The organism is Candidatus Formimonas warabiya (assembly GCF_002777255.1).
GTDB classification, from domain to species: Bacteria; Bacillota; Dehalobacteriia; order Dehalobacteriales; family Dehalobacteriaceae; genus Formimonas; species Formimonas warabiya.
Window position 1 is genome coordinate 1,903,016 of sequence record NZ_CP017634.1, and the last position, 57,671, is coordinate 1,960,686.

Consider the following 57,671-nt stretch of genomic DNA (forward strand, 5'->3'; position numbering starts at 1 on the left):
TAAATATCCAATAAGGCCTGGGTGGGATGCTGGCCGGCGCCGTCTCCGGCATTAATGATGGGATGTTTGGCAGCTTGGGCTGCGATATCCGCCGCTCCCGTCTGAGGGCTGCGGATTACAATCACATCGGCATAGCCGTCAATAACGGTTATGCCGTCATGAAGGGTTTCTCCCTTTGCGGTAGAAGAAATCTGATTGGTGGCCGACTCGGCAACAGTAATCACGGAACCGCCCAAACGCAGCATGGCCGTTTCAAAAGATAATCTGGTCCGGGTGCTGGGTTCATAGAATAAGGAAGCCATCACTTTGCCTTCCATATCTTTAATGATTCTTTTTTCTGCCAGAGCCTGCTCATAGTGAGCAGCTGTGCCCATAATGGCATTTAATTCCTCTAAACTGAACTGGCGGGCGGTAAGGACATCTTTCCCTTCAAAAGCCTTAATTTGTTCCGGACTTGGTTTTTTCACAGAGTTTTCCTCCTTGTATTTGAATTCTTATCAGGATATGTAACATAAATGGTCCAACCATTTTTTCTCATTGTCTGATCATCAGACGATAACTTTGGTTTGGGGAGGAAGTGCCGTCCATTCCCTGCACTTCCTCCTCTATAGGGGGTTAAGATTTATTTTTATTTTTCAGGGCAAAAAGTAATTTCTCCGGAGTAATGGGCATATTCTTCATTCTTACGCCGACGGCATCATAAATGGCATTGATGATGGCCGGTGCAATAGAGTTATCCGCAGGCTCTCCCACCCCTTTGGCACCGTAGGGTCCCAATCCGCCGCCGGATTCCACCATCATGGTCTCTATTTCAGGCGCATCCGCCGCCGTAGGAATGAGATAGGTGGAAAAGGTGTTGCCTTTGGTATATCCCTTCTCCCAGCCCATGTTTTCCGTGACATATCCCATATTGTAAATGGCGCCGCCCTCTAATTGCCCCTCACAGCTATTTCTGTTCAATGCTTTTCCCACATCATAACAAAGCACAATTTTCCGCACCTGGAACTGGCCCGTTTCTTCATCCACCGCAACCTCCACGGCATGGGCACTGCAGGTATAGTCAGGGAAGATGCGGCCCTTAATATCATGAAGATTGGGTACATCGGTAAAGGGCGCATTAAACTGGCCTTCATGGAATAGGGGAACACCGTCGTTGGAGAGGGCCCCCACCACGCTCACAAAAGGAACGCTTACTAAAGGATTGTTAATTAAGCAAGCTTTTTCATGGATTAACTGGACATATTCAGGCGTCGTATTTAACATCTGGGCCGCTTTGGTGAGAATTCTCTGTTTCAGGTCCCGAACCGTCACCAGGGTGGCGTTCCCGGACATATAAAGCTGTCTGGTAGCCGTGGTGGTACCGCAAAGAGGGGTTAAATGGGTGTCCATAATAAAGTTATGCACTTTCTCTATAGGTAATCCCAATTCTTCCGCGACAATCTGACATAAAATAGAAGACTGTCCGCCGCCCAAATCAGGAACCCCGGCCCGCACCGTAACACTTCCATCCAGCTCAATACGGATGCCGATCCGGGAAGAGTCATGCATGAAAGTGAGCCGTCCATAGCTCATCATACCGATGGCCAGGCCCCGGCCGATTTTTTTGCCGTCCACATAGTCCGGTTTCGGTCCGGTGGCTTCCAATCCCTCCCAGGCTTTCTTGGCAATCTCTTCCAGGGCAATATGACCCTGGGGAATAAAACCGGTGGGAATTTCATCCCCATTTCTCAGGCAATTCTTCAGCCGAATTTCCAGGGGGGACATGCCCAGCCTGGCCGCAAGCTCATCCATTTGCAGTTCGGAAGCCAGGTTCACCTGGCAGCACCCGAAACCTCTGTTGGCGCTGCTGGGCGTATTATTGGTAAAAACAGAAACACTGTCCACCTTCACATTGGGCACGTTATAGCAGCCCGGCGCATTCACCGTAGAATAGATTTGTACCCACCCGGTAATCAGCTTATAGCCGCCGCCGTCCATAATGATATCGACCTGCTGAGCGGTAATTTTTCCCTCTTTCGTGGCAGCGGTTTTATAGCGCATGATCTCCGGGTGTCTCTTGCTGTGCACTTCCAGGGATTCTTCCCGGCTCCAGATCATCTTCACCGGCCGTTTCGTTTTATAGGCCAATAAGGCAAGGTAGGTTTCTACCGTAATATCCTCTTTACCCCCAAAGCCGCCGCCCATGATCACACTCATATTCCGTACTTTCGTATGAGGCAGTCCCAAGACCTTGGCCACGGTCCGGTAGTGTTCCAGAACCTGGGTGCCCACCCGCAGCGTCACCACACCGTTATCATCAACCCAGGCCATGCCGCCCTCGGTTTCCAGATAAGCATGGTCCACGGCAGATACCCGGTATTCATTCTCAATAATGATATCCGCTTCGGCAAATGCTTTTTCCACATCCCCTTTATTCACATGGGATTCCATAATCACATTGTTTTGGGTTTCCCCTTGGTCACTGCTCACAATATAGGCGCCCGGCTTTAAAGCCTCCTCCGGGTCAAATACGCCCGGCTGCACCTCATATTCCACCTCAATTAAACGGCAGGCCTCTTCCGCCAGTTCCTCCGTTTCTGCGGCAATCAGGGCAATGGCCTCACCCTTGCAGCGGATTTTTCCCTCGGCCAAAACCTTATATAAACCTTCAAAGCCGCCGCCTACATCCTTCATCTGGCCGAATTTAGAAATATCAATATTGTTCGGCACATCTTTTGCGGTGAGCACGGCATGCACACCCGGCAAGGCTTCTGCTTTGCTGGTATCAATAGACTTCAGAATGGCCGCAGGATACTTGCTCCTGAGGGCTTTACCGTATAGCATTCCCGGCATGGCAGAATCTTCCGAATACAGCTGTTCGCCTTTGGCTTTCGACCAAGCATCATGTCTAGGAGCCGGTGTCCCAATAACTTTTAAAGAGCCGTTCATCTTCACACCTCCTGCGTCCTATTTAGACCCGTTTATTTTTTCGGACACATCGTATATTGCGTCGACAATCTTCTTGTACCCGGTACAGCGGCATAAGTTTCCGGAAATCGCTTTCTTGATTTCTTCCCGGTCCGCTTTTCCCCCCTGGTCAATATAGTGCTTTCCTGCCATGATCATCCCGGGGGTACAAAAACCGCATTGAATCGCACCACGTTCCACAAAAGCTTTTTGCAGCTCACCCGTTAATTCATCCACCACGCCCAATCCCTTATTGGTCCATACGGTACCCCCATCTGCCTGGGCGGCTAAAACAAGACAGGACTTTACGGATTGGCCATTGAAAATTACCGTACAGGTACCGCAGTCGCCTTCTTCGCAGCCGCATTTCACATCCCAAAACAGCTGAGCGCGCAAAAACCTTAACAAGCTCATTTCAGGCTTTACAGCAGCGTTTATTTTTGTGCCGTTAACAGTTACTGTAATATTTATTTCACTCATCGCACGACCCTCCCCATCCCATGTTCAAACATCCCGGTCCAGGTTAAAGCTGGGCGGATTTTGCCAGCGCCCTGCGCACAATCACCGGCGCTACCATTTTCCGGTATTCCCCGGAGGCCCGGACATCTCCTATGGGCGAAATATCTTCATTTACTTTTTCCGCAGCTTCTTCCAACAGCTTCAGGGAAATCTCTTTTCCCGCCAAGAAGGCCTCTACCTGCTCTGCCCGCACCGGGGTGGGGGCAACAGAGCCCAAAGCAATATTCACTTCCTTTATTCTACCGGCTTCTATTTCCACTCCGGCAGCCACACTGACCACAGAGATGGCCATGGCATTGCGCAGCCCTAGTTTGATGAAAGTGCTGGCACTGTTGGCCGCTTTTTTGGGCACTTCAATCCCGGTAATTAATTCATCACAGGCCAAAGCAGTTTTATTAACCCCTTTAAAAAATGTACCGATGGGAATCTTTCTTTCTCCCCGGGTCTTACTCTCCGCTACCACCGTAGCATTCAAGGCCAGTAAAGGGGTTGCCGTATCCGCTGCCGGAGACGCATTGGCAATGTTTCCCGCGATGGTGGCGCTGTTCCGGGTGGTGGGATCGGCAAAATTTCGGGCTGCTTCCCGCAGGACGGGAGCATATTTTTCAATGATTTCCGCATGCTCCAAATCATGAATGGTGGTCAAGGGTCCGATAAGGATTTTGTCCTCCATCTCAGTAATAAAACGCAGCTCATGAAGGTGTCTGATATTGATCAGCGTTTTGTTATTCAGCTTTTCCGCCCGGATAAAAGGCATCACGTTCGTTGCTCCGGCCACCAGGCAGGATTTCTCTCCTTCCCGGTCTAAAACGTCCAATGCTTCCGCCTTGCTGCTTATATGGACGTAATCGAAGTTTTTCACAGTTATCACTCTCCCGTTTTAAACTTACCACAATCCGCTCAGCTACACTAACGGCAAACAACAAGTCAGAGACTTCGGGTTGTTCCCTTTCCTTTAGTTCCCCTTTTCCATAGTTGGGGACATTCCAGTCCCAGGAAAGAAGCTCCAGCTTCAGCTGGTGTGTCCCCTTTCCTTTACCGACTGTACAGCCTTGACGATGGCCGTGTATCCGGTGCACCGGCAGTGGTTCCCTCTTAAATAATCTCTGATCTCATCCTCTGTAGGAGAGGGATTTTCATTCAGTAAGGCCTGGGAGGTCAGAACCATGCCCGGGGTACAAAAACCGCACTGAATCGCCCCTTCGTCGATAAATGCCTGTTGGATGGGGGCCAACTCAGTCCCTTTGGCCAGTCCTTCAATGGTGGTAATGTTTTTCCCATGGGCGGCCACGGCCAGAATCAGGCAAGCCAGCACCGCTTTTCCGTCCAGCAATACGGTACATGCGGCACACTCGCCAATCCCGCAGCCGTATTTCGTTCCCGTAAGGGCCATGTCATTCCGAATCACATTCAGCAGCAACTCATTGGGATAAACGCTCACTCTGCGTTTTCTTCCGTTTACCGTAATTTCTATTTCATGTCTAGTCATTGCTTATCACACCTCCGGAGCGCTGCCAGGCCGTCTTGATGGTATCTTCCACAATCACCCGGGAAATATCTTTCCTGTATTCCGCCGTGGACCGGTTGTCGTCAATAGGTTTAATTTCTTCCGAGACCACCCGGGCTGCTTCCTGAATCACACCCAGGGTGATTTTTTTCCCCTTCAGGAGGGCTTCCGCCTTGGGGATCCGGACCACGGTGGGAGCTACCGAGCCCAGGGCAATTCTACAGTCTTTTACCTCATCTCCCCCCCGATCAAGAAACACCGCGGTATTAATCTTGGAAATATCCGCTTTCACCCGGGTTTTCTTGATAAAGGCTGCCCCCGTTTCTCCTCCCGGTACCGGTATGATAATTTCTACCAGCATCTCGTCCGGGGCCAAAATGTTTTTCCCCGGGCTAAGGATGAATTCGTGCACCGGTACCTCCCGGGTGGTATCCCGGCTGGCCAGAACTAATCTGGCCCCATAAACAGTGAGGGGAGGAATAGTATCACCTGCCGGGGAAGAGTTGCCCAGATTTCCCCCAATCGTGCCCATATTGCGGATGGCAATCGCGGCCATCCCTTTAATCGCTTCCGCTAAAGCGGGCAGTTTGTCTTTCACCTGCCCGTCGTTTTCAATCACGGACAGGGGGGTGCACGCCCCGATCAGGATCAAATCTTTGTCGCCACGGACATAATTCAACTCGGCAACTTCTTTGATGTTCATGATGTGGTCGACCTTGATGTCCGCCCCGGTCTTTAACTTTACAATTAAGTCGGTCCCACCGGCCAGGATTTTGACATGGTCATACCGTTTGAGAAAATCCAAGGCCTCTGTTTTGGTCTTGGGCTCCAAATAATCAAATTCTCTCGGCATGATCCTGGTGTTTTCGCCCATTTATTTCAACTCCTTCTTAAAAATATGTCCGGCGACATATTTTACTGGGATTCCAGTTGTTTTGATGTTTCTTTTGCCTCTTTAAGCGCTTTTAAAACTTTTTCCGGCGTCACCGGCAATTCACAAAACCGGATGCCGACGGCATTATAGATGGCATTGGAAATGGCTGCAGCCACCGAGCTAAAGGCCGCTTCGCCGATCCCTTTCGCGCCGAAAGGTCCGCTGGGTTCATAGGTATCCGCCAGCTTGACGGTGATGCCTTCCACTTTGGGCATTTCTACAGAAGTAGGAGTTTTATAATCAACCAGGTAGCCATGGGATTTTAAATGCCCCCGGTCAGTATCATAAAGGGTATTTTCGTAGACGGTCATGCCCATGCCCCGGTTAAAGGCGCCGATTAATTGACCTTCCACCAAATCAGGATTAACCGGTGTGCCGCAATCCCCATAAATCAGGACCCGGGGAAATTTGATTTCTCCCGTCCGGGTATTGACCTCTACCTCCACAAAGTGGGTCACAAAACAGGGGGGACAGTTCTTTTGCCGGTAACTGTCCGCGTAGGCCATGGTTCCCCAGCTATTGATCTGGGCTGTTTTTGCCACCTCGCCAATGGTAATCCTTTTGGAGGGAAAGCTCTTTACGCACACCACGCCCTGGCCCAAATCATCATCCCTGATCAGATCCAGGTCTTGAGGATTCTCCTGCAGGATTCTCCCCGCCACCTCAAATAATTTTTCTTTCACCTTGCCGGCTACATGATACGTAGCCCCTCCTCCGCAATAAACACCCCGGGTGGCGTGGGTGGCCACATCGTACCCCGTACTCCTGGTGTCTGCGGGAGACAGTTCCACCATTTCCAGAGGAACCTTTAAGACGTCTGCGGCAATTTTGGCAATAGCATCCCAGGTCCCTCCCCCATGATCGCACACGGGAGAAACCACATCCACGGAACCGTCTTCATTAATTTTGATCATACAGCTGGAGTAATCAATGACTTCCCCTTCTTTCGGGCCCCCGGTACCGGAGGTGTGGAAGCCCCGGGCAACGCCGATGCCCCTTCGGATATCCCCTGATTTTTCCCCAAAGGAGGTCCGTTGATCCCAGTGAAAGATCACTCTTCCCTTGACCAAGGATTCTTCTACGCCGCAGCTTTTAATAATCGAGCGGATCGTCGGTCCCTGACCCCAGAATTCATCACCGATACCCCGGTAATTTTTCAGTCTGAATTCAATGGGGTCCATGCCCAATTTTTCCGCAATAATATCCACCGTACTCTCCACGGCAAAATTTATGTCCGGATTGCCGTAGCCTTGGAGGGCACAGGCGGGGACCTTATTGGTATATACTGCCGTACCTTCAAATTTTAAATTTTGATACTTATAAAGGGAGGCAAACCACCCGGAGACACAACCCAAATAAGCCAAAGCCTGAATATGATGGGCGCCGATTTCCACCAGCCCCTTCACGTGGGCGGCCGTAAACTTGCCCTCTTTGGTCACACCCATTTTGACCTGAAAGATATTGGGGTATTTGCAGTGGCTGTAAAAATCCCCTTCCCGGGTGGAAATCAGTTTCACCGGACGCTTGGCTTTCAAGGCTAATCCGGCACAAATCGGCGTCACGGTATTCACCTGAATGCTGGCGCCGAATCCCCCGCCCAGGGCCATTTTTTTCACATTCACTTTACTTAAAGGAATATTGTAAATTTTGCCCAGCAATTGACGGTTGGCATGGATCGATTGTGCTGTCGCCCAGACGGTAATGCCGCCGTCCGGCTCCGGCCTGCACACGGCCCCTTTGGTTTCCAACTGATCATGATAGGTTCTTTGGGTCCGGTAGGTCCTTTCCACAATCAAATCTGCCTCGGCAAAGCCTTTTTCCACATTGCCTTCTTCAATGTTACGAATTACCGCGATATTATTGCGGATCTCTACTTCCTCGTCTCCTTTATAAACCCGCTCGTATATCTGGGGCGCTCCAGGCGCCATCGCTTCCTCCGCTTCGAACACAGCCGGCAGCACCTTATATTCCACCTTGATCTTTTCCATGGCTAGGAATGCTTCTTCTTCCGTTTCCGCGGCAACAGCAGCAATCGGTTCCCCTACATGGCGGGCCTTTTTCGGCAAAACCGTCCGATCCCGGAAAGTAGCATTCGGTACGCTTACACTGCGCTCATTATAAATGACCGGGTTGATATCCTCATAAGTGAGGCAGACAGCGCCCATTGCTTCCGCTTCCCGCGTATCGATGCTGAGAATCTCCGCATGGGGATAGGGGCTGCGCAGAACAACCCCGTACATCATCCCAGGCAAGCTGATATCAGAAGGATACTGTTGGGCCCCTGTTACTTTGCTCACGCCATCTTTTCTTGGTGTCACCCGACCTACGATCTGACTCTCTCCCATTACTTTTTAACCCCCTTTTGCAAACAGGCCTTCAGTCTAATTATTCTACATGTTAGCGAATTATCCTGGTACCGTTTTTACCTTCCAACGCTTCTTCAATTTTTCCCGGGCAGGTAATTAAGGCTTCTTTTCCACCTGCTTCCAAATATCTGATCACCGCATTTATCTTCGGCCCCATACTTCCCGCGGCAAAATGACCCTCAGCGGCATACTGTTTAGCCTGGGCCAAAGTCATCACATCCAGATCGATCTGATTTTCTTTGCCGTAATTGAGGGATACTTTTTCCACCGCCGTGGAAATCATAAACAAATCTGCTCCAATACTGTTTGCCAGAAGGGAAGAAGCATAATCCTTGTCGATTACCGCGGCAACGCCTTTGAGATCTTCCCCCTCCTGCACCACGGGAATGCCGCCGCCCCCCACGGCCACTACAATAAATCCATGGTCAATCAGGGTTTTAATGGCGTCTTTTTCCACAATCTCCTGAGGCAAGGGCGAAGCTACCACTCGGCGCCAGCCCCGTCCCGCATCTTCTACCACATTCCAGCCATTTTCCTTTTGATTGCGCAAAGCCTCTTCCTGGGTCATAAAGCTGCCGATGGGTTTTGAAGGCTTCTGAAAAGCGGCATCCTGGGCATCAACCCGGACCTGGGAAACCACCGTGGCGACCTGACGGTCGATATTTCTTTTCTGAAATTCATTTCTTAAGCTTTGCTGAATCATATAGCCAATGGCGCCCTGGGTGTCGGCACCAATAATATCCAGGGGAATAATCGGCAAATCCTTAGCGGCAATTTCCGCCCGGCGGAGCAGGAATCCCACCTGGGGGCCATTCCCGTGGGTCATCACCACGTTCCAGCCTTTTTCCACCATTTTCGCCACATAAAAACAGGTTTCTTTTACCGCCTCCAACTGATCTGCCATAGAAATCCTTTTGTTGTCCTTGATCAGTGAATTACCCCCCACAGCAATAACAGCAGTTTTACTCATTTTAGCTCCTCCCTATGTTCATTGGTTATTTTTTATTCCGTCCATCGGAAAACATTTCCGTTAATACTGCACTATACTAATGTATCGCATTCCTATGTAGTAACCTGTAAAAAAATGCACCATTCGACATATTTTTCCGCGCATCGGAAATCTGTTTCAATAATGAGAATTTAAAAAACGTTATCTCTGACAAATAACCTCTTGAAAGACACAATGGTGCTTACCCTTAATAGTATATTCGACACGAACCCATTTTTTCCTCCCGTTCAGAAAATTAAAAATTGTCCTGCTTGCGGGAAAGGATCGGTCCGGCGGCCACAATATGGGACGGCATATTTTTGAACTTGGTAAAGTTTTGTCCAAACCTTTGGGCTAGTTTTTGTGCAGTCCGGTGATATTGTTCCTTGTCTGCCCAGGTATTTTGGGGATTTAAGATCTCCTCCGGTACCCCAGGGCATGTTTGGGGAACATCAAAGCCGAAAACAGCATCCGCCTCATAGGCTACCTTTTCTAATTCTCCCTTGAGGGCAGCCCGGACCATGGCTCTGGTGTAAGGTAGGCTCATCCGTTTGCCAATTCCATAGGGGCCTCCGGTCCAACCCGTATTAACCAAATAAACATTTACCCCATGTTTGATAATTCTTTCTTGCAAGAGCTCTGCATAAACCATGGGAAACCTGGGTAAAAAGGGCTCTCCGAAGCCGGTGGAAAAGGTAGCCTGCGGTTCCGTGACGCCTCTTTCTGTTCCGGCCAGTTTACTGGTATAGCCGGAAAGGAAATGATAAACGGCTTGGTCCGGACTAAGCCTGGCGATGGGCGGCATCACCCCGAAGGCATCCGCCGTTAATAGGATCACCGTTTTCGGGTGTTCGCCCAGGCCGGGAATCACGGAATGAGGGATATATTCTACCGGATAGGCCGCCCGGGTATTTTCCGTCAAGGCATCGGAGTCATAATCCGTACACCGCTCCTCTTCATCTACCACCACATTTTCCAAAACACTGCCGAAACGGATGGCGCCCCAAATCTGAGGTTCGTGGGCCTGGGAAAGTTTAATACACTTGGCATAACATCCGCCCTCAAAATTGAAAATTCCCTGATCGGACCAGCCGTGTTCATCATCCCCAATCAAGCGGCGTTCCGGGTCTGCGGAAAGAGTGGTTTTCCCGGTACCGGAAAGGCCGAAAAACAAAGCCGTATCTCCTTGGGGACCCACATTGGCGGAACAGTGCATGGGACAAACCCCTTTCGGAGGTAGCAGGTAATTCATCGCCGTAAAGACGGCTTTTTTCATCTCTCCGGCATAACAGGTGCCGCCGATAATAATGATCTTTTGCTCAAAGTTAAGCAGTACAAAGGCTTCGGAATGGGTACCGTCAACTTCCTGTACGGCGTTAAAGCCGGGCGCACAGATCAGGGTAAATTCCGGCTCGTGGTTGTCTAATTCTTCTGAAGAAGGGCGAATAAAAAGCTGATGCACAAAAAGATTTTGCCAGGCATACTGGTTGATCACGGTAAGGGGCATGCGGTAGGCCGGATCCGCTCCGCAAAAACCGTCAAAAATGAAAAGGTCCTTTTCTTCCAAGTAAGCCATTAAACGGTAGTAGATGCGCCAGAAAGTTTCTTCATCCATGAGCTGGTTGGTTTTGCCCCAGTCAATGGCTTCATGAACAGAGGGCGTATCCACGATAAAACGATCCAGGGGAGAGCGTCCCGTATACTTTCCGGTCTTGACGCATAAGGCTCCCGTCTCGGACAAGGTGCCTTCCCCCCGCGCCAAAGCCATTTCCACCAGTCGGGCCGGGGAAAGGTTACGGTACACATTGTTGATATGAATGATGTTCAGTTGCTGGAACAAGGTTCCGTTACTCATTGCTTTTCTCCTCTTTTCCAAAAATCCTACTCCAGGGGTTTGATAAATTTTCCTACCGGCCCGCTTACAATCTCACCGTCTTTCATGATCGTCTTTCCCCGGACAATGGTTTGCACGGGAGCGCCGGTCAATTGAAACCCGTCAAAGGGAGTAACCTTGCTTTTACTGTGCAGGTTTTCTTTTTTCACCGTGTGTTTCACCTGTAAATCGACGATGGTAATGTCGGCATCGGTACCTACTTTTAAAGAACCCTTTTCCGGATAAATGCCGAATAATTTCGCCGGTTTTTCCGATAGAACGGCGGCCAATTCATGGATGGTAATTCTTCCCTGGCTCACCGCATCGATCATTAAAGGAGCAAGGGTCTCGATGCTGGCCATACCAGCGGGAATGGACCATAAATCCCCTGCTTTCTCTTCTTCCGTGTGGGGAGCGTGGTCTGAACTGACTAAGGATAGAACGCCCTCTTTCAGCCCTGACCAAAGCATTTCCTGGTCCTCCCGACGTCTTACCGGCGGGTATACTTTCATTACAGGACCCACCCGGTCAAAGTCTTCATCACACAGGGCGAGATAATGGGAACAGGTTTCCGCGCTAACGGGGTACCCTTCTTCCTGGGCTCTTTTAATTATATCGATCCCTTCTTTGGCCGCTAAATGCAGAATATGGAGCCGCGCCCCGGTTTGCTTGGCAAAGGAAATCGCCGTCTGGATAATGGTTTCTTCCGCCACATTGGGCCTTCCTTTTAAGAAAGCGGCATAGCTTTTATCTCCGCTCTTTTCCACCTCCCGGGTCAGAGTCTGAATCAGATCAAAGTTTTCCGCATGAATCCCCACCAGCTTTCCGGTCTTGGCAATCTCGGCAAACATCTGATAAATCTCCCCGTCTCCCAGGGGAGGAATGGCGTTTTCCATACCCGGGCTATAATTATAGATTAGCTGGTATGTTTTGCTGTCAATGGCATAACCCCAGAAAAATTTAAATGCGATCACGCCGGCCTCGCTTAAAGCCTGCAGCTCATGCATGTTTAATTTCCCCAGGCACAGCCCCCAAATGGCAAAGTCCACATGGGCCTTGGGCGTTAAGTGTTTAATCTGTTTTTCTAACATTTCCGCATTATAAATCGCCGGATTGGAGTTGGGCATCTCAAATACCGTTGTCAAGCCCCCGGCTGCCGCAGACATGGTGGAATGATAGAAATCTTCCTTGTAAGTGGCCCCGTTTTCGCCGTCCCGGGAATGGACATGAACATCAATCAAGCCGGGCAGAACATATTTCCCTGCCGCATCCGTCACTTCCCCCGCTTCTCCCTCCAGTTCATCCCGGGAGATGGCAGATATCTTTTCATTTTTAATATAAATATTTGCCTGATAAGACTCTTTTCCATCTACAATGATCCCATTTTTGATTACATGATCCCAGTGCATTTTTCCCTCATCACCTTTCTTTAGCTTCCATATTTAATTTTAGTACCATTTCCCATAAGAATCAAAAAGTTTTTTTAACTAATCTTTTCTTTTAAAAGTTCTTTGCCCGCAATACCGGGCTCCGTCATTTCCTTTGGTTTCAGGATCACATCCAGTTCTTTTGCCGATAACAGGCCCCGGTTCAGGATCACCTCCCGGACGGATTTCCCCGTTTGATAGGCTTCTTCGGCGATGGAGCAAGAATTTTCATAGCCAATGTGGGGATTGAGGGCAGTGACAATGCCGATGCTGTGCTCCACCATTTTGCGGCAGATTTCCTTATTGGCGGTGATCCCCCGCATGCATCTCTGGGTAAATACTTGAATCACATTGGTCATCAAATCATAAGACTGGAAAAGATTGAAAGCTATAATGGGCTCCATAGCGTTCAGTTCCAGCTGGCCTGCTTCCACGGCCATACTAATGGTGACATTGTTTCCCACCACCTGAAATACCACCTGGTTTACCACCTCAGGAATCACGGGATTGACTTTATACGGCATGATCGAGGACCCGGGCTGAACCTCCGGCAGATTGATTTCCTTAAAGCCGCACTTGGGGCCGGAGCTTAACAGGCGCAAATCATTGGCGATCTTCCCTAAAACCAGGGCAAAGGCCTTCAAGGCGTCTGCTGCTTCCGCAAAAACATCCGCATGCTGGGTGGCATCAATGAGATTCTCTGCTTTCCTCAAATTAAACCCGGACACCCGGGCCAGATTTTTCACCGCCTGTTCAATGTAGCCCGGGTCCGCATTCAGAGCGGTGCCGATGGCGGTGCCTCCTAAATTGATTTCCTGTAGATTCTGCTCCGCAATAGCCAAGCGGTGCGAAGAACGCTGCACCGCCTGGGCCCAAGCGCCAAATTCCTGGCCCAGGCGCACGGGCACTGCATCCTGCAGCTGTGTCCGGCCCATTTTTAAAATGCCGTCAAATTCTTTTTCCTTTTGCCGCAATGCCTTCATTAATTCCTGCGTCGCCTCCGTCAAACGACTGGATTTGATCAGGCAGGCAATCCGGATCGCCGTAGGAAAAACATCATTGGTAGACTGTGACATATTGACATGGGTATTGGGAGAAACAAAATGGTAGTCCCCCTTCTTTCCGCCCAGAATTTCAATGGCTTTATTGGCAATCACTTCATTCGCATTCATGTTCGCGGAAGTACCGGCGCCCCCTTGAATGGGATCTAACGGGAACTCATCCGGCAATTCACCGTTTATCACCGCCTCCGCAGCTTCCATGATGGCTTCCCCCACCGGCTCGGCCAAAAGCCCCATGCTGAAATTCCCCCAGGCGGCCGCATACTTAATCATTCCTAGTGCTTTGACCAGATCCGGATCCAATTTCAGCCCGGAAATAGGGAAATTATGTAAAGCACGCACGGTCTGGCCGCCAAAATAGTGTTCCTGGGGAACCCTCACCTCACCTAAAAAATCCTTTTCTACCCGCATTTCTCATGTCCTCCTTCCTTTTCCGTTCATCGGAATTTGTTTCCGTTGAGCGGAGAAAATAAAGTTGATTCCGTTCACCGGAATCGCATTCCATTATTAATATTTATAATAATTAATTCCATGCTTCTTCTAAAATTCCTCTTTCTTTCCCTCCCATTTGAGAATTTTTCTCGTAATCAAAGGGACGGCTCTTCTGCTTCCATAATGAGAAGTCTATACCTCCTTATCTTTCGAACATATCTGGGCACTTTCACACCTCAATGTTGTTATAAAAAAACAAAAGGACAAAGAACCTGTCCTTTGTCCCTTCTTATATCGTTGAATTGGCACCGAATCAAAAGAACCCTCCCTTTGATTCTTCCGGGACCCAGCCTAACTCCCGGGAAATCTTGTCCGCGGTGGCTGTGATCTTTTGGATCACTGTCTGGCGCATTTCTCCCTGCAGCCGGACAGAAGGCCCGATTACCGCCACACTGGCCACCACCTGGCAACCCCAATTCCAAACGGGCGCAGCAATGGCCGTGACACCTTCTTCCATTTCTTCTTCACAGGCGCCGTAACCCTGCTCTTTAATCTCTCTCAAATGTTGACACAAAAAGTCGGGATCCACAATACTTTTTTCCGTTAGCGGCGCCAAATTCTTGGAATAGACAATTTTCCGGATTAATTCTTCCGGCTGGTACGCGAGAATTACCTTGGCGGCCGCAGTGGTATTGAAAGGCATATCCCTGCCGATATGCACAAAATAATTCAGATTTCTGGACGCCCCAAAAGTATCGACGCAAATCGCTTTTTCATCTTGGAGAATGGTTAAGAAAACCGTTTCATTCAATTCGGCGCCCAGCTTCTCCAAATAGGCCCGCGCATAGTTTCTCAGGTCATTCTGGGCCAAAAAGCTTGCCCCAAGGCGTAAAACGGCCGGACCCAGCCGGTATCTTTTCGTCTGCACATCCTGGAGGACAAACCCGTATTCCATGAGGCTGTTTAAGGCCCGGTGCAGGGTGCTTTTGGGCAGGTCACAGGAATCGTATAATTCCGTAATGCCCAGCCCCTTTCCTGCTCCAGACAAAAATGTAAGGATCGTGACGATTCTATCTACGCTTTGCACAATACCCCTCCCCTTGTTTTTGAGGATCTGATTCGGGTCCGGTAACAAAGTGCCGGTTATTTCTCAGCGGCAAAAATAGCACTGGGGATAAGAACATTCCGGACAGGTTGAGCAGAACCCGCCCTCGCCCATTTTAATAAAGTCTTCCTTCTCCAATATTTCCCCGGCAAAAAACCTGGGCAAAACCACATCCAGCACGGTGGTGCGGTGAAACATGGCGCAGCCGGGCACGCCCATTAAAGCGGTGGAGCCCAAATAGGCCAGGAGAAACATGTTCCCCGGCTGGACCGGAACGCCGTAAGTGACAACGCGCGCCCCTGTTTTCCGCACCGCCCCCGGCGTCAGGTCATCCGGGTCTACCGACATGCCGCCGGTTAGAATAATCAGGTCGGCTCCCTCACGGGTAAAGCTCCGGATCGCCTCTCCAATCAGTTCCATATCATCGGGACAGAATTTTTGTCCCAGGTACTCCGCCTCGAAATAGTCCAGTTTTTTCTTCATCACAGGCCCGAACTTGTCCTGGATGCGTCCTTTAAATACTTCGTTCCCCGTGGTCACAATCCCTGCTTTCAGTTTTTGGTATGGTTTCACTTCAAACACAGGCCCTTCTTTTTCGCATAGAGCCTCTGCTTCTTCAATCTTATTTCCTTCTACCACCAGGGGAATCACCCGCGTCCCTGCCAGTTTCTGGTCTTTCTCCACGGTAAAATTATTGGGCAGGCTGGCCACGGAAACGGATTCAATAGAGTTGATCCGGTATAAAAGGGTGCCTTTTACCTTGTAGAGCCCTTTTACCAGGGATTTTAGGGTACACTTCCCTTCTTTGGGCGGCTCATAGACAATATGGGCGCCGCTCGTCGCTTTCGCCAGCCGGATGGCCGCCTCGTCCTCATGAACATCTCCCGGTTCCGGCTCCCATACATAAATATGTTCTTTTCCTATTTTCAACAGTTCTTCGATATCCTCTTCCCGGATCACGTGCCCTTTCTTAAAAGCTGTTCCCTTAAATTCCCCCGGCACAATTTTGGTCATATCCTGGCACAGAACCATGCCTACAGCCTTCTCCACCGGTACTGTTTTCATCAGATCTCCCCTCCAAAACATTCAATATAAACGGTGCCCCGTCCGCCGCAAACCATGCCCAAATCATCCAGATTGCATGTACAGTAAACCGCCTGTCCCGTGTCCAGCACAGTCAGGGCTTTTTGGATCGCCTGGTATTCCAGGGAACCGCCGCCGATGGTGCCCATGATGTTCCCTTCGGGAAACACCAGCATTTTTGCCCCCGCTTTCCGGGGTGTGGACCCATCGGTACTGCACAGTGTCACTAAAGCCACCTTTCTTCTGTTTCTTAAGGCATCAAGGATGGTTTGAATAATTTCTGCCGTCATCAGAACACCCCTCCCCTGATTTCATGAACCGGTCTTCCTGTTCCCTTATTTTCTCCGGCGACGATTTCTGCCAGAATACTCAAGGCAATCTCCGCCGGCCTCTGTCCGCCCAGGTCCAAGCCCACAGGGGCGGAAATTCTCTCTAAAGCCTCCCGGGGAATTCCTTCCTCCAGCAGGGCCCGGAAAGTCTGCTTTACCTTCTGGATACTGCCGATCATGCCGATGTAATTGACTGGGGTGGCCGCCAAATGCCGGACACAGGTGCGGTCCTGGCTGTGGCCCCGGGTGATGATGACGATGCTGGTCACGGCATCTATTTCCTTTTCCAGCAGCTTCTTTTGAAAAACGTCTTCGAAAGAAGCACAAATAATTTTCCCCGCCCGGGGAAAACGTTCCTCATTGGCAAATTCCGGTCTGTCGTCTACCACAATCACCCGGAACTCCAGAATCGCCGCCATCTCCGCTAAAGGCAGGGCCACATGCCCGCCCCCAAAGATGATCAGTTTCTTCTGGGGAGAAATGCGCTCGGCAAAAATTTTTATCACGCCGTCCCCGTCGGTTTTCCCCATTTCCGTCCAGGGAACTTGCCAATCGATAATGGTCCCCTCCTGTCCATGAGCTAAGATATCATTTGACCGGGAAAGCATGTCCCGGTCCAGGGCCGGTATCCTCAGGGAACCGAACTTTCGCCCGTCGGCCATGACGAGAAGACGGGCGCCGGATTCCAGTTCATGCGTTGCGCCGGCATCGATCAAGGTATAGAGCACACCTGAGTTTCCCTGCCCCAATAGTTCCTCAATTTGCGAAAAAATCTGGAGATCTCTTTCTCTTTTCTTCTCACCGCTGATTCCCTGCAGTTTCCAGATTGCCCTTAATACCCCCCAGCCGATCTGCCATGCTTTGTCGGTGACCCGGAAGCACAGGTCCGGCCTTTTTTCCGGGTGAATATCTCCTACTTTCAGGCCGGGATATGCGGGCAGTCCGCTTTTCAGCAGCCCCCGGACGACCCCGGGAATTTCTGCTTTTACCGGCGCATCATCTACATACCCGACAATATCCCCCTTTTCCACAAGGTCTCCGATCTCCAGCCTGTTCCGGAATATCCCCCCGGCAGGAGCGCGCAGCAGCCTTTCTATGGCATATCCTTTCACTTCCCCCGGAATGCCCGTATTGGGTATGGCGGTTCCGGAAAAAATCGGCTCCCCCAAACGGTTCCCCCGCTGGGTCTCAATCACTGCATGCACGTCCCGTCCGGCGTGAAATCCGGGCCCTAAAGCAATCACTGTACCGGCATCATCCAAATTTGTGCCTAAGTTTTTTTTGGCCATGGCAGCATCAATAAAAATTTCCGGCCGGTAATTTTTCAGGGTCTTCCCCTCCGGATCCACCAAAACGGGAATTTCTCCCCGGTCAGCCACTTCCCTTGCCTGAGAAAAATCATCGACCAGCCGGCCCCAGGTTCCCTCGATGCAAATGCTGTCCTGATAAACCATATCGGCAAATGAAACCTTTCTCCGCACACAGGTAGGCTGAGGAATCTCTGTCATCACCACCGGATATCCGGCCTTTTTAAGCACCAGAGCCACCCCGCTGGCCAAATCCCCTGCCCCTTTAATCAATACATAAGGAAAAACCATGGTATACCCCCTCCTTGCCCGTCACCTATCATCTCTGGGTCCACGTTATATAACTCTTTATATAACGTGTGTCAAAAAATAGCCTTTGAAATTATTTTTCCTGCAAAGGTTGATTTTTCCAAAAATGATATTCTTCCGGGCTGTCTATATCAATATAAATGCCTGGATCATTCCCTTCCACAAAATATACTCTGCTGTGATCACGCTTCACGACTTCCCTGGCCCCGGCATCGCCGGAAATATGGAGCAGTTCGGAAAACAGGGAGCGGTCGAACAAAACCGGATGCCCCTTTTTCTCCTGAAAAACCGGTATCACGATGGGGCTTCCCCTCTCCCTATAGGCTTTCAGAATGCCGTCAATGGTTCCCGGCTTCACAAAGGGCATGTCGCCCGGTAAAATCATGACACCGTCAATGTCCTGATCCGCCGTCAAGCTTTTGATCCCTTCCTGAACGGTGGTGCTCATTCCCTGCATATAATAGGGATTGTCCACAAAATCAACGGCATAGGGGGCCAGAACCTGTCTCACCTGTTCTCTTTGGTTCCCCAGCACCACCGTCACCCCGTCAACTTTAGCATGCAAAAAATTGCTCACCGTATTTTCGATTACCGTTTTACCGAGCAAAGGCAATAATAGCTTGTTTTTTCCCATGCGGCGGGAAAATCCTGCCGCCAGTACCACCGCTTTAACTTTTCCCAAGAAAAGCACCCCGCAATAATTTATATCGCCTCCATCATGGGCTCTGACCTTCCTACTGCGCCCATGACCACCTTTTCCACACCTGCTTCTTTCAGGATGCCGGCCAAGACTCGGGCCCGCTGCCGGTCCTGTTCACTCTCCACTTTATTGATGAAAGGAATCCAGCGGGCACCTGAAGGAACATTCTTTTTAAAGCCCCTGGGATCCAGGAAAACTTGCGCAATATCCTTTTCCTGCACCAGATCACCTTCCCGCAAACCGGTGATGGCACAGATTTGTTCCACACAATGAAAATGTTTTTCACTCAAAGGATAACCAAACGCATCCACCCCTACCACCGGCACCACCAGGTCGGCCCCTTCCGGAATTACCGGCTCATAAGGGCGGGGGGCTTTAAAAGGTTTCCCTTTTGCGCCGTCCCCTTCCACCAGAATCAAATCCGCCAAAGATTTTTCCTTTATTCTGTCCATGATTCCGGGGTCCAAACCCACAATTTTACCTGCCGTATTGATTTCCCGCCCCAGTACAGCAATGGGACTCTTCTTGAACGCTTCCCTGATCGGGCAGGAAAAATCAGTTAAATCATCCCGCAAAAGAAGTTGACAGGCCAGATGCGCCGGAGGAAATATTTTGGTGGTGGGCCCAATGACTGTCTTTTTTCCCGCTGCGGCAGCTTCCCGGGCCCATTGGTTAATCAGGCTGGTTTTGCCTCCTCCCCCCACCATCACCGCCATGGCGCCTGCAGGGAGCTCAAACAATTGATCAAATATTCCTGTCATACTGTCCTCCGAAAGGATCCCCTATTTAAACCTATTTTTCAATTTATTTCGCTGTCGAATGGCAAACTCCTGTTATCAAGAATAAAAAAACAATTTTTCCCCTGCCTGCACCAGGCATGCCGATAAAAATACATATCGGACCAATATTTGGTTATGCTAAAAAAATATTAGGACATAGAGGAGGACGATGCTGATGGACACGATCGAAAACAATCTCAAATATTTTATGGGAAAGCATGAGGAAATTTACCATGCCTATGAAAATTACGGTCAACTAATGCATGAGATAGGAGGCCCTTTAGATGAAAAGACCCGCTGGCTGCTTAAAGTGGCCATTTCCACTGCCTGCCAGTACAAATACGCTTTAAGGACCCATATCATCAAGGCGATAAAAACGGGCTGCACCCGGGAAGAAATTGAGCATGCCATTATGCTGGTCGCTCCTACGGCAGGATTTCCCAAAACCATGGAAGGGATTTTAATTCTCAGAGAAGAGATGGGAGAAGTGCACCAGGGCGGCCCCCATTAACAAAAGCCTGGGAAAACCGCAGGCTTTTCGGGATCCGGGTACCGGGAAACCAATGCAACCAATATCACCTTACGTGCCGATACCCCTAACTTATAAATTTTGAGTATAAAGATCTCTCCCCAAAAAGCAGGGAGAGATTTTCCATACCACTGGATAATTAACTTTCCTCCATTAAATCAAGGCGATTGTTTCCGGTGGGTTAAAAGCCTCTTTAATGGTTCTGGGGCTCATGCACCGGGAAGTAAATCCTCCAATATGATCTTACGCCATGGCGGCTTGATAGATGCGCATGACGTCATCCAAGGCTGCCGTTCTGGGATTCGTGAAACAGCACGCGTCTTTCATGGCATTACCGGCCATGACTGGGAAATCCTTTTCCTGAACGCCTAATTCAGCCAGCCCTACGGGAATGCCGATGTCGGACGACAATTTCCTAATGGCGTCGATGGCTTGATCCGCCGCATCCCGGATAGATCTGCCGCTTATGTTTTCTCCCAGGGCCACGGCAATATCCTTAAAACGATCCGGGCAGGCAATCAGGTTGAATTTGGCCACATGGGGGAGCAGAATGGCGTTGCATACCCCGTGGGGCAGGTTATACAGACCGCCTAGCTGATGTGCCATCGCATGTACGTATCCCAGGGAAGCATTATTGAATGCCATTCCTGCTAAAAACTCAGCATAGGCCATGGCATCCCGGGCTTTCATGTTCGAACCGTTGGCAACGGCATTGCGCAGATTTTCCCCGATCAGTTTTATCGCCATTAAAGCCGCGGCATCGGTAACCGGATTAGCAAGGGTCGATACATAAGCTTCCACCGCATGGGTCAAAGCATCCATCCCCGTTGCAGCGGTCAAAGCCGGGGGCATTCCCACCATCAGTAAGGGGTCGTTCACGGCAATATTCGGTGTCGTCCGCCAATCTACAATTGCCATCTTGACATGGGTGGATGTATTGGTAATAATACAAAAACGGGTCATCTCCGAAGCCGTCCCGGCGGTGGTATTCACGGCGATAAAAGGCGGCATGGCTTTGTTTGCCTTGTCAACGCCTTCATAGTCCCGGATATTTCCCCCGTTGGTGGCGACAATGCCGATCCCTTTGGCACAATCATGGGCACTGCCTCCCCCCAGAGACAAAATCATATCCGCCCCGCATTCCTGGTAAATTTTTAAACCCTCGTGCACATTTTTATCTGTAGGGTTCGGTTCAGCTCCTGCAAAAATGGTTACCTGAACACCCGCTTCTTCCAGCATCCTTTTCATTTCATCCGCCATACCCGCGGGGCGCCCCAGATAAGCATCGGTGACCAGCAAAATATGGGTGCCGCCAAGAATACTAACTTGGCCGGGAATTTCCTTGTGACAGCCAACTCCCATCAGATTAACCGCAGGAATAAAATATGCGTAAGTCTGTTCGCCTATTGCCATTGACAGTCCTCCATATCTAAATTGATCTCTGAATTTAGTAAAGGCCCACTTTTCCTTCGGTCATGCTGATGAAAATGTTCTTCATCTGGGTGTAGTGGTCCAGAATCACTTTATGGGTTTCCCGGCCGATACCGGACTTTTTGTAGCCGCCGAAGGGGGCATGGGCAGGCAGGCTATTGTAATTGTTGACCCACATGCGCCCGGTTTCAATGTTTCTCGCTACCCGGAAGGCCCGGTTAATATCCTTCGTCCACACGGCGCCACCCAGGCCGAATTCACTGTCGTTAGCCATGGCGACAACTTCTTCTTCCGTTTTGAACTTAATTACTACGGCCACAGGCCCGAAGATTTCTTCCTGGGCCACTCTCATTTTATTGTTCACATCGATCAGGAGGGTAGGCTCCATGAAGCATCCTTTGTCCAGGCCATGATTCGTGATGCGGTGACCCCCGCACGCCACCTTTGCTCCTTCTTGTTTGCCGATCTCGATATAGGCCAAAATATCCTGCAAGTGCGATTCATAGATCTGGGAGCCCATCTGGGTATCTTTTTCCCAGGGCAGCCCCACTTTGATCTTCTTAAATGCGGCCGCCGCTTCCGCCACAAACTTATCGTAAATATCCTCATGAACAAATACCCGGGAGCCGGCACAGCAAACCTGACCCTGGTTGAACAGGATGCCGATCTGCAGGCCCTCTATAGCCTTCTCCCAGGGGCAGTCCGGGAAGTAAATGTTGGCCGATTTCCCCCCTAATTCCAGGGTGGATGGTATTAATTTTTTGGCTGCGGCATCCGCAATGGTATAACCGACGTCGGTAGAGCCGGTAAAGGCCAGCTTGCGGAAGCCGGGATGGGACAGCATGTAATTGCCCGCGCCGGAACCCCGGCCCGTGATCACATTCACCACACCGGGCGGCAGCACCTGATCCAGCAGCTTCGCCAGTTCCAGAATACTTAAAGAGGTATAGCTGGACGGCTTGATCACTGTGCAGCACCCGGCGGCCAGCACTGGGGCGATTTTCCAGGCCCCCATCAGCAAAGGAAAGTTCCAGGGAATGATCTGGCCCACTACCCCGATGGGCTCCCTGAGGACAATGCTCAGGGTGTCTTTATCGATCATCACCGCTTCCCCTTCCTCGGTGCGGATGGCGCCGGCAAAATAGCGGAAGTGGTCGGAACTGAGGGGGACATCAATAGCCAAGGTTTCCCGGATGGGCTTGCCGTTATCCATGGTCTCCACCAAAGCAAGCTTTTCCGCATTTTCATCGATCAGGTCGGCAATCTTCAGCAGCAGGGCGGAGCGCTCCTGGGGGCTGACATTTTTCCAGCTTTCCCAGGCGGCCCAGGCGGCGGCAACAGCATCGTCCACGTCTTCTTTTCCCGCGTCGACACAGGTGGCAAGCAGTTCACCGTTGGCCGGGCAGTAGGCTGAAAAGGTCTTCCCTTCCTTTCCGTCCACCCACTTGCCGTTAATAAAAAGTTGATAGCTTTCATCCATCGGTCTTTGCATCGTTATCCCTCCATTTTTTTATGGTTGAGCTTGTATGGGATCATCTAAATGCAATATTTGTGCCAAAGCCTTTCTCCCCGACCACCGGTGAATTTCCGGAAAAGATCCGGGGTTATCAAGGCTTTTCCCTGTCCCGGCGGCCCGTATCCCCGGGACATGTCAACCATTTGTCACCCAGTTGTTCATTTTATTTTACAAATCGTAAACACCCGGGCAAATCCCTCCCGAAGAAATTCAGAAAAAACTGTCATTTCAAGCAGGGTTTTTAATCATGGATGACGTAATAGGTAATTGATCATTCAGGCAAGCAATGAAAAGGGAGGTGGCACCGTGGGAGGAGAAAAAACCAGCGCCGGGGATATCGCCTCAGCCTGGAAAACATTTATCTCGAAGGCGCAGATCACGGAAGTGGTACGCCCGGAAATAGCCCATTCCTGGCAGCGCTGTCATCAGGCCGGGGTTGATCCCTTCAGCGGGGTCAGCCATCTGATTTTAAGCCGGGACCAACTGCACGCATTGCTCACAAAAAAAAGAAACCTGATCGATATCGCCCGTCCTTTCATGTCCAACCTTTACCGGTTTGTGAAAGGATCCGGGTTTATCGTCATGCTCTCAGATGAACAGGGCTATATGATGGAAACCATCGGGGACAGTGAGACCCAGGAAAAAGCCTCGGAACTGAATTTAATCAAGGGGGCCAGCTGGCAGGAAAGGGTCGTGGGCACCAACGGCATCGGCACAGCCCTGGCTATGGCTAAACCGATTCAGGTTTCCGGGGCGGAACATTACTGTAAGAAGGTGCATTCCTGGACCTGCTCGGCCGCTCCCATCTATGATGAAATAGGCGGAATCACCGGCGCTTTGCAGATGTCCGGCCCTTCCTGCAAAACGCACCAGCATACCCTGGGGATGGTGGTGGCTGCGGTCAAGGCCATTGAGGAGCAGATCAGCATCAAGCAAAGGAACCGGGAATTGACATTGCTTAACAACCGTTTGAACAACATCGTGCTCACGGTATCCGACGGCATCATCGTCACCGGCAAAGAGGGGGTCATTGAGCAGGTCAACCCGGCCGCCGAAAAGATATTGGGCAAAAAAGGCCCTGAGATCACCGGCAGCCTGATCCGGGATTACCTGGAGAATGCTGCGAAAATAGAAGAACTGCTTGATCTGGGGAAATCATACAAAGAAGCGGAACTTCAGGTAACGGCACATAACGGGTCCGTGCCCTGCCTTTCCTCGGGTAAACCGATCCGGGACGAACACGGCAGCGTAAGCGGGGCGGTGATCTTTATCAACCCCCTCCATAAAATCAAAAACCTGATCAACCGCTTCAGCGGCGCCCATGCCACCTTTTCTTTCAAAGATATCATCGGCAAAAACAAGCAGCTGTTGAAGGCAGTGGACTTGGCTACCCTTGCGGCAGGCAATAACAGCCATGTCCTTCTGCAGGGGGAGAGCGGCACGGGAAAAGAAGTTTTTGCCCAGGCCATTCATAACCACAGCGGGCGCAGAAACGGGCCCTTTATCGCCATTAATTGCGGGGCCATTCCCCGGGAATTAATCGGCAGCGAACTGTTTGGCTATGAAGAAGGTTCCTTCACCGGGGCGCACCGGGGCGGGCGGCCGGGAAAATTTGAACTGGCCTCGGGAGGCACCCTTTTCCTGGACGAAATCGGCGACATGCCCATAGAGCATCAAGTCGCCCTGCTCAGGGTACTCCAGGACAAACAGGTGACCCGGATCGGGGGCAATAAGGTGATTCTGGTCGACGTGCGCATTATTTGCGCCACAAATAAAAATCTTCCCTTGGAAGTAGCAAAAGGAAATTTCCGCCAGGACCTATTCTACCGGCTCAATGTGATGACCATCACCCTGCCTTCCTTGCGCAACCGGCAGGATGACATCCCCTTGTTGTTTCAGGTGTTCTTTCGCGAGATTTGCCAGAAAAACGGCATCCCTGTTCCCCAGGCGGATCCTCGTGTCATCTCCACCCTGCAGCACTATAGCTGGCCCGGCAATATCCGGGAATTCCAAAACATTCTGGAAAGGATGATCAATGTGGCCCAGGGACAGGAAATCGGCCTGGAACACCTGCCGGAAGAAATTGTCTCTTACCGCCCTCCCAGCGGCTCCGCGCAAGAAATCATGCCGCCCTCACCCGTTGATCATCTCAAAAATAATAAAATAAAAATTAAGGAATTGCTGGAGGAAAATGAACGCCAGGACATGATAAACCGGCTGCTTCTTTATCATGGCAATGTCAGCCAAGTGGCAAAAGAAATGGGGATCTCCCGGACCTCCCTTTATAAAAGGCTTAAAAGACTGGAGATATCCATGAAATAATTTAGTGTCAAACTAGTTGCTGTTTTTTATCAAGCCCATTATTTGTCAAAGAGGCTATCCTGACAAAAGACTTTATGATTCTTTCCTTTGTGCAATGCCAAGCTTTTTCATCCGGTACGCCAGGCTCTGTTGAATAATGCCCAATTCCTTGGCTGTTTTCGGGTAATTCCACATATTCCGTTTCAGGCTGTCCATGATTAATTGTTTTTCTAATTCTTTCAGGGTATCCGGAAGATTTTGCCGTTCTCCCGGTATTTTTAGTTCTTCCCTTGTGCTGAGCAATACCTGCTTGAGACGTGGGGGCAAATGTTCCAAACCCAATTCTTTCTCATTGTTTTCCACCCGAATCATTAAATTCTCCAGAACATGTTCAAGTTCCCTCAGGTTTCCCGGCCAGTTGTAAAAAAGCAAAAGTTCGTAAAGTTCCGGTGAGACAAACCTAACATCCTTCCGGAGGATGAGATTGGATTTCTTTATGAACGTCTCTGTAATACTGGCAATATCTTCCCGTCTCATGCGCAAGGGAGGGATGTGCAGAGCCACGCGGGCAATCCGGTAAAAAAGATCCTGCCTTAGTCTTCCTTCCGCAATTAACTTCTGGGGCGCTTTATTAGTCGAACAAATCACGCGGCACTCAACCGGTATGACATTTAAGGCGCCTACGCGCCGAAAATTCATCTCATGCATGACGCGCAACAGTTTAGCCTGCAGTAATAAGGACAGGGAATCGATTTCATCGAGAAAAAGCGTTCCCGCCCGGGCCTCCTCAAAAAGACCGGCTTGGTCAATGGCTCCTGTAAAGGTTCCCTTCACTGTGCCGAAAAGAATGCGGTCCAGCATTGTTTCAGGAAGGGCAGCACAATTGATCGCGACAAAAGGCTGCTGGGAATTTCTGCTGAAATTATGGATGCTCTGAGCAAAAATTTCTTTTCCGGTACCTGCCTCTCCGTCAATCAATACGGCACAGTTCAGCAGGGAAGCCCTTTGAGCATCCTTGATTAAACCATGAATAGCATGACTGGTTCCCACGATATCGCTAAATGTATATCTTGTGCCGTTCCGTTTCCCAACGGGCAGTTCTGGCACAAATTCTTTTAATGTCTCTCCTAAACCCAGTGCATCCATCATTAAGCCTCGCTTCCAAGTCATTTGTGGTTAAAAACAACATAACGTACAGTGCGTGATCCGGTATCCATATTCATCACATACATTCGCAACGAGAGATCCGCTTACCCCCAGCTTTTCCGCCATTCTGTGGGCCTGTTCACACCGGATGCGCCGGTCCGGGTACAGTTCCTCCAACATTTTTTTGATCAGCTGCCTTTTTTCTAAATAGACGTCAAATATATCTTCCAAGCAGTTTTTTAGATCCCGGGATAAACCTTTCTTAGCCTTTTCCGGAAAAATAGGCCTATCCGGATTGAGCGCCTTCAGGTTCAGCAGGAAATCCTTTTCTTCTTCCCGGCCCGCCTCCTGCACAACAATGAGATCCGCTTTCCGGATCCAGTCTGCCTCAGGGCTGATCTCCCCTACCGGTCACCGGGCGAGCACTATTTGAATGCTCCAGGGATAGTCCTGCATCCCCCCGGCCCCGTCCAGCAAAATTTTTTCCTTTTCCGTCCCGGTGAAAAACATGGAACGGACCGCTTTCTGCACCTTGGTCCTGGGTCCCCGGACCTCCGTATACCTGCCTAAGGCGTCCGTATTGATTTGAATCTTTTTGAGCAGTTCTGCCGGATTTTCCGGCCGGCAAATTTGCAGCGGGCCCTCCTCAGTCTCATCATCCTTCGGGAAGAGCCGCACCACTTTAAATTCAGGGAACAATTTCAGAAACCGGGATATAAAATTGGTGTCTTCCATCGGGCCGATATAATTCATTGCTAGCGTCAGCATATTGGTCCTCCTGTTTTTGAGGCAGATTGTCCGTGCACGGACATCCGCATCCGCATCTATTTTTTAGGCAGATTAGGATTGATCACTACTCTGATTTTTTGCCTGAGAGCAAAAGATAGGGAACATAGAGTCTCTCCGGGGACAGGTGATCCCCCATGTCACCATGGGTACCGGGTAGTGCTGTCACAATGATCTTTCCCGGCCACCTGTGTACCATTTCATTTATATAAGCGTCAATTTGGGACAGCGCATTTTCCGCCTGCACAGATTGTGTCCCAAAGCGGGCCTGTGCTGCGCCGATAGAATCAAACCGGACAAGGGTCAGTCCGTAGTTGTCCCCGATACTTTTCAGCAGCCGGGCGTATATTTCGTCGTCGGCACTGCCGCTTCCGTTATCATCCCCTACTGGGATCCCGCCAGGGGTGGGAAGCAGGCCGCCCGCCTCTAATAGGAGGACCTTTTTTCCCAGTTCTTCCGCTTTTGTGCCCAGGGTGCTTGCGGTGAGATTTTTCCCGTTTTGCGCTAAAACACCGTTTTCCGCAGGGGGCAGCCCCGTTAGGATGGAGGCCAGCCAGACCTGATCCCGGAGCGGGTAGACCCCCATGGCTTCGGTTGCTCCGGCATTTTTCTTCAAAAAGGGTGCCATGCCCCTTTCCAGGGCATCCTGATAATCCCGGCAGGAAACTCCGTCCAGCAATACTACCAGGACATTTTCCCCCTTCTCCAGATAGTGGGTGCCGTCAAAATAGGTGTCCATAATGTTTGCCAAAGGGGGATTGATCACCGCCCATCTCACCTTTTCCATCTTTTCCCGGGTTTCCGGCCGGATATAGTTGACATAGTTTCCGCACAGTTCGTAGTAGCCGCTCTGATCCACCAGCCGGTACTCCCCTTTTTCTCCCCACAGCATTACCTGGGCTTCCCGGTCCAAAGGAGTCAAATCACTGAGCCGGAAAACCCGCCTTCTTGTAAATACGCTGTCTTCATAAGTCCTCCCCGCACGCTCCACCACCGCCTGTCCTTCAAAATAAGGGTATGAAAGGACCATCCCGGTATAAAGCTGCCCCACGGTCAGATTTAAAAAGTCCCGGCCGTTTTGAACCGTGAAGCGATTGGGGGAGGAAGCGCTGTCGGCAACAAGGATGATCTCTTGAATCATCTTGGCATTGGCGCTGATGGGATGGCGCAGGTTAAGCGCCACCCACCCATTGTCCCGGGTGAAAGAGAGATAGCTCTGGTCCAGGCCGTCTGCTTCAATGGCCGAGGTAAAGCCATCACCGGCCACGAAAAAAATCTTTTTAACCGGACCCTGGGGCAGGGCTTTCTTGATCAGCGCCGCCAGCTTCACTGCTTGATAGCCCCTTTTCTCAACGGTTATTTTCTCCGGCGCCCCGATCTCCCTGATGTCCCGGACACTTAGGACCTCCCCCACATCGCCCAGGACGGTAAGGGGAGGCACAAAGGAGAGAGACCTGCCCATGATACTGCCGGCAAAAAAGGCGGCGGCAACGATGGCCGCCAGGCAAATCCCCACGCCAAATAATTTTTTCCTGTGATCCATACGCACCCTCCTTTATCTGGCCCGGTTGGGATTTTTCGGGAAAATTGCCGTTATTCCAGGGGCTCCACGGAAATTAAGTCCTTTAGCGTTTTGTGGCCCGGGGCACCGGAATCAAAGGTGACGATGCCGTCTTTGTCCAGGCCTACAGAGGCATGCGCCATTTCTGTAATCGCCAGTTCCAGCCTGGTGCCGTCGGCGGAGGTAAATCTGTACTTCTCGGCATTAACCGACCCGATCTCCCTGACAATGTCTGTAAAGGCAATTTCGCTGCTTTGGTCCCCCGTTGACCCGGACCAAACCTTTAATGCCTGGGACAGAGAAAAGAATGCCGTGGTGCCATAGTTTACATAGAGCAAATCCCGCACATGCATCCCCTGGGGCAAATCAGGGGATAAAAACCGGGGCGTGTCCGCGCCGGTGATTTTCAGATTGCCTGCCAGGAAATTCGCCGCACTCTCATTTTTTTTCAGCCCGTCTCCCGCAGCCATAAATACGCTTTTCACGGTGCTGTCGTTGATATCGGCATATTTGCCGATTAAATCCCTGGTTTTAATCACCTTGTCCATGCTTTCATAATATTGATAATCTTCCTGGGGCAGGTTTTTGGCCGCCGTATCCAGAAAGATAATTTTTTGACATAATTGAGCCGTCTCACCGGTAGCAAATTCGATTCGGTTCAGCATTCTTACCCAGTACATGGCCCGTTCCCCCGGGATGATCACGTGCACAGGCCGGTCCTCCTGAGCAAGGGGCTCCCCCTCATTCATCAAGGCCAGGATGATGTCCCGGTTCGCGAGAATATCCGCGGGAACGGCGATGGAATACTGATCCTTGGCGGAAAACCGGATCAAAGAAAAATCTTTCTGGCTTTTGCCGTATTTTTTCAGAAAAGTATCCAAGAGCGGTCCGGTAGCCTTTACCTTTACCTGCTCCCCGTTTGCCCGGTTGGACACAGCGCTTTTGGTCACGGGTTCCAGGTCCGTCAAATCCGCCACGCTGATTTCAAAATCCTGGTCCTCCAGCCCGGAGATCACAATCTTTTCATCCCCATAAGCGGCTAGCTTGTTTTTTAATTCTTCCGGCCCAAGGGCGGAGCTGCCGCAGCCTGCGCCAAACAGCAGGGCCAGCAGCACCAGCACGGGCATTATCTTGGCATAACTTTTTATGAACATCTTCATTCTCATGTTTTATTCCCCTAAATAGCATAATAATCTGCACCCATAGCTGTTTTAGCTTAATCCATGACGAATTCAATGCGGTTAACCTGATATGTCCAATAAGATGACGGCGCTTCGGGAATGATAATGCGCAAGGGCTGAAAGCGCCCCTCCAGGGGCTTGTTTCCGGAGGCCAGGGAAAGAATGATCTCCTTTTCCAGCAAATCATTTTTGAGAACGGTTTTATAGCCGTCCGCCGCACAAAAACGAATGGTGCTAAAGTCCTTCTGGCTAAATTCATAGCGGGCCAAAAAAGTATTAAGCAAAGGGCCTACCGCTGTTACGGTGCCCACATCTGCCGATATACTCGTGGCGCTCCGCCGCACACAGGGTAAAGCGGCCAGCATGTTGGGGGTGATGGTGAATTCATTTTCCGTCAGGCCGACAATCTTAATAGGCGTATCGCCGTAAGCCGAAATATCGGCTTTGACTTTCCCATCATTTTTGATCATGTAAACGCTCACCAGAACCAATACACATATCAAAACAACAATACCCTTTTTCATCATAAAACCCTTTCGCGCATTTTTTATAAATAGGATAAAAGAACATTGTCGCAGGATATTCCCACTTATGCCGAATATCCTGCGACAATTGTGTTTCTAATTACTGCATCAGATCCATAAATCTCATCAATATTGTTGCAACCTCTGCACGGGTGGCATCACCATCAGGATCCAGGATACCGGCTCCTTTACCGCCAATTAAGCCTTTACCCGCGCCCCATTTAAAGGGGATAAGGGCATAGTCCTTAATTTTTCCGCTGTCATTAAAGCCGGTGAGATCCCCGGAAGCATTGGTATCATAACCTTTAAAACTGCTGTAACGATAAAGAATCGCCAGCATCTGCTCACGGGTAACGGCATCCTTCGGGCCGAACTTATTGTGATCATAACCTGTAATAATCTCATTGGCCGTAGCCCAGGCAACCGCATTGGCATACCAACTGCCTGTAGTCACATCAGAAAAGCTGCCTGTGACACTGCCAACAGCCGGTTCACCGTCCAGACGGTAAAGCGCCGTAACCAGCATATCTCTGCTCATGGTGGTTTGGGGCGCAAAGGTGGTGGATGAGGTGCCGGTGAACAGGCCTTTATCAGTCACAAATTTTATGGCTTCATAATACCAGTCATTTTCTTGAATGTCCGTAAAGTTTTTCACCGGCGAACCGTCATCTTCCGGGATATCTTCTTCAATATCTTCTTCAGCATCTTCCTCAACCTCTTCTTCCGTAGTATTCGAAGTGTTGCCTCCTGAGCCGGAGCTATGCCCACTACGGGAAGCTTGTGCGGTAAAGGTTGCACTGGCCGCAAAGGTCCCGGCGGCAATGTCCGCGGAGGTGTAACCGGTTCCGGAGATATCCTTCCACAAAGGACTCGACTCGGAATCCGCCGCCAAGCGGTAACCGGATGCCGCAACGGGAACTGGACAATTCATGCTGGTGGTATAGGTAGCATCCGTATACAGACCCGCCGCATGATACTTAACATAAGCATAAGCTGTCGTTAAGGTAGTACCGGTCCCGGCCTGGAAGGTAAGCCTGATATTATGCAGCGTGTAGCCGAGATCTGCACCAATACCCACACCTTGGCCCATACTGCCGTCAGGAACTTCAAAGCCGACATTGCTCATGCCGATAGAGCCGGTTGAGCCATCCGTGGCGACGGGCTGCACATCGAATACCAATGTAGCCAGTAATGTGCCGCCGCCACTCAAGTTCTGGGGTATAGATTCGCTGCTAGAATAGCCGATCTGAACCTTGCCGGGAGAAGATAAATTCATGTAGCTGGTTCCAGCATCCGTTGAGGATGCACTGCTGTTAAAGGTTAACTGTGTGCTGTCGAAATCCACATCCGCCTGATAAGAATCGTAGGCAGCACCCTCCAAATTACTTCCCGCATAGACTTTTACCGTTACCTGGTCATTGCTGTTGAAGTGCGTATTGGCCCCGTCTAATTCGGTCCAGATATTCAGTCCCTCGTACTCGACGGAATAAACCGAGAAATGTTCGGCCGTAAGGGTAATATACCCATTGGCATAAGTGGCGCTAACCGGGGTCTTTACGCCTCCGCTGATAAGGTAGACTTTGATCTTGTCGGCATCTTTGGAACCAAGTTCATAGGGGATTCTGATGCTCACCGTACCACTGCTGCTTCCTTCCGTGAAAATAGGATTGCCGCCGGCGGTAAGGGAGAAATCAAATACCAGGGCATCGTCGTCGATCAGAGCCTGAACGACAGGATCTTCGCTTTCGGTAAGCTGCGCCGCGCTAAAGAGGATATCGTTACTGCCTGCGGCAGCCAATATGGCGCCGGTTGCGGCATTGTCGAAAGCAAATTCCCCATTGCTGGTAGTCAGCTGCAAGGATACGTTCGCAGCCTCTGCCATCTCCTCAACCAAAGCCTGGCCTAGAATAATATTCGTCGTATCCTCCTCAGAACCAATTTCCACAGGACTGCCATCATTCACAGTAACATCTTCGTCCGTAACGACGACTTTTTCCCAGTTTAAGGCCGGATAGATGGGACCCAGCTGATAGAAGTTACCCAAGGCGGTGACAAAGGAAGCCGTCCTCATCGCCGAGGCGGTCTTGGCCTGGGCATTGGCATCGGTGCTGGCGGTCAAACCGGTAGCCCGTGCTGCTGTAGTGTTGAGATAATAGTTGTTGCTGACATTGGCAAGGCCTGCCGCAGAGCCGATCACACCGGAGATATATTCGCTGGTGGTGTTCTCTGCAGTAACGATACCGGCATTGTAGCAATTCCGCACGGTAACGGCGGCATTGGAAGCGTAGCCCACTGCGCCGCCGATATTGGCGGTGGCAAATGACCCGGTGTAAGTTACGGTGCCCGTATTATATGAATTGGTCAGACTGGCAGAAGCGTTGGTCATAGAACCCACTACGCCGCCGATACTGGAATTGCCGCCCGAAACCGCGCCGGTATTATAGCACTGGTCTATTGTGGCAGCTGCGGTCATGGTGCCCGCGATACCGCCCAGCGTGAAGCCGGTGGAGGTCGACGTACTAGTGCTTGTCACCACTCCGCTATTGGCGCATTTGAGGATGGTTCCGGTAGACCCGTACCTGCCCGCAATACCACCCACATGGTAGGATCCGGTCACAACGCCGGTATTGCGGCAGCTTGTGAACGAGGCGGTCCCCGCCGCATCGCCGACGATGCCGCCGACGTAGGAGGCAGAGCTTGTGATGTCGCCGTTGTTCAGGCAATCGGTAAATACGCTGGCGCCATTGGCGTAACCGGCAATACCGGCCGCATAGTTGCCGCTGACCTCGATTCTGGCGTTATTCACGCAGTCGGTGAATGTACTGCCGGCGCTATAGCCGGTGAGGCCGCCGGTGTAGGTGTTCGATATTCTTTTGATGGAACCGTTTATCGTAACATGATCGATCGTGCAGCCCTCGGCATAACCCACAAGGCCGGCCGTATACAGACTGGCGCTTTCCAAATCAACGGTAACGGTAAGATCCTTGATAGTCGCGTTGTAGCCATAACCAAAGAGGCCATAGTAGCTGGACGGGACAGGCTTTTTGACCAGACCGGTAATGTTCTTGCCGTTGCCGTCAAATGTGCCGGAAAACTTCTTGGCACTGGTGCCGATGGGGACGGCCCAGTTCACCCCGGTCAGATCAAGATTATTGACCAGCTTGCCGTTGATTGAGCCGTTGCCCTGAACGCTGACTTGATCGGCAAACCAGAGCAAATCTGAAGCGTCTTCTATCTGGTAATATTCATCTGACAGTTCAGGCAACGCTGCTATCACAGTAATGGGCTGGGTAGTTGTTTTGGCGACACCCTGATACTCGTAGCTGATCGTAACTGCCGTAGTTTCCATGGTCAGAGGATCGGGGGTTACGGTATAATCATTTGCATCCAGCGTCTGTACCACCGTATCGTTAAAGGTCGCCTTGACCACCATGCCGGTCTTCTCGAAGCTCTCTCCGTTGGCATAATAGGTCTTGGTGGGGACGGTGGTAATGGCGATAGAGGTAAGCGCAAGAGTATTTACAGTAATGGGCTGACTGACTTCCATGCCATTATAGCTGATGGTAACGCTGGTGGTACCGCCAGTCAAAGGATCTGTGGGATAAGTGAAGCCTCCGGACAGTATTTCAATGCTGCCGTCGCTGTATAATGCCTTAACCTTCATACCCGCGGGATTGAAGACCTCCGTCGCGTTATACACCGTCTTTGTTGGTTCTGTGATTATTGAGATTGAGGTCAGATCCGGTTCGGGGATGCCTGTCTGCCAGCGCAGAACAGGGAATCCGTTGTTGATGTTGCCGGTATCGGCAACGAAGTTATGCCCCAGCAAAGCCAGAATCGAGTTGTCCGTGTAGGTCTGATCCTTGAAAGCAGCCTCGGAAATTACAATACCAGTCCTCCAAAGCTGTGTACCATCGTTGTTGATCCTAGGCGTATCCAAAGAGTAGTTGTTGTAAATAACCTCGTCGGGCCTAGCGTATTCGAAGTTGTCGGTAATGGAGCCGTAGGAGTTTCGGCCCACAGGAATTTCACCGATGTTGTAGCAGTGATAAATCGCGTTGCGGCCATGCGCGCCGTACGTCTTGCCTGCGATGCCCGCATAACCCTTGATAAGCTCATTCTCGTCATCGTTCATACCGTCGTTGGTGATCTTACCGGTGTTGTAGCAGAAGGCGATGATACTCTCTTCGGTTGCGGTGTTGTTGTTGCCGTTGCGGCCGGCAATGCCGCCCCAGCCGCCGCCGGAGCCGTGCATATGGGGCAGGATGTAGCCGGTGTTGTAACAGTACATAACGGTGGCTGCATTTTCACCGACGATGCCGCCCAGTTTGTAATAGCCCCAGATCTGCGCTTCGTTGCCGCAGTACAGAATGTAAGTATTGTAGCCGGAGGGGTTGCTGGTGTATCTGGCATAATTCTCGCTCGATTGAACCATAACGGGAGTACCGGCAAAACCGGCGATGCCCCCGACATTTGTGGTGCAGCGGGCATTGACTGCCGCATAGTTGATAACATAACTGATGGTTCCGCCGGCATTCAGCTTGCCGCAGACAGCGCCGGTCCAGTCCGTTGCCGAATTGGTTGTATTTGTATTTGTGATAGAGCCATAAAGCTTAAAGTTGGTAACTGTGCCGTAGCCCGCCTCGCCCGGTGTATCGGTTCCCCCAATCATGCCAAACAGGCCGAGGCCGTTTGCATTTGCGCTGATGTACAGGTTTTGGATCTTATGCCCATTGCCCTTGAAGGTGCCAAGGAATGCGTGGCCTTCAACCGTGAAAGAGGGCGTGATGGTCAGTTCTCCGATCGGTGTCCAGGAGCCTAAAGACGCACTGCAGACGGTTGAAAGGTCAATATCATTCTGGAGTTCCCAGTAAACGCCCCTTGTCGTATTGCCAGCATTGGTGTAGTCAGCCAGTGCCTTCAGTCCTGCTCCGTCAGTGATCTTATACGGATTCGCCTGCGTGCCGGCACCGCTCCATGGGGATCCTGTAACTGTAAAGGCCGCGTTGATCGTTACGTTTGCTGCCGGCATGATGAAGCTGTAAACACTTTCGGTTACACTAATAGCAACCGGGGTTTGGCCCGTCGCCGTGTAGGTAAGGCTATCCGCTACCAAGCTATAACCTTCATCCGGGGTAACGGTAACGGTAACCGTATTGCCTTCTATTGCGCTGGCAGGAGCTTCAACGACCCCGCCTTCAATACCGCCGGCCACAGTAATCGTGCCCATGGCCAGATTTCTTTGCCAGAACAAAACGGGATAACCGCCGCCAGTCGTATCGTTAACGAAGGCTCCGCCCAGTGAGGAAGCGGCAGTTTTCAATTGGGCATCGGTAAGTTTCGTACCGATTACAGTCTGATTGGTGTCGGAAGAGATGGTATCCAGAGAGTAATTGTTGCTGGAAGTACCTTCTTCTTGACCGATGATTGCCGCATAGCGCCCTGCCCCAACTACGATCGTGCCGGACGCATAGCAGTTTCTAGTGGAGGACCGGCTATTTTGGAAACCAGCGATGCCGCCGACCCATTTTTGTCCCGGGCGGCCGACTGTGCCTGTATTGTAGCAGCTGTCGATAATACCGGTTTCAACGGCTGTATAATGGTTGCCGTTTTTACCGGCAATACCGCCCACACCGTTTTTGGAGGCGGTGTTGAGGCCGTCCACTTTTCCCGCATTGTAGCTATAGGTGATCGTTCCGCCGTTTCTGCCCGCGATGCCGCCCACACATTGGGAGCCGGTCACATCGGCCAGGTTGGCGGAACGGGTGATCGTACCGTCCAAATTGTAGCCTGCGATACCGCCGACAAAGTACATGTTGGGAGCATCAACAGTTGCGTTATTGGTAACATTTGCAATGGTACCGCCATGATTGAAAGCGGCAACAGTGCCAACGCAAAGCGTTTCATATTCTCCGGCCGCAGCAGCAGTTGAAATAACACTACCGTTGACGGTGAGGTTTTTAACCGTGCCGGTAAGATAGCCGAATAAACCTTGCATATTGGCGGCGCTGCTGATGTAAAGGCCATTGACGGCATGACCGGCCCCATCGAAAGTACCGGCAAAGGGAGTTCCCGAATTGACAACAGCTTCTCTGTTGCTGCCGGTCGTGACAGAGGCCGTGCCGATGGGAGTCCAATTGGCGGTAGAGCTTTCACTATTAAGAGTTATGTTGTTTGATAAAGTGAAGGTCACTCCAGCAAAGCTGTTGCCGTCATTAACCAGGGAAGCCAGACCGGCCAATTGTTCCGGAGTGGTGAAGGTATAAGCGGTCAGCGGATTTCCGGCATCATACCAGCTGGTATCAAGCGTGCCATCCCAGATATCATTTGCGGGAGGAGCTTCTGCCAGCGTGAAGGTGCTGGTTTCGGGATTCCATGTGTAATTAAAGGTCTCCCCGTTGACGGTGAGCGTATGATCCTCGCCGGTAACATAAAGGTAAAGGTTGGTTTCCGTGGTATCGACGGCGAAAGCTCCGCCGTTTACTGTAGCGTCGGGAGTCCCTACTTGCCATTCATGACCAGGCCCGGCATAAAAATCCTCACCGTCCACTTTGACGGTAAAATTGTCGGCCGACTCAGCCAAATCGGAGGTGTCAAAAACCAGCCTATAAACCGTTTCTTTATCCGTAACGTTATTCATCTTGGCCGCGGTAATGGCCGCGTCGCTGACGGTATTTGCCGCCGGGGAAATACCCCAGGGACCGCAGGCATTGCTGGTGATAACGGTCTTTAGGGAGCCGCCGCTGATGTAGACATTGCCGCCGTCGGCATAAACCGCGTTGGCGTTACCGCAGCCGATCAGCGAGCCGCTCCAGTCGGTATAGAGCAGTAGGGTGCCGCCGCTGATATAGACGTTGCCGCCCGCACCATGCGCGCTGCCTTGCTCGCCGCCGCCGCCGATCACCGCGCCGCGGGCCTTGGTCATCAGATTGACCACGCCGCCGGTGATATAAACCTTGCCCCCATTACCCTTCTGCCCTGCGCCGATGGTCGCGCCGGTCATGGAGCCTTTGGCAAAGATCGTTCCGCCGGCGATGGTGATGTCGCCGTTGGTCTCACCCACTTGGGTACCGGTATCGCAGTCCCCGCCGATCGCGGCTCCGAGAGCGCTTTTATACACATACAAGGTGCCGTCACCGTCGATGGTCAGGCTGCCATCGTGCGGCACATGGATCGCTGCGTAATACGTAGAGGTACCGTTGTTTTCCAGCAGGCTGGCACCTGAAAGAGTCAGGACATTCCCACTGCCGGTAAAGTCGATGACATTCTTATTGGTGACCGGCGCGCTGATACGCAGATCCTCTATGGTCAGATCGGCGCCGGATACAGTGCAGTCAAGGGTAAGCCCGTTGTTTGCCGTGCCAGACATACCGTTGCCGGTAATGGTCACCGCATCGGTGGTGCTGATCTCAATGGTCCCGGCCGCATCGGCTGCCAGCTGATAGTCGCCGCCTTCACTGATGGTGTAAACCCCTCCAACAAAATCGGCAAGGCCGATGGTGGTGTCGGAGGAAGCCGCCTCCACACGGATCGTGCCGGCCTCGAAATCGGCGGCAACTGCCTGCGCATCAGAATTTACCATTTGCGTAGGCTGACTGTCAATCAAAGACGGTGTAACAGTATAATCACCGGTTGTGGCTGAGCTCTTTACGGTAAAATTCAAATAGAACAACGGACCGTCAGCAGTCAGATTCTCATTCTGGAACCATGTCGCTTTGGCGCCGGCCGGATTGCCGGTAAAGGCTCCGGATGCACATAATCCATTTGGTAATCCATACGTACTGGTGGTAACACTGTCCAGGGTCAAATCACTAGTGTCATAGTCAAATTCAAAGCCTAATGTGGCGATACCCGGATTATTGGCAATGCTCACCGGGATCGACACAGTGTCGCCGGGCGCTACCGCGCTTGCGGTGCTGCCCACCGTGATCGTGGGGTCACTGCCTCCCCCAATTGCCGAACTTATCAAGGTAACGGATAAAACCAATACCATGGTTAGAATCAGCAGCGGCGATAACGGTTTTTTCCTGATTTGTTGCTTCATCTTTCTCCACTCCCCCATCTTTTTTAAACAAGACACGATGCAGAATATTTCCGCATTCTTCTTTTCAACCACCCCCTTAAAGCCATAACGAAAAAAAGTAGATAAAATGGTATTTTATGCGGCCTTCATTAAAATTCAGTGATGACACCTGCCACATATTGGGATATTCTCAAAGCGTCCACCATGGTAACACCGCCGTCATTCGTTACGTCAGCCGCCTCCATCTGCCCAGCGGTCAAGGTCAGCAATCCCGATACGTGCCTGGAAACATACAAAGCGTCAACCATCGTAACAACCCCGTCACTGTTGGCATCACCTAAAATTACATCTCCTTCCACCGCAAGAGTAAGATCCTCAGCAGTTACCGAGTTATAGGGCAGCGCACCTTCTTTGGTGACAATCGCCTCGCTTACGTCTAGCGTGGCGGTACCCGCCTGCAGGGGCGTAAGTGAGATACTGCCTATATCCAGTGGGGTATCTGCCTCTACGGCTTGTCCACCAGTATTTAGATAGGTAAAGGTTACTATGGTATCATCGTCAGCAGTTGCCGTGCCATATTCCCAGCCGTCCCCGGCACTTACAGTACCCACACTAAAAGCGGCTGTGGGAATTGCAATCCGGTATTCGGCGCCGTAAAGGGTATAATCCTTGTCAGCGCTAAGGGTTGCGGCAACAGTAAAGGTCTCGCCGGTTTCTATATCCTCCGTGTCGGCGGCTAAGGAATAAACGAAGGAAGGATCGTCAGGATCATCACTGATATGGGCGGAATCCGCCTCAATGACCGCGCTGTCCGCATATCCCTCCCGAACGGCAACCACACCCAGCGTAAAGGGATGATCCGGATCATAGTCGTCAACGGTGATGGGGCCGGTGTATAAATTCACCGGGGTTTTGGTGTAACCGCCGATCGTGGAATAATAAATGGAAGCGCCGCTGTAGGCACAATTCATGGTGATGGTAAGGGTATCCCCAGAAAGAGTAAAAGTACAGGTAGGATCGCTTACCGTACCTAAGGAAGTAATGGGCGACGTACCGTCTTCCTTCAGGCGAACTTTATAAACCCATTTTCTGATATCACTGTAAGTAGATTCGCTATCTTCAATATTTTTTTCCGTCTGAGGTAAGACCAAGCGCAGGGCTTCCGTATCTTCAAGGAGATTTCTCAGGCAGCCGGTTACGATCCCCCCGTTGGTCGCTACATAGCCGGAAATATTATTGCCGTAGGTATTGGCAAAAACCCTTCCGCCCCGTGATTCTACGGCCAAGTAGGGGGGCATTTTGTATCTATCATCTTCATCCAAGACAGCGTCAACGTCCGATATTTCTCCTTCTTCAGAATCCCAATATTTATAAAGCTGAGGGAAATAGAATCTGTCTACGCCCAGTAAGTCGCTATAAGTATAATTTACGGGTGATTCCGGGCCGTCGCAGCTGTAGAAATATAGCTTATCATCACCCGTATAGGTCAAGTCTCCGGCATGTGCCACCGAGGTTTGAGCCCGGGTATAGTCAAGTAGTTCCGGAATGGTAACCCCCTTGCCCTCGCAATAGGTGGGCGTGGGATAGTTATCGATAAAGGAACCGTAACAGGTGCTGTTGACAGTGCCGTCCTGCCCGTGCATCATGCCTTTCAGCGTGCTTAAGGGAATCACCTTGAGCAAAACCCGGTCGCCGTAGACATCATCCGCATACATGAAAAGATTGTTGGCCTTGTCGGAATCCTGTGTTCCTGCCGCCTGCGCCTGCCCGGGAACAAATGCCAGGCAGAGCATCACAGCCAGAAGCAAAAAAATCGGTATGCCGAAATTTTTTATTTTTTTCACCTTAACGCCTCCTCTCCTTCTATTCTTCAGCAGATAAAGCCAGCTTGTGCGCATCGCAGATATCTACTTGCCCATCAATGTTGATATCCATCCCACTGTCATAGGGTAGACAATTTAGTATGGCATTAATAATCAGCCCAACATCCGTCTCGGTGATATCACCATCACCGTCGACATCACCCAAAATGGGGTCCTCCCAGGGGATAGTGCGGTCCTTGGGCAGTAACGTAACCGTGTCCAGGATATCGCCCGCAGCGTCATATGTATTCATCGTCAAAGAATCCTCCTCGGCGGTGACGATCTGGTAGGTGCTGGTGTCTTCGATCATGACCTGGGAATAGGGCACATCTGCGGGGGCATAGTGCTTGCTGCCGGAATTCCCCATGACATAGGTAACGCCTTGGATAGGCTTGGTGCGCATGTAGATATGCTGATGCCCGCAAAAAACCAGGTCAACCTGAGCCTCGACAAAGATCGGCGCCCAGTTTTCCAAGACTTCCGCGGCAGTGGGATCGCTGACCACGGCATAGGCCGGATGGTGCATCACCACGATTTTCCATTTGGCGTCACTATTTGCCAGATCCTCCTCAAGCCAATCAGCAATTCTGTCAAAATCCTCCTCGGTCATACCGCCCTTGAGTAACTGTTCATTCATAAAAATGCTGCTGCTCAAGCCGACGATATGGCAGTTGCCGTAATCATAGGAATAAAATTCTTCCTTAAAGCCGGATGGACCATTGAGGGGCATAGCCAAAAAATCAAGAAACATCTCCGGCTTGCCCGTGGAAGCGGAATTGCTTTCATGATTGCCGGGCACGGCCAGCATGGGCAGCTGGGAAAAAACGTTAGTCGCCTGGGCAAGAAACATTTGCCAATTATCCGCCTTCATGCCGTTTTGCACCATGTCACCGCCCAGGAGGACGAAATTCAGGCCGGGGAATGCCTGATAGGCTCCCTGCGCAAAGTTTCCCCAGGCTTGATAATCCTCCGGTGCCGTGGCGGCGGTGGCGTACTGGATATCCCCCAAATACATAAATGAGGTCTCCTCCGGGTCGGAGGCGGGCGTAGTAAAGTGGTATTCCCCGCTCCAGGCTCCACCCTGCCCCACTCTGTAATAATAGATGGTATCAGGTGACAGGTCGGTCATCCTTGCTTCAAAAGATGTATAGCCGCTGACGGCGTCCGACCTGGTTATGACAGCCTCGGCTGTGGATATGGCAGCCCCCGGGATGTTGGAAAAGCCAATTGTTGTACTGTATTGAACCGATGCCCCGGTAATATCGGACTGATCCCACCAGGTTACCGCCATTTCCTCAATACTGTCCGTGGGCGACAGCACAACATGGCATGGACCTGTGATGCCAAGGTCGGTGTCTGCCAGGGCAAATACGCTCAGCATGGTCATGATCAAGGCAACCATCACGAAAAATTGGGTCCATTTCCTTATCTGTCTCATTTTTTCACCTCCTTAAAATTTGCTTTCATCGTCCTAGTCCTTCGTTTGATTCATTTTTTCATAAAAGCGCATCATGAGAGCGGAAACTTCTGCTCTGGTGGCATTCTTTTTCGGGCCGAAGCTGCCGTCTTTATAACCGGTAAAAATCCCTTCGTTGACAGCGTAGGAAACAGCCGGAACCGCCCATTCGGCAATCAAAGGGCTGTCGTTAAAAGTGGCGGCCGGTTGATTTTGATCATAACTGGCGGCCGCGGCCAGCATTACGGCAATCTGTTCCCGGGTAATCTTATCGTTGGGGCCAAATTTGGCGTCATCGTAGCCGGTGGTGATGTTGAGCTTTACGGCGGTGGAGATATAATCCTTGGCCCAATGGCCGGCTGTATCGGTAAAGGTATTGTCGCTTTGGAGCTGGATATTCTGCGTCTTTTCCAATACCCGTATTAAAATACTCAGGAACTCGGCCCGGGTAATGGTGTTGTTCGGCCTAAAGGTACCGTCGTCGTAGCCGGTGATAAAGTTAAGGCCGATCATGGATTCGATATCCTTCTTGGCCCAGTTGTTTGCAATATCACTGAAAGAGGGTGCCGTATCACTGACGGTGATTTGACACCGGGCGGTGAAGCTGCCGTCCTCCGTCATCACGCTGATGACGGCACTGCCGATATTTTTGGCGCTCACAAGGCCTTCCGTATCCACTGAAACAACGCCGGGGGCATCACTGCTCCAAAAAACGGTGGTATTGGTCGCCGTATCGGGGCTGACAGCCGCCTTAAGCTGGTAGGTATTTCCTTTGCTCAGCGTTAAGTTGCTATCGTTCAGCTTAACCCCATTTACCGCCACATCCGCGTCGACCACCGTCACCTTGCAGGTAGCGGAGCGCCCGCCTGCAGTGGCGGTGATGGTGGCGCTACCTTCCTTGATTCCTTTGACCACACCATCCTGATCCACTTTGGCGATGCCGGCATCGCTGCTTTTCCAGGAAACATCACGGTCGTCGGCATTAGAGGGGGATACCGTTGCCGTAAGCGTCCTTTCCTTTCCTACGGCAAGGGTCAGCTCGCTTTTGCTGAGAACGATTTTACTTACGGAAATACTTTCAGAATCATTTCCGGAATTACCGCCGGAATTACTTTGTTCGGAAACCGTGATGGTACAGGTTTCGCTTTTAGAGGTATCGCCGTCAGCGGTGGCGGTGATGGTCGCCGTACCTGCCGTCAAACCGGTGACAAGACCGGAGGAAGAAACAGTTGCTACCGAGACATCGCTTGTTGTCCAGGTGATGCCTTGGTTGGTTGCATTATCTGGCTCAATGGTTGCGTTGAGTTGAAGCATTTTTCCTACTGAAATCGTCGCCGCGGATCTGTCCAGATCAATTCCCGCCACGGGAACTTCTCCGTCTGTAGGCGGGGCAACGTCCCCCATATCGATGGTAAGCTCATTAATACCTCTTTTATAATCTGATGTTCGTTTTTTAACCTTTTCCAGCTCTTTTTCGCTCATGCCGAATAATATGGTATAGCGTTCCGGTTCGTAAGGGTCCCGGTATTCGCCCGGCATAGGCTTTCTGGTCTGCCAGGCCTCGATGGCCAGCATCGGCTGTACGAGGCTACCTTCTCCCACCTCGTAGTCTATTTCCTGATCCTCGTTAAGCCCATGCCCGTCTTCATGGAGGCCGGGATAATAGTAGCGGTCCTCAAAAAGATCGTCATAAGTAAAATTACCTGTAGCGCCGTCGGTTGCTTTGAACCTCAGCTTGGAAAAGTCCCAGATATCCATCTCTGTGTATTGCTGGACATCATCCAAAAGGTCTTCCACATACACACCGCTGGCAATCGTATATACCGTGGCCGGCATATTGTCAATTGAGGAATACTCAACATCTTCCCCCTTGGCCAGATCCTCCATCTCGGATAATTCATAGGTGTGCAAGAGCGTTGTTCCCGCACTTGTCTTCAGATAAACATCCAGAGTGTCCGAAGGATCCACCGGATCAACAGCAAGTGCGGAGATACTAAATAGCCCAATTAGCAGAACCACGGTCATAAACACCCAAAGAATCCGGTTCTTGTTTCTTCTCATCTTTTCTCCCTCCCCAAATCATTATTTTGTTACCATATACAACTTCCCCGTTTGGGGGTCTTTATAGACAATACCCATCTCTTCATAGCCGGCTGCGCTTTCCAGGCTGCCGGTATTTTCATCCAGGCCGTCCAGCTCTTTAATTTCCGCCCCCTGATCCAGGCCAACCAGATTTTTGCCCCGGCCCAAATCCACATTCCAATTCGCCACAATGGAAAGCATGAGCCCGCAAGCAAACACCAGCATCAAATCAGCCAGATTGGCAAGGCTATCCATGGGATTTTGGTCCCCATCATTTTTTCGATCACGCAAAGGGCTGATCCTGAGATTTTTCATTCAAACCCACTCTCTCTTTCCAATAAGCATGCCGCGATAGATTCTGTTGTCGTCATGTCGTTTTCATACCAGGACTTGCGGATTGTGGAGATGACATAAGAAACTGCGGCAACGGACAAGCCCGCAACGGTAGTATCAAAGGCAGTAAGCAATGATGTGGACAAGGTATATGTGTCACCCTGCCCCAAGGCAATCAGGCCGGGACCGAGGGGAATGAGGGTACCCAGCAAACCGAGCATTGGCCCCAGTCTTGCCACCAAATCAGTAATTTTCGTGATGCAATTATAGCGGGCTTGCTCTTGATAAAGCAGTTTACGGGCCAAAGCCTCCCGCATGTTGGCGGTTAATTCCGGATGGGATACAATTTCCAGCAGAACCTGCCGCTGAAGTTTAAGCAATCCGCTATTTTTGATGATATCCGTACTCTCCAGGTCCCGGTTTCTGATTTCCTCAACCAGGCGGGGCAGGTTCACTTTACGGCGCATTCGTTCTGTAAACAGCTCGGCAATAAGGGTGCCAAGCATGATTATAGTAGCCGCGGCCAACAGCAGCAATATGGCAATAACCGGTATTTTAAGTCCGGATGAAAGAGCCCGTAACAGATCCGTAAGTTGCATGCCTAAAACCATTTTTCTACTCCTTCTTTCTACAGCTGTCTAAGATAGTATATTGTCTGAGCCAACACCCCGGATAAAAGCAACAAAACAGCCATGATCACAGCGGGAAAAACGAGCGGATTGGGCTGCTGCGCGATCTTGGCAAGAGCAGTAGCAGACTCAGACATACTATAAACACGCCAGTTTTGCACACCTCCTTTACTTGCTGAATTTGGCTGACCCGTTACGTCGTCGATGATTTGATAAACTGAACCGCCCCGTTTTGTTTCACCGTTTGTGGCAGCAGCCCTTTCATCACTTGTGTGAGCAGCCTTTTCATCGCTTGCTGCAGCCGTCCTTTCATCATTCTGGCCTGCCTCACCCCCTTTGCCGTTAATCACGACCGAAGCAGTCAATCCCCCCAGCACCGTGGTAGCGGTTACTGTGGCTTCTTCATCCGCCAGCACCCTGATTCGCCCCCTGCCATCTACAGAGACACGATCAGGATCACTGCTGCTCCAGGTAATGCGTTGGTCTGTGGTATGATCTGCCATTTTCAGCGTTGCCTTCAGCTGGTATTCACTGCCCACCTCAAGCTCCAGGGCAGAAGCGTCCAGGGTAATACCAGCCGGCGGTGTCCCGCCCAGAGTTACCGCAATGGTATGCACCCATTTTGCGGACCGGGATGAGGTCGGCGTTTTCACATCGGTTTGTCCGAATACCAGGCGAAAGCGGGTGCTATCCGTAAGTTGATCAAAATTCTCTTCCGTGGCAAATCTGCGCCAGTTATCTTGCAAGGCGATGATTGTCTCCACCGGAACAGCACCTTCAGCAGCGCCGGCTGTTGCTTCCGCTTCATCATAATCCCAGCACCGGGGCAGGTTGGGGTAATAATAGCGCAGGGTGTCGAAAAGATAATCTTTATTCACACTGAGATACCAGGTGCGCGCTACATCAGTACAATAGAAATGAAAGCTCTGAATGGAATTGGTATCAATTCCCGCCTCTTCCATAATATCGGTTAAGCGGACGCCCACGGCGCTGTCCAAACAAACCGCAGGCATGTTGTCGATATAGCTGTACACCTGCCTGACCTGATCCATGGCCTGCAGGTCGGCAAGGGAAAATACTTTTTTGGTATAGTAGGTTCCGCCATAATAGCCCACGGTAATGGTCAAAGTGTCGGCCATCAGGCCATCGTTTTCTATTTCTTCCTTCACGCCGGGGTTGGCTTCCGGTTTTGAACCGTCTCCGCTGCCGGCGCTTTCCGCAGGCGGGATGTAGGCAGTGCTATCTTTCAGCACGAAAGTTACCTGCTTGATCTGTTTTCCATAGTTGAGCATCACGGCGTCTGTAATGGCGGTTTGGCCGAAACAGAAACGAACACCGTGGGAAGTTGTCAGGCTTCCTAAGTCAGGAGAAGATTCAAAACGCCCTTCATAGCTTTTTAAAGCCAGCATCGGTGCCACACTCTGTTTGACTGTATCCGTATCCAACGCGAACTCCGGAGGATTGGTTGACGCCGTATCATAGCCATCCACAATATGGGCATAGTAGTATCTGGTCGTGTGCAAATACGTATCGGCAGAAAAGCTGCGCTTCCAGCCATCGGATGATTCCAGTTGCATTTCCCTGACATCACCGGCGGTAATGCCCAATGATGCGAGCAGGGTTTCCATGGTAACCCCTTCCGCTATAATCACCACCGGAGAGGATGTGGCATCCAAAGATGAGTAACGCAACCGGGTTTGGGGCATGGCGCTGAGCTCCGTATTGTTGTAAGCGGCAACTGTAGTCGTTTCACCCCCGATGACTACCTGAACCTTCAAGGCCTCATCCGCCCAAGCCGCCGGAGACGGTGCAAACAGTACAAGCATCAACATCCAGAAAGAAAACATGAACATCCTGAGAGCGAAATATCTGCTTTTATTCCCTTTCGTATCCTTCGCCTCCCTTGCTTCTACTGCCCTAAATGAACAGCTATCCTCCGGTTTAATTTTCAACTTCCATGCTCACCAAAAACTTGACAAAACGCTGTCCAAATTGATCCCGGCAAATAATGACCTGCACTGATTCCGTCCCCGCCCCAACCTTTTGCGCCGGCAAGGGCCGGCCCTGATCCAGATAAGCCAGATACACATTATCCGGTTCTAAAACCTCAGACATGGTCACCCCCGATGTATAGCCGTCAATCCCCCGGGCAATGATTTTTTCATATTCTTCCGTAAGCTTCGGATCAATGGCTTCCAATACCCCCCGCAGCGGGGTCATGGTATAAAGGTGTTCTTCATCGCCCCGGGAAGTCCGCACCGTCATTTTTTTCTCTACAGACGGCAATTTCTTCAGATCGTCAACGGTCATAACCGACAATTTGGTGTTGCCGGCCTTAAATAAAATCTGTCCTTCTTTCAGATCTTCCGGATTGCGGTTTAAATAGGAAAATACCCCAATGACCAGAATTAACAGAAAAACCCCCAAAACCAGGATCTTATTTTCTTTTCCTATCCTTTTTGCCTCCAGCACCATAGATATTTACCCCCATCGTTATCAGACCCCATTAGGAACCGGCATCAAGACATCATTCTCTCGGTTTTTTCCATCCCCCCCTTCCCGGATACATCCCCGCTTTATCAAAAATGCAGCCCAACCAGCACCAGGGTGATGATAAAGAAAAACAGCATCAAAACATAATCGGTAAGGTGAAAGGTCAAGTGCCTGAGATAAGTACGGCGGGGATAAACCCGAAAACACCGTGCCTCCATGGCGACCGCCAATTGCTGCGCCTTCAGCACCGCCCCATATACCACGGGAAAAAACAAGCAGCGGCACAAGCCCATTTTTTCCGGCCAGGCCACTTTTTTCAGCTCGATTCCCCGCAACTGAACTGCGGTGGTGACGTTGCCGATTTCATCCCGGAAAATAGGCAAAAAACGCATGGCTACAGATACCATAAAGGCAATTTCATAAGGCACCTTCCATTGAACCAGGCCCAGGATAAAGTCCCGGGATCCGGTAGTAAGGAAAAGGGAGGCACTAGCGACCACCACCCCCAGCCGGAGGATCACCCCGGTTCCGGCGGCCAGTCCTCCTGAAGTAACCAGAGGAACCGGACCTGCGGCCTGGAGAACCCTGCCTCCGGGAGAAAAAATCAATTGCACCAGAAAGAGGATGAAAACCAGAGGCAAGAAGGACTTGAACATCCCCCAAAGTCTTAAGATATTTATCTGCATCAGCGTTAAGATCAGCACGGTTCCGGCCAAAAGCAAAAACAGTTGCCCCGGTTTATCATAAATCAACGCCAATGTGGTAATACAAGCCATGATCACCAGTTTCGTCCGGGGGTCCATTTTCATCTCGTTTCCTGCCCCTTTGTTTTTTCGCATCCCTGGATCCGGCCTCTTTCCAAAACGACCACCCGGTCTGCCGTATTTTGCACAAAGCTGTGGTCATGGCTGACAACCAGGGTGCCCCGCCCTAGGCGGGCAATTTTTTTCAGATAATCTCCCAGCAGTTTCTTCCGGTAAAGGTCCAATCCCACCGTGGGCTCATCCAGGATTAAAAAAGCCGGTTCAGGGGCCAGCACGGCCGCCATCGCCACCCGCTGTTTTTCCCCCCGGCTTAGATGCAGGGGAAAAGCCTTGCGGTAAGGCGTCAATTCAAAATAATCCAGCAAAAATTTCACCCTTTCCGTGATCGCATCCAGGGGCCAGCCCCGGTGCTTTAACCCGAAACCGATTTCCTCCGCCACCGTGCTGCAAAACAACTGGTGATCCGGGTTCTGAAAAATATAGCCGATACGGCGCCCGATCTGGGCCAGGGAAAAATTCCGTAAAGACCGCTCCTCCAAATACACTTCTCCAGCACTGGGTGACAAAATGCCTACCATCAGTTTGGTCAGCGTTGTTTTTCCGCTGCCATTGGGCCCCACCAGCGCCGCAATTCCTTCTTGCTCCAAAGCCAGATCAATGCCGGACAAGACCGGCCTATCCTGCCGGGGATAAGAGAAACTTACCTCATTCAATTTCAAAAAAGCCATGGCCATCCTCCCCCACCAGACTTTCCTCATCCCCCAGCTTCAAACGGCAGGCGGTAAGAAACGGGCCGTCGGCCAGCACCTTTTCCGTCCGGTCATCACGGGCCACCGTCCCCTGCTTCAGTACCAGCAGCCGGTCGGTAAAAGCAATTGTCTCCAGGTCATGCTCTACCACAATAACGGTTTTTCCCCGGCGGTGTAATTTTTCCAGGGCTTCCCTTACTTTCTGCTTTCCGGCCCCATCCAGGCCGGACATCACTTCGTCCAGAAGGAGGATAGGGGGATCCAGGGCCAAAAGGGCCGCCAGGGCAATCAAATGCTTTTCTCCCCCGGACAAATGGTAGGGATTGGCCTGCCGTAAATCCTGGATACCCAGAAAGTCCAGGACCTCATCGATGCGCTGCCGGATCTGGCCAGGGGGCAAGCAGATATTTTCCAGGGCAAAAGCAATTTCTTCCTCCACCGTAGGGGAAAAAAGCTGGGTATCCGGGTCCTGAAAAACCAGTCCCACTTCCAGGGCGAGGCGGGCCACCGGATGCGCCCCGGTATCTTTGCCCCGGACGAATACTTTGCCGGACATGATCCCGCCCCGGCTGTGGGGAATAATCCCGTTTAAACAGAAGCAAAGGGTACTCTTGCCGCAACCGCTCATCCCCGTCACGGCCACCATTTCTCCCTGACCCACCCGGAAATTCACATCTTTTAAAACGTCCGGCCCAACCGGACCATACCGGTAAGTTAGTCCCTGCACGACAACAGCCTCCACAGGCGCTTCCCCCTCCGTGTTATTCTTTTGGACCCAACGGGCTTGATTGGGCCCCATTCTGAAACCTTCGTAGCTGCCGGCAGATCTGAAAAGCAAGCATGCCGCCCAGGCCGCCGGAAAGAGCGGCCGCACTCAGACTCAAGACGAGAGGAATCCAGGGCAAGCGAAAATAAACAAAGTTCACCATGAAAGTCCCCCCCATATTGGCCAGCATCCCCGCCCCAAAAGCGCACGGGAAACAACAAACCCGGTGGCCCGTCAGCAAAAGTCCCAAATCGGCCATGATGCCCGGCACCGTATAGGTGACCAGGCTTAATACCCCGTGAGAACCTACAATGCCGGTGGCCATCACCAAAATAGCCTGAACCAGGGCCACCAGGGTGGCTGCCCCCCGCTTGCCGGTTAGACCGGCGCCCAGGACAAGCCACATCATATAAAATCCCCCGGCTACAGCTCCGCTAGGAATCAGAAGGGGACCGGTGACGAGATGGGCTAAAGGAACAATCACCGGTTTCGTTGCTATTCCCAGAGCGGCCATCATGGCGATGATGATTAAATCGTAAAGGGAAAATCGATTAAGAAATCTTTGGAAAACACCCATTTTTCTCCACCACCTTTAAAAAGAACAGATACTAGCCCACCCATGTCCCTTTGTGCAGGTCATCAGATTTCATGATCAGGATGCCGCTTTCTTTGAAGTTGGAAAGGTAATATCCCCCGTTGCTTGGATGCAAATATTGGGCCGTATAGGCAGGTGGAATGGAGGTTCTTGGGATCCGGTAATAAAAATGTAAAAACTCTTCGTACTCTCCTATGCTGGAAAAAGGTTGGCCGAACTCGCAAGATAATGGCATGATCTGAAAAGAGATTTGCTCCTTTTCCAAGAACGCTTTGACCCTGGGGATGGTCTCCCTGTTCGGATGTTGCGTGGGAAGGGGATAGAATTCCTCCAAATGAAAATTATTTTTTATAACGGGCAAAACAACCACCAGATACTTTTTGACCAGGGTGCGCAGCTTTTCCATTTGACTGAACAGGCCGTCGCAATAACAGAGGAAAACCACATCGGCCGGTTGCTCCGGCTCCCACCGGTGCCAGTCGGCCACTTGGCAGGTGACATTGGACAGGTTTTTCTCCTGACATTTTTCTCTCAGAAAGGCAATCGCCCTGGGGTTGATATCCACCGCGGCGACCCGTTGTACCGCAGGAGCCAATGCCATGCTTAAAAAGCCTGCCCCGCATCCCAGATCAAAAACCCGTGTTTCCGGAGCCAAAAGCCCGGAACATTGCTGAACAATCTGCTGGTAAAAACTAGTCCTGGCCGCCGCCCGGTCAAACCACGCCAGGCTTTTTTCCGTCCAAACCAACAGAAGACATCACCTCTTCCAACCTTTTTTCCAGTATTTGAAACATCTCTTCCCGGTTTCTTTCCGTAATCGTGATCAGTTCCACATCTTCCCTGCGCCGGATCGCATTCAGAAATTTATCGTCATATTGTTTCAGCACACCTAGTACCGGGATGGGGGAATTCAACACCTCAAATACCTGAATATGAAACTGCATAGCGTTGCGCTCAAAAAAGCCCAATTCATCCAGGATAATCAAATCAGGTTCTTGGGCCAGGCTATTTTTGAGAATGGAGGTACCCAGCTGTTCAAAAATTAAAGGAAAGGCTTCCCAATGATCGTTATCCCTGCACCGGGCAATAAAAGCCAATTCTTTCGGCCTTGGCTTTTCCGAGATGCTCTCGATATAAAACCCGTTGATCTGACCATTTTCGACATAGGGCAGGGTTCTGAATCCGGCAACTTTGCCGGGAAAACCGGCCAGGATTCTATTAATCAGCGTGCTTTTTCCCATCTGGATTTTTCCTGTTAGAAAAATATTATTAATAACACTTCCTCCTTTTTCCGTTATGTTCGACAATATATAACGCAATGTCAAAAAATACCTGCTATTTGCAGGATCACACATAAAAACCCCTAAAAAACTCATTCGTTATACTATCACAAGAATAGCACTATCCATTATTTCTGTAAAGGAAAATCTTGTCTGCTCATTTAAACACTTTCCCTTCCTACCAGTCCATGATAATATTTCTCAGATAAAGATGAAAGATCTTTACAGATGGAAGAATAATGGCTATACTAAAATTAAAATAACGATTTGGTTACCGAGTTAAATAAACGTAGTTAACCAAAATTTCGTTATTTTTTTGACCTAGTTATGTTGTTTTCAATATAACGAAAGTCCTAACTAAATTTTTATGAAAGGGGTATTAAAAAGATGTGCAAAAATCGTAAGATCATTTCTCTTTTCCTCCTCACTGCTCTTGTTTTTTTCACCTTTTATGCCGTTAGCCTGGCGGCAGATCAAAAATCCAGCATTACCGTGGCAGCCGCCGCCAACCTGAAAAACTCATTTAGCGAAATGGGTAAAGCCTTTACAGCCAAGACCGGCATCGATGTAACCTTTGTCTTTGGGTCGACGGGAGAATTAACCCAACAGGTGAAAAACGGGGCGCCGGTTGACCTGTTCGCAGCAGCCGACACCAAGTCCATTACCGGGCTGGCCGGTGAAGATCTCATTGACAAGGACAGCGTAAAAAATTATGCCCAAGGCAGCATTGTTTTGGTCCCAAGCAAAAGCGCCAAGTTCCAGGTCAAATATCTGGGGGATTTAAAAAACAAAGATGTGAAAATCATTGCCATTGCCAATCCAGAAACCGCTCCATACGGAAAAGCGGCCCAGGACGCCTTAGTAGCGGCCGGCATCTGGGATAAAATCAAGGACAAAGTTGTTTTTGCCAAAAATATTGATGAAACCCTTACATATGTAAAAACCGGCAATGCCGATGCGGCTATTGTCGCCAAATCCCTGGTCTACGGAAGCGACCAAAAGTATTATGAATATAAAGCCTGGAATCAATTATACAAACCCATCGTCCAGGCCTTAGGTGTGGTAAAAGCCAGCGAGAATCATGAATCCGCCGTAAAATTTGCCAATTTTGTCACAAGTGCCGACGGCCAGAAGATCATGAAGAATTTTGGCTATGAGATCCCATAAAAAGCGTAAGGGCTTTCGGGATCCGGGTACCGGTATTGAGGGGAATCATCCCATGGGCAAAATCCGGTCCCCAAGAACAGAAATATCAGAAACATGAATACCTATCTATCCCTTAAAAAAGCCCTTCGGGGCTTTTTTCGGGATTCGGCCCCCCGTTTCTATCAGGGAACGACTACACAACTCTTGCTGGCCTAAAAAGCGATTTAGGTTTAAAATGTAACCATACGGTTCACATGATGATACAGCGGGGTGGTGATAAAATGTTGCGTCTTAAGTATAAAATATGGTTGGACAAGGACGGAAAGGTTTTCGGGGAGGGCCCCTACCGCTTATTGAAAGGGATAGAAGATACCGGTTCTTTAAATACCTCTGCCAAGGAGATGAAAATGTCCTACAGCCAGGCCTATAATTTAATTAAAAGCATTGAAAAAAGGCTGGGCTTTCCTTTGGTCCATAGTCAGGCCGGCGGTTATGGCGGAGGCGGTTCTCAACTGACAGACGGGGCAAAAGAATTAATGAAAAAATATCTCTCTTTCCGCCAAGAATGTGAAGAAGCGATTCAATCCCTCTTTGAGAAATATTTTGCCACATAGCCGCCTTGTTCCTTCTAATCCAGATGCCCGACGCATCACGTAAAAACTTGAGGTGAATGATGACTGATTTGGATTTTCGTCCTTTACTACTTTCTCTAAAAGTGTCCACACTGGCTACCTTTTTCATCATTTTAATCGGCACGCCCATCGGCTTTGTCCTGGCCCGGGCCAAATTTAAAGGAAAAAGCATTCTGGACTCCCTTTTTACACTGCCCCTGGTGCTGCCGCCCACGGTTTTAGGCTATTACCTGCTCGTAGCCATCGGCCGGCAAAGCCCCCTCGGTAAACTTCTGGAGAACCAGTTTGGCATTAATCTAGTTTTTACCTGGCAGGCGGCCGTCATCGCGGCATTTTTTACCTCCTTTCCTTTGCTGGTCAGGTCTGCTAAGGCTGCCTTTGCCGCCATTGACCCTAATATGGAAAACGCGGCCCGCACCCTGGGACGCTCAGAATTAAGCATTTTCTTTACCGTTACCATTCCCTTAGCCTGGAAGGGACTGATGGCCGGAGTCGTTCTGGCCTTTGCCCGGGCCCTGGGAGATTTCGGCACCACCATGATGGTGGCCGGCAACATCCCCGGGAAAACACAAACCATGCCCATTGCCATTTACGATGCCGTCATTGCCGGGAACACCGGTCAAGCCAATGTGCTGGTTCTGGTGATGACTTTAACGGCCATTATCATTATCATTGTCCTGAACACGGTCGAACAAAAATACTGAGGTGGATCATGCTGCATGTTCAAATCCAAAAAAAATTTGCCGGTTTTCAACTAGATGTGGGTTTTACCGTTTCCTCCGGAGTCACCGCTTTGTTCGGGCCTTCCGGATCAGGAAAGAGCGTCACATTAAAATCTATTTCCGGATTACTGGCCCCCGACCAGGGGGAGATTTCTCTTCATGATACCGTCCTTTTCAGCAGCCGAGAGGGCATCAACGTCCCCCCTCAAAAAAGAAGGATCGGCTATTTATTTCAGAATTATGCCCTTTTCCCTCATCTCAATGTGGCAGAAAACATTGTCTACGGCATTAGGCATCTTCCAAAAGAAGAGCAGCAAGAAAAAAGAACCAAGCTGATCCAGATGATGCAGCTGCATGGCCAGGAGAAAAAAAAGCCCGGAGAAATATCCGGAGGCCAGCAGCAGCGTGTCGCTTTGGCCCGCACCCTGGCTACCGACCCCCAACTGATTCTGCTGGATGAACCCTTTTCTGCTTTAGATAGTGCGGTAAAAAGCAGTCTGCGGGCGGAGCTTCTCGATATTCTGGAAGCTAAGAACATCCCTGCCATTATCGTCACCCACGATTTAAACGAAGCCTATAGCATGAGCGATCATATCACCATCATCGAAATGGGCCGCATCATGCAATCGGACAATAAGTGGAATATTATCAACGCTCCGGCAAATATCGCCGTAGCCGAATTAACCCGGGCTAAGAATATTTTTTCCGGGACCATTGCAAAACAGGAGGAAATGGAAAAAACCGGGGTAAACACATCCTGGGGAACATTTTTCCTGACCCCTTCTTCCCCTTTTACCCCGGGTAAAACCATCCATTTTTTTATTCGCCCCCACCATATCCAGGTTTTTGATCCGGAGGAAAAGCACCTGCCGGAGGAAAATATTTTAGAGGGCACCGTCACCAATATCATTTCCCATATCGACAGCCATACCCTTTACCTGAAGAAAACCTCCGGACCGGCAGACGATGTGGTTTTTGTAAAGGTCAATGATGACCTTTTTGATAAACTGAATCTGGCCAAAAACAGCCGGGTATGCTGTTATTTCCCTCCCGATTGCATTGGCGTCATTGGCTGACGTCCAAAAGCCCAAAGGGCTTTTCGGATCTGGGTGCCGGGGATAACAGAACCGCAAGAAAGGCTTGTCCCTGCTTGCGGTTCTGACTTGGTTCCTATCGGGCTTTTACATTGGTACGGGAAGGAATACTTTGATTAGCCCGCACCCCCAGGAAGTAATAGAGCACGGCGGAAAAAATCCCCCCCACAATCCAGGCAATGTCAGCCCCGCCCAGCGCTTTGGAAAACGGTCCCTGATACCAGGCGGTGTTGATGAAAGGGATTTCCACGACTACCGTGATAAAATATGTAAATAAAGTTCTCCAGTTATAGCGGCCGTATTCGCCGTCCGGATCGAAGATGGCGTCAATATTATAGTGGCCGTGTTTCAGAAAGTAAAAGTCGACCAGATTGATTGCCGTCCAGGGAATCATGAAAAACAGCAAAAGGGCCAGGAAGTTGGTATAGATCGTCAGGAAATTGCCGGATCCCCATATGGCAATGGCCGTACCGATGAGACAGATGGCCGTGACAAAGATAATACGGTTTTTTCTCGTCCCCTTTACTTTTGTAAAAGGCTCTACTGTGGTGATCAGGGACATGAAGGCACCGTAGAGATTCATGGAGTTGCCAAACATAATCCCTAAGATCATGGTAATAAAAACAATGGATTTCAAAGGCAATCCCCAGATTTCGCCGATCCCGGCGGGGGGATTGTCGATAAAACCGGGAATTTTAGCAGCTAAAATCGCGCCGATCACCATCATCCATACCGCTCCTGTCACCGTACCCCCATAAGTGGCCCAAAAGGTGGCCGATACTTTGGTCTTGCTGGGCAAATAGCGGGAATAATCCGCTACATAGGGGGCATAGGTGATTTGCCAGGTGGCATAAATACTTACCGCGAGGAGAAACATGCCCATATCGACCGGTCCCAGAGTCAAACTGCCCTCAGGAAGAGGGATTCTTAAAGCAAAATAGGTGACGATGGCGAAAACAATCACAAAAAGAATCGATACCCATTTTTCCACAAAATGAATCACGTCATAGCCGTAAATACAAACGATCAGGGTGACAATATTCGCTATAATAATGGCAGGAGTAATAGGTACATGGATAAACCCCAGCGTTTGCCCGGCAAGAAATGAATTACTGGCAAAATAGCCAAGATACATGATAATGACAAGAACGAGGGGGATCACCGCACCGATGACCCCAAACTGGGCCCGGCTTTGAATCATCTGAGGAATGCCTAATTGAGGTCCCTGAGCGGAATGGAAAGCCATAAACAGGGCGCCGAAGCAGTTTCCCAGGATGATGGCCAAAAGACTCCACGCTAAATTCAATCCCAGAGTAGAAGCCAGGGTTCCCATGGTGACGGCCAAAACAATCATATTCATGCCGAACCAGATCGTCACCAAACTGCTCACTTTCCCGTGCCGCTGGTCTTCCGTAATATACTCGATACTTTTCTGCTCAACTTCCATGTAATTCCCTTCTTTCTTTAGATTAATTGGGATCCCGCGATCCCTCTTGACACCAAAGGAACGAAAGAATTAGCCTTCCCCTTCCCGCAACACCTCCTTTCCCACTTTCACTACATCTTGACCTTCGGGTTAAAAGAGTCTTACCAATACAGTGCTAACTAATCATAATATCCGGCAGCAAAGAGCGAAAATAATGCCTTTTGAAGCAACCGTAAAATACCCCGCACTGGTAAAAGGTATGTTCCAAGAGATAAATGCCGGCAAATGGGAAAAAAGAAAGCCGGGGTTTTTTTAAAAAATAGTCCACCAGAGTAGCCATGAGGACGGCAAAAAGAAGAAAAGTACCGAAAACCGGAAAAATAGCCGTCAATAAAACCAGGACAATGAAGTAATAGCGGATCAAATAAAAACAACAATAATACCAGAAAGAAAAGGTGCTCCGGATGGTGGAAAGGATGATGCTGCGCGTATGAAAAGGAAGCAGATAAGCATCGACGGCTTTTTTCTTTTTCCTGAAATCCAGATAGAACAAAACCGGGATCAAACCCAGGGGTAAAACAGACCGGGACAAAAGGGCCCCGAAAACCAGGATCAGGGAAATCCCTTGATACAAGGGGCAGGGAAGAATCTTTTTCTTTTCCCCGTGCCGGCGATAGAGATCCGGCTCCGACGTGCCATAATCAAAGCGGCGTTTTAACATTTTCCGGAAAAGATTCCGGTGTTTATGAAATACCACGCCGGTGGGAACATACAACAGGTGATGGCCGGCATTCCTAAGCCTCCAGCAAAAATCCACGTCTTCCCCCACCTGCATCTGGGGCTGGAATCCCTGAATTTCTCGAAATACCTCCCGCCGCACCAAAAAATTGCACGTAGGCACATAAAACATGGATGCGGCATTGCTTTCAAAAAGCACCCGTTTGCCCATGTTCAGGGAAGAAAAAGCATCTTCATACCG

The 57,671-nt window shown here is 50.5% G+C and carries 47 protein-coding genes (2 of these 47 running past the window's edge); 6 read left to right on the top strand and 41 right to left on the bottom strand.

The window, feature by feature from the left end:
- The 17 genes from pyrB to yqeC form a co-directional block, all read right to left on the bottom strand.
- Nucleotides 1–467, bottom strand: the start of a protein-coding gene (pyrB, locus tag DCMF_RS08970; RefSeq protein WP_236860224.1) for an aspartate carbamoyltransferase. Its footprint begins 499 nt before the window's first position; 467 of the gene's 966 nt are visible here — the first part of the coding sequence; its start codon is at nucleotides 465–467; its stop codon lies beyond the left edge, outside the window.
- Between the two features lie 148 nt (nucleotides 468–615).
- Nucleotides 616–2,928 (bottom strand): xanthine dehydrogenase family protein molybdopterin-binding subunit, encoded by a 2,313-nt coding sequence (locus DCMF_RS08975; protein ID WP_148134114.1) that lies wholly within the window; start codon nucleotides 2,926–2,928, stop codon nucleotides 616–618.
- An 18-nt stretch (nucleotides 2,929–2,946) separates the two neighbouring features.
- Nucleotides 2,947–3,426: a (2Fe-2S)-binding protein gene (locus DCMF_RS08980; protein WP_148134115.1), complete on the bottom strand. Its 480-nt coding sequence runs from the start codon at nucleotides 3,424–3,426 to the stop codon at nucleotides 2,947–2,949.
- A 43-nt stretch (nucleotides 3,427–3,469) separates the two neighbouring features.
- Nucleotides 3,470–4,327, bottom strand: a complete 858-nt coding sequence (locus DCMF_RS08985; RefSeq protein WP_214659210.1) for an FAD binding domain-containing protein — start codon at nucleotides 4,325–4,327, stop codon at nucleotides 3,470–3,472.
- A 150-nt stretch (nucleotides 4,328–4,477) separates the two neighbouring features.
- Complete coding sequence (locus tag DCMF_RS08990; RefSeq protein ID WP_148134117.1) at nucleotides 4,478–4,954, bottom strand: (2Fe-2S)-binding protein; 477 nt, start codon at nucleotides 4,952–4,954, stop codon at nucleotides 4,478–4,480.
- Nucleotides 4,947–5,846 (bottom strand): FAD binding domain-containing protein, encoded by a 900-nt coding sequence (locus DCMF_RS08995; protein WP_148134118.1) that lies wholly within the window; start codon nucleotides 5,844–5,846, stop codon nucleotides 4,947–4,949. Before DCMF_RS08995 ends, DCMF_RS08990 begins: the two co-directional genes overlap by 8 nt.
- A gap of 41 nt (nucleotides 5,847–5,887) precedes the next feature.
- Nucleotides 5,888–8,251 (bottom strand): xanthine dehydrogenase family protein molybdopterin-binding subunit, encoded by a 2,364-nt coding sequence (locus DCMF_RS09000; protein ID WP_148134119.1) that lies wholly within the window; start codon nucleotides 8,249–8,251, stop codon nucleotides 5,888–5,890.
- Between the two features lie 52 nt (nucleotides 8,252–8,303).
- A complete protein-coding gene (gene arcC / locus DCMF_RS09005) occupies nucleotides 8,304–9,242 on the bottom strand; it encodes a carbamate kinase (RefSeq protein ID WP_148134120.1) in 939 nt (312 codons plus the stop codon).
- A gap of 274 nt (nucleotides 9,243–9,516) precedes the next feature.
- Nucleotides 9,517–11,115 (bottom strand): phosphoenolpyruvate carboxykinase (ATP), encoded by a 1,599-nt coding sequence (gene pckA / locus DCMF_RS09010; RefSeq protein WP_148134121.1) that lies wholly within the window; start codon nucleotides 11,113–11,115, stop codon nucleotides 9,517–9,519.
- 26 nt (nucleotides 11,116–11,141) lie between these two features.
- Nucleotides 11,142–12,542, bottom strand: a complete 1,401-nt coding sequence (allB, locus tag DCMF_RS09015; protein WP_148134122.1) for an allantoinase AllB — start codon at nucleotides 12,540–12,542, stop codon at nucleotides 11,142–11,144.
- 74 nt (nucleotides 12,543–12,616) lie between these two features.
- A complete protein-coding gene (locus tag DCMF_RS09020) occupies nucleotides 12,617–14,032 on the bottom strand; it encodes an aspartate ammonia-lyase (RefSeq protein WP_148134123.1) in 1,416 nt (471 codons plus the stop codon).
- 334 nt (nucleotides 14,033–14,366) lie between these two features.
- Nucleotides 14,367–15,140, bottom strand: coding sequence for an IclR family transcriptional regulator (locus tag DCMF_RS09025; protein ID WP_148134124.1), 774 nt, complete (start codon nucleotides 15,138–15,140; stop codon nucleotides 14,367–14,369).
- A gap of 63 nt (nucleotides 15,141–15,203) precedes the next feature.
- The gene (locus tag DCMF_RS09030; RefSeq protein WP_148134125.1) at nucleotides 15,204–16,223 is read right to left on the bottom strand and encodes a molybdopterin-binding protein; all 1,020 of its coding nucleotides are present in this window, start codon (nucleotides 16,221–16,223) and stop codon (nucleotides 15,204–15,206) included.
- Nucleotides 16,223–16,531 carry an XdhC family protein gene (locus DCMF_RS09035; RefSeq protein ID WP_148134126.1) on the bottom strand — a complete coding sequence of 103 codons (309 nt, stop codon included), beginning with the start codon at nucleotides 16,529–16,531 and terminating at the stop codon, nucleotides 16,223–16,225. The genes DCMF_RS09030 and DCMF_RS09035 overlap by 1 nt, the downstream gene beginning before the upstream one ends.
- Nucleotides 16,531–18,168: a selenium-dependent molybdenum cofactor biosynthesis protein YqeB gene (gene yqeB, locus DCMF_RS09040; RefSeq protein ID WP_148134127.1), complete on the bottom strand. Its 1,638-nt coding sequence runs from the start codon at nucleotides 18,166–18,168 to the stop codon at nucleotides 16,531–16,533. The genes DCMF_RS09035 and yqeB overlap by 1 nt, the downstream gene beginning before the upstream one ends.
- A gap of 91 nt (nucleotides 18,169–18,259) precedes the next feature.
- Nucleotides 18,260–18,868 (bottom strand): molybdenum cofactor cytidylyltransferase, encoded by a 609-nt coding sequence (mocA, locus tag DCMF_RS09045; protein WP_148134128.1) that lies wholly within the window; start codon nucleotides 18,866–18,868, stop codon nucleotides 18,260–18,262.
- Nucleotides 18,869–18,888: 20 nt separating this feature from the next.
- Nucleotides 18,889–19,647: a selenium cofactor biosynthesis protein YqeC gene (gene yqeC, locus DCMF_RS09050; protein ID WP_148134129.1), complete on the bottom strand. Its 759-nt coding sequence runs from the start codon at nucleotides 19,645–19,647 to the stop codon at nucleotides 18,889–18,891.
- Between the two features lie 193 nt (nucleotides 19,648–19,840).
- Between yqeC and DCMF_RS09055 the strand changes: the two genes are divergently transcribed.
- On the top strand, nucleotides 19,841–20,176 hold the full coding sequence (locus DCMF_RS09055; RefSeq protein WP_148134130.1) for a carboxymuconolactone decarboxylase family protein: 336 nt from the start codon (nucleotides 19,841–19,843) through the stop codon (nucleotides 20,174–20,176).
- A 261-nt stretch (nucleotides 20,177–20,437) separates the two neighbouring features.
- Here the strand turns inward: DCMF_RS09055 and DCMF_RS09060 are convergent, their stop codons facing one another.
- Together DCMF_RS09060 and DCMF_RS09065 are read right to left on the bottom strand one after the other, a co-directional pair.
- On the bottom strand, nucleotides 20,438–21,607 hold the full coding sequence (locus tag DCMF_RS09060) for an iron-containing alcohol dehydrogenase (protein ID WP_148134131.1): 1,170 nt from the start codon (nucleotides 21,605–21,607) through the stop codon (nucleotides 20,438–20,440).
- 34 nt (nucleotides 21,608–21,641) lie between these two features.
- Nucleotides 21,642–23,117 (bottom strand): aldehyde dehydrogenase family protein, encoded by a 1,476-nt coding sequence (locus DCMF_RS09065; protein WP_148134132.1) that lies wholly within the window; start codon nucleotides 23,115–23,117, stop codon nucleotides 21,642–21,644.
- Nucleotides 23,118–23,447: 330 nt separating this feature from the next.
- Here DCMF_RS09065 and DCMF_RS09070 point away from each other — a divergent pair, with 330 nt between their 5' ends.
- On the top strand, nucleotides 23,448–25,463 hold the full coding sequence (locus DCMF_RS09070; RefSeq protein WP_148134133.1) for a sigma-54-dependent Fis family transcriptional regulator: 2,016 nt from the start codon (nucleotides 23,448–23,450) through the stop codon (nucleotides 25,461–25,463).
- Nucleotides 25,464–25,535: 72 nt separating this feature from the next.
- Here DCMF_RS09070 and DCMF_RS09075 read toward each other — a convergent pair whose 3' ends face one another.
- The 20 genes from DCMF_RS09075 to DCMF_RS09170 all read right to left on the bottom strand — a co-directional run bounded on the left by DCMF_RS09075 (nucleotide 25,536) and on the right by DCMF_RS09170 (nucleotide 51,768).
- On the bottom strand, nucleotides 25,536–26,591 hold the full coding sequence (locus tag DCMF_RS09075; RefSeq protein ID WP_214659211.1) for a sigma 54-interacting transcriptional regulator: 1,056 nt from the start codon (nucleotides 26,589–26,591) through the stop codon (nucleotides 25,536–25,538).
- Between the two features lie 27 nt (nucleotides 26,592–26,618).
- Nucleotides 26,619–26,942: a hypothetical protein gene (locus DCMF_RS09080; protein ID WP_148134135.1), complete on the bottom strand. Its 324-nt coding sequence runs from the start codon at nucleotides 26,940–26,942 to the stop codon at nucleotides 26,619–26,621.
- A gap of 57 nt (nucleotides 26,943–26,999) precedes the next feature.
- On the bottom strand, nucleotides 27,000–27,356 hold the full coding sequence (locus DCMF_RS09085; RefSeq protein WP_148134136.1) for a hypothetical protein: 357 nt from the start codon (nucleotides 27,354–27,356) through the stop codon (nucleotides 27,000–27,002).
- An 85-nt stretch (nucleotides 27,357–27,441) separates the two neighbouring features.
- The gene (locus DCMF_RS09090; protein ID WP_148134137.1) at nucleotides 27,442–28,917 is read right to left on the bottom strand and encodes a hypothetical protein; all 1,476 of its coding nucleotides are present in this window, start codon (nucleotides 28,915–28,917) and stop codon (nucleotides 27,442–27,444) included.
- Nucleotides 28,918–28,967: 50 nt separating this feature from the next.
- Nucleotides 28,968–30,101, bottom strand: coding sequence for a molybdopterin-dependent oxidoreductase (locus tag DCMF_RS09095; protein WP_148134138.1), 1,134 nt, complete (start codon nucleotides 30,099–30,101; stop codon nucleotides 28,968–28,970).
- A gap of 50 nt (nucleotides 30,102–30,151) precedes the next feature.
- The gene (locus DCMF_RS09100; RefSeq protein ID WP_214659212.1) at nucleotides 30,152–30,586 is read right to left on the bottom strand and encodes a molybdopterin-binding protein; all 435 of its coding nucleotides are present in this window, start codon (nucleotides 30,584–30,586) and stop codon (nucleotides 30,152–30,154) included.
- 154 nt (nucleotides 30,587–30,740) lie between these two features.
- Nucleotides 30,741–38,684, bottom strand: a complete 7,944-nt coding sequence (locus DCMF_RS09105; protein WP_214659213.1) for an S-layer homology domain-containing protein — start codon at nucleotides 38,682–38,684, stop codon at nucleotides 30,741–30,743.
- A 128-nt stretch (nucleotides 38,685–38,812) separates the two neighbouring features.
- Nucleotides 38,813–40,507 (bottom strand): dockerin type I domain-containing protein, encoded by a 1,695-nt coding sequence (locus DCMF_RS09110; RefSeq protein ID WP_148134141.1) that lies wholly within the window; start codon nucleotides 40,505–40,507, stop codon nucleotides 38,813–38,815.
- A gap of 19 nt (nucleotides 40,508–40,526) precedes the next feature.
- On the bottom strand, nucleotides 40,527–41,963 hold the full coding sequence (locus DCMF_RS09115) for a fibronectin type III domain-containing protein (RefSeq protein WP_148134142.1): 1,437 nt from the start codon (nucleotides 41,961–41,963) through the stop codon (nucleotides 40,527–40,529).
- A 33-nt stretch (nucleotides 41,964–41,996) separates the two neighbouring features.
- Nucleotides 41,997–44,042, bottom strand: a complete 2,046-nt coding sequence (locus DCMF_RS09120; protein WP_148134143.1) for an Ig-like domain-containing protein — start codon at nucleotides 44,040–44,042, stop codon at nucleotides 41,997–41,999.
- 21 nt (nucleotides 44,043–44,063) lie between these two features.
- On the bottom strand, nucleotides 44,064–44,378 hold the full coding sequence (locus tag DCMF_RS09125; RefSeq protein WP_148134144.1) for a DUF2149 domain-containing protein: 315 nt from the start codon (nucleotides 44,376–44,378) through the stop codon (nucleotides 44,064–44,066).
- Entirely contained in the window at nucleotides 44,375–45,007 is a 633-nt protein-coding gene (locus tag DCMF_RS09130) for a MotA/TolQ/ExbB proton channel family protein (RefSeq protein ID WP_148134145.1), read from the bottom strand. The genes DCMF_RS09125 and DCMF_RS09130 overlap by 4 nt, the downstream gene beginning before the upstream one ends.
- A gap of 17 nt (nucleotides 45,008–45,024) precedes the next feature.
- Complete coding sequence (locus tag DCMF_RS09135) at nucleotides 45,025–46,977, bottom strand: Ig-like domain-containing protein (protein ID WP_214659214.1); 1,953 nt, start codon at nucleotides 46,975–46,977, stop codon at nucleotides 45,025–45,027.
- Nucleotides 46,967–47,500, bottom strand: a complete 534-nt coding sequence (locus tag DCMF_RS09140; RefSeq protein WP_148134147.1) for a molybdopterin-binding protein — start codon at nucleotides 47,498–47,500, stop codon at nucleotides 46,967–46,969. The genes DCMF_RS09135 and DCMF_RS09140 overlap by 11 nt, the downstream gene beginning before the upstream one ends.
- A gap of 104 nt (nucleotides 47,501–47,604) precedes the next feature.
- A complete protein-coding gene (locus DCMF_RS09145; protein ID WP_236860225.1) occupies nucleotides 47,605–48,357 on the bottom strand; it encodes an energy-coupling factor transporter transmembrane component T family protein in 753 nt (250 codons plus the stop codon).
- Complete coding sequence (locus DCMF_RS09150) at nucleotides 48,324–49,010, bottom strand: energy-coupling factor ABC transporter ATP-binding protein (protein ID WP_148134148.1); 687 nt, start codon at nucleotides 49,008–49,010, stop codon at nucleotides 48,324–48,326. The genes DCMF_RS09145 and DCMF_RS09150 overlap by 34 nt, the downstream gene beginning before the upstream one ends.
- The gene (locus tag DCMF_RS09155; RefSeq protein ID WP_236860226.1) at nucleotides 48,988–49,830 is read right to left on the bottom strand and encodes an energy-coupling factor ABC transporter ATP-binding protein; all 843 of its coding nucleotides are present in this window, start codon (nucleotides 49,828–49,830) and stop codon (nucleotides 48,988–48,990) included. Before DCMF_RS09155 ends, DCMF_RS09150 begins: the two co-directional genes overlap by 23 nt.
- On the bottom strand, nucleotides 49,793–50,374 hold the full coding sequence (locus DCMF_RS09160; protein WP_148134150.1) for an ECF transporter S component: 582 nt from the start codon (nucleotides 50,372–50,374) through the stop codon (nucleotides 49,793–49,795). Before DCMF_RS09160 ends, DCMF_RS09155 begins: the two co-directional genes overlap by 38 nt.
- Before the next feature lie 31 nt (nucleotides 50,375–50,405).
- Nucleotides 50,406–51,140: a class I SAM-dependent methyltransferase gene (locus DCMF_RS09165; RefSeq protein ID WP_214659215.1), complete on the bottom strand. Its 735-nt coding sequence runs from the start codon at nucleotides 51,138–51,140 to the stop codon at nucleotides 50,406–50,408.
- Entirely contained in the window at nucleotides 51,106–51,768 is a 663-nt protein-coding gene (locus DCMF_RS09170) for a nucleoside-triphosphatase (RefSeq protein WP_148134152.1), read from the bottom strand. The genes DCMF_RS09165 and DCMF_RS09170 overlap by 35 nt, the downstream gene beginning before the upstream one ends.
- A 291-nt stretch (nucleotides 51,769–52,059) precedes the next feature.
- On the opposite strand from DCMF_RS09170, the gene modA reads away from it, so the two are divergent.
- The 4 genes from modA to DCMF_RS09190 all read left to right on the top strand — a co-directional run bounded on the left by modA (nucleotide 52,060) and on the right by DCMF_RS09190 (nucleotide 55,248).
- Nucleotides 52,060–52,839 carry a molybdate ABC transporter substrate-binding protein gene (gene modA / locus DCMF_RS09175; protein WP_148134153.1) on the top strand — a complete coding sequence of 260 codons (780 nt, stop codon included), beginning with the start codon at nucleotides 52,060–52,062 and terminating at the stop codon, nucleotides 52,837–52,839.
- Between the two features lie 260 nt (nucleotides 52,840–53,099).
- A complete protein-coding gene (locus DCMF_RS09180; RefSeq protein WP_148134154.1) occupies nucleotides 53,100–53,432 on the top strand; it encodes a winged helix-turn-helix domain-containing protein in 333 nt (110 codons plus the stop codon).
- Nucleotides 53,433–53,488: 56 nt separating this feature from the next.
- The gene (gene modB / locus DCMF_RS09185) at nucleotides 53,489–54,154 is read left to right on the top strand and encodes a molybdate ABC transporter permease subunit (protein ID WP_335582401.1); all 666 of its coding nucleotides are present in this window, start codon (nucleotides 53,489–53,491) and stop codon (nucleotides 54,152–54,154) included.
- Between the two features lie 8 nt (nucleotides 54,155–54,162).
- Complete coding sequence (locus DCMF_RS09190) at nucleotides 54,163–55,248, top strand: sulfate/molybdate ABC transporter ATP-binding protein (protein ID WP_148134155.1); 1,086 nt, start codon at nucleotides 54,163–54,165, stop codon at nucleotides 55,246–55,248.
- Nucleotides 55,249–55,342: 94 nt separating this feature from the next.
- On the opposite strand, the gene DCMF_RS09195 is transcribed toward DCMF_RS09190, so the two are convergent.
- Nucleotides 55,343–56,713, bottom strand: a complete 1,371-nt coding sequence (locus DCMF_RS09195) for a purine-cytosine permease family protein (protein ID WP_148134156.1) — start codon at nucleotides 56,711–56,713, stop codon at nucleotides 55,343–55,345.
- 154 nt (nucleotides 56,714–56,867) lie between these two features.
- A protein-coding gene (gene mftF, locus DCMF_RS09200) for a mycofactocin biosynthesis glycosyltransferase MftF (RefSeq protein WP_148134157.1) crosses the window boundary here: on the bottom strand, nucleotides 56,868–57,671 show its 3' portion. The gene runs 657 nt beyond the window's last position; 804 of the gene's 1,461 nt are visible here — the last part of the coding sequence; its start codon lies beyond the right edge, outside the window — the gene reads right to left on this strand; the stop codon is at nucleotides 56,868–56,870.

Coding starts and splice junctions, on each gene's coding strand:
- DCMF_RS08975 (WP_148134114.1), bottom strand. CDS start 2,928: ATGAACGGCTCTTTAAAAGTTATTGGGACACCGGCTCCTAGACATGAT.
- DCMF_RS08980 (WP_148134115.1), bottom strand. CDS start 3,426: ATGAGTGAAATAAATATTACAGTAACTGTTAACGGCACAAAAATAAAC.
- DCMF_RS08990 (WP_148134117.1), bottom strand. CDS start 4,954: ATGACTAGACATGAAATAGAAATTACGGTAAACGGAAGAAAACGCAGA.
- DCMF_RS08995 (WP_148134118.1), bottom strand. CDS start 5,846: ATGGGCGAAAACACCAGGATCATGCCGAGAGAATTTGATTATTTGGAG.
- DCMF_RS09000 (WP_148134119.1), bottom strand. CDS start 8,251: ATGGGAGAGAGTCAGATCGTAGGTCGGGTGACACCAAGAAAAGATGGC.
- arcC (WP_148134120.1), bottom strand. CDS start 9,242: ATGAGTAAAACTGCTGTTATTGCTGTGGGGGGTAATTCACTGATCAAG.
- pckA (WP_148134121.1), bottom strand. CDS start 11,115: ATGAGTAACGGAACCTTGTTCCAGCAACTGAACATCATTCATATCAAC.
- allB (WP_148134122.1), bottom strand. CDS start 12,542: ATGCACTGGGATCATGTAATCAAAAATGGGATCATTGTAGATGGAAAA.
- DCMF_RS09020 (WP_148134123.1), bottom strand. CDS start 14,032: ATGCGGGTAGAAAAGGATTTTTTAGGTGAGGTGAGGGTTCCCCAGGAA.
- DCMF_RS09030 (WP_148134125.1), bottom strand. CDS start 16,223: ATGAAAACAGTACCGGTGGAGAAGGCTGTAGGCATGGTTCTGTGCCAG.
- DCMF_RS09035 (WP_148134126.1), bottom strand. CDS start 16,531: ATGACGGCAGAAATTATTCAAACCATCCTTGATGCCTTAAGAAACAGA.
- yqeB (WP_148134127.1), bottom strand. CDS start 18,168: ATGGTTTTTCCTTATGTATTGATTAAAGGGGCAGGGGATTTGGCCAGC.
- yqeC (WP_148134129.1), bottom strand. CDS start 19,647: ATGACAGGAATATTTGATCAATTGTTTGAGCTCCCTGCAGGCGCCATG.
- DCMF_RS09055 (WP_148134130.1), top strand. CDS start 19,841: ATGGACACGATCGAAAACAATCTCAAATATTTTATGGGAAAGCATGAG.
- DCMF_RS09060 (WP_148134131.1), bottom strand. CDS start 21,607: ATGGCAATAGGCGAACAGACTTACGCATATTTTATTCCTGCGGTTAAT.
- DCMF_RS09065 (WP_148134132.1), bottom strand. CDS start 23,117: ATGCAAAGACCGATGGATGAAAGCTATCAACTTTTTATTAACGGCAAG.
- DCMF_RS09075 (WP_214659211.1), bottom strand. CDS start 26,591: ATGATGGATGCACTGGGTTTAGGAGAGACATTAAAAGAATTTGTGCCA.
- DCMF_RS09085 (WP_148134136.1), bottom strand. CDS start 27,356: ATGCTGACGCTAGCAATGAATTATATCGGCCCGATGGAAGACACCAAT.
- DCMF_RS09090 (WP_148134137.1), bottom strand. CDS start 28,917: ATGGATCACAGGAAAAAATTATTTGGCGTGGGGATTTGCCTGGCGGCC.
- DCMF_RS09095 (WP_148134138.1), bottom strand. CDS start 30,101: ATGAGAATGAAGATGTTCATAAAAAGTTATGCCAAGATAATGCCCGTG.
- DCMF_RS09100 (WP_214659212.1), bottom strand. CDS start 30,586: ATGATCAAAAATGATGGGAAAGTCAAAGCCGATATTTCGGCTTACGGC.
- DCMF_RS09105 (WP_214659213.1), bottom strand. CDS start 38,684: ATGAAGCAACAAATCAGGAAAAAACCGTTATCGCCGCTGCTGATTCTA.
- DCMF_RS09115 (WP_148134142.1), bottom strand. CDS start 41,963: ATGAGACAGATAAGGAAATGGACCCAATTTTTCGTGATGGTTGCCTTG.
- DCMF_RS09120 (WP_148134143.1), bottom strand. CDS start 44,042: ATGAGAAGAAACAAGAACCGGATTCTTTGGGTGTTTATGACCGTGGTT.
- DCMF_RS09125 (WP_148134144.1), bottom strand. CDS start 44,378: ATGAAAAATCTCAGGATCAGCCCTTTGCGTGATCGAAAAAATGATGGG.
- DCMF_RS09130 (WP_148134145.1), bottom strand. CDS start 45,007: ATGGTTTTAGGCATGCAACTTACGGATCTGTTACGGGCTCTTTCATCC.
- DCMF_RS09140 (WP_148134147.1), bottom strand. CDS start 47,500: ATGGTGCTGGAGGCAAAAAGGATAGGAAAAGAAAATAAGATCCTGGTT.
- DCMF_RS09145 (WP_236860225.1), bottom strand. CDS start 48,357: ATGCGAAAAAACAAAGGGGCAGGAAACGAGATGAAAATGGACCCCCGG.
- DCMF_RS09150 (WP_148134148.1), bottom strand. CDS start 49,010: ATGGCTTTTTTGAAATTGAATGAGGTAAGTTTCTCTTATCCCCGGCAG.
- DCMF_RS09155 (WP_236860226.1), bottom strand. CDS start 49,830: ATGGGGCCCAATCAAGCCCGTTGGGTCCAAAAGAATAACACGGAGGGG.
- DCMF_RS09160 (WP_148134150.1), bottom strand. CDS start 50,374: ATGGGTGTTTTCCAAAGATTTCTTAATCGATTTTCCCTTTACGATTTA.
- DCMF_RS09170 (WP_148134152.1), bottom strand. CDS start 51,768: ATGAGTTTTTTAGGGGTTTTTATGTGTGATCCTGCAAATAGCAGGTAT.
- modA (WP_148134153.1), top strand. CDS start 52,060: ATGTGCAAAAATCGTAAGATCATTTCTCTTTTCCTCCTCACTGCTCTT.
- DCMF_RS09180 (WP_148134154.1), top strand. CDS start 53,100: ATGTTGCGTCTTAAGTATAAAATATGGTTGGACAAGGACGGAAAGGTT.
- modB (WP_335582401.1), top strand. CDS start 53,489: ATGATGACTGATTTGGATTTTCGTCCTTTACTACTTTCTCTAAAAGTG.
- DCMF_RS09190 (WP_148134155.1), top strand. CDS start 54,163: ATGCTGCATGTTCAAATCCAAAAAAAATTTGCCGGTTTTCAACTAGAT.
- DCMF_RS09195 (WP_148134156.1), bottom strand. CDS start 56,713: ATGGAAGTTGAGCAGAAAAGTATCGAGTATATTACGGAAGACCAGCGG.